67 protein-coding genes, 10 tRNA genes and 1 pseudogene are annotated in these 55792 nt (G+C 37.7%); 64 read left to right on the top strand and 14 right to left on the bottom strand.

The window, feature by feature from the left end; all coding sequences use genetic code 11:
• The first annotated feature begins 161 nt into the window (after positions 1–161).
• The 10 genes from QGM71_RS19305 to QGM71_RS19350 all read left to right on the top strand — a co-directional run bounded on the left by QGM71_RS19305 (position 162) and on the right by QGM71_RS19350 (position 1337).
• A tRNA-Met gene (locus tag QGM71_RS19305) sits at positions 162–238 on the top strand.
• A 19-nt stretch (positions 239–257) separates the two neighbouring features.
• Positions 258–334, top strand: a tRNA-Asp gene (locus QGM71_RS19310).
• Between the two features lie 217 nt (positions 335–551).
• Positions 552–627 (top strand) — tRNA-Phe (locus QGM71_RS19315).
• A gap of 23 nt (positions 628–650) precedes the next feature.
• Positions 651–735 (top strand) — tRNA-Tyr (locus QGM71_RS19320).
• A gap of 17 nt (positions 736–752) precedes the next feature.
• Positions 753–826 (top strand) — tRNA-Trp (locus QGM71_RS19325).
• Between the two features lie 13 nt (positions 827–839).
• A tRNA-His gene (locus tag QGM71_RS19330) sits at positions 840–912 on the top strand.
• 13 nt (positions 913–925) lie between these two features.
• Positions 926–1000, top strand: a tRNA-Gln gene (locus QGM71_RS19335).
• Positions 1001–1003: 3 nt separating this feature from the next.
• Positions 1004–1078: transfer RNA gene (locus tag QGM71_RS19340), tRNA-Gly, on the top strand.
• A gap of 19 nt (positions 1079–1097) precedes the next feature.
• Positions 1098–1171, top strand: a tRNA-Cys gene (locus QGM71_RS19345).
• 84 nt (positions 1172–1255) lie between these two features.
• Positions 1256–1337, top strand: a tRNA-Leu gene (locus tag QGM71_RS19350).
• A gap of 462 nt (positions 1338–1799) precedes the next feature.
• Here QGM71_RS19350 and QGM71_RS19355 read toward each other — a convergent pair.
• Positions 1800–3869, bottom strand: coding sequence for a peptidoglycan D,D-transpeptidase FtsI family protein (locus QGM71_RS19355; protein WP_327609206.1), 2070 nt, complete (start codon positions 3867–3869; stop codon positions 1800–1802).
• Between the two features lie 389 nt (positions 3870–4258).
• Between QGM71_RS19355 and QGM71_RS19360 the strand changes: the two genes are divergently transcribed.
• The 4 genes from QGM71_RS19360 (at position 4259) to QGM71_RS19375 (ending at position 6595) form a co-directional block, all read left to right on the top strand.
• A complete protein-coding gene (locus QGM71_RS19360; RefSeq protein ID WP_327609271.1) occupies positions 4259–4822 on the top strand; it encodes an HAD-IA family hydrolase in 564 nt (187 codons plus the stop codon).
• 43 nt (positions 4823–4865) lie between these two features.
• A complete protein-coding gene (locus QGM71_RS19365) occupies positions 4866–5510 on the top strand; it encodes a YczE/YyaS/YitT family protein (protein ID WP_327609207.1) in 645 nt (214 codons plus the stop codon).
• A gap of 247 nt (positions 5511–5757) precedes the next feature.
• Complete coding sequence (locus tag QGM71_RS19370) at positions 5758–6432, top strand: hypothetical protein (RefSeq protein WP_327609208.1); 675 nt, start codon at positions 5758–5760, stop codon at positions 6430–6432.
• 13 nt (positions 6433–6445) lie between these two features.
• Entirely contained in the window at positions 6446–6595 is a 150-nt protein-coding gene (locus QGM71_RS19375; RefSeq protein WP_327609209.1) for a hypothetical protein, read from the top strand.
• Here QGM71_RS19375 and QGM71_RS19380 read toward each other — a convergent pair.
• Positions 6585–6725 (bottom strand): hypothetical protein, encoded by a 141-nt coding sequence (locus QGM71_RS19380; RefSeq protein ID WP_327609210.1) that lies wholly within the window; start codon positions 6723–6725, stop codon positions 6585–6587. The genes QGM71_RS19375 and QGM71_RS19380 overlap by 11 nt on opposite strands.
• A 270-nt stretch (positions 6726–6995) precedes the next feature.
• Between QGM71_RS19380 and QGM71_RS19385 the strand changes: the two genes are divergently transcribed.
• Complete coding sequence (locus tag QGM71_RS19385; protein ID WP_327609211.1) at positions 6996–7421, top strand: universal stress protein; 426 nt, start codon at positions 6996–6998, stop codon at positions 7419–7421.
• A 510-nt stretch (positions 7422–7931) separates the two neighbouring features.
• Here the strand turns inward: QGM71_RS19385 and QGM71_RS19390 are convergent.
• Complete coding sequence (locus QGM71_RS19390; protein ID WP_327609212.1) at positions 7932–9050, bottom strand: NAD(P)/FAD-dependent oxidoreductase; 1119 nt, start codon at positions 9048–9050, stop codon at positions 7932–7934.
• A gap of 247 nt (positions 9051–9297) precedes the next feature.
• Between QGM71_RS19390 and QGM71_RS19395 the strand changes: the two genes are divergently transcribed.
• From QGM71_RS19395 to acsA, 10 genes are all read left to right on the top strand, one after another.
• Positions 9298–9891 carry a DUF1129 domain-containing protein gene (locus tag QGM71_RS19395; protein WP_327609213.1) on the top strand — a complete coding sequence of 198 codons (594 nt, stop codon included), beginning with the start codon at positions 9298–9300 and terminating at the stop codon, positions 9889–9891.
• Between the two features lie 99 nt (positions 9892–9990).
• Positions 9991–10554: a hypothetical protein gene (locus tag QGM71_RS19400; protein WP_327609214.1), complete on the top strand. Its 564-nt coding sequence runs from the start codon at positions 9991–9993 to the stop codon at positions 10552–10554.
• An 80-nt stretch (positions 10555–10634) separates the two neighbouring features.
• On the top strand, positions 10635–11564 hold the full coding sequence (locus tag QGM71_RS19405) for a manganese-dependent inorganic pyrophosphatase (protein ID WP_327609215.1): 930 nt from the start codon (positions 10635–10637) through the stop codon (positions 11562–11564).
• Between the two features lie 322 nt (positions 11565–11886).
• Positions 11887–12162 (top strand): DUF485 domain-containing protein, encoded by a 276-nt coding sequence (locus tag QGM71_RS19410; protein ID WP_327609216.1) that lies wholly within the window; start codon positions 11887–11889, stop codon positions 12160–12162.
• Positions 12159–13703 (top strand): solute symporter family protein, encoded by a 1545-nt coding sequence (locus QGM71_RS19415; protein ID WP_327609217.1) that lies wholly within the window; start codon positions 12159–12161, stop codon positions 13701–13703. Before QGM71_RS19410 ends, QGM71_RS19415 begins: the two co-directional genes overlap by 4 nt.
• Entirely contained in the window at positions 13700–15439 is a 1740-nt protein-coding gene (locus QGM71_RS19420; protein ID WP_327609218.1) for a LytS/YhcK type 5TM receptor domain-containing protein, read from the top strand. The genes QGM71_RS19415 and QGM71_RS19420 overlap by 4 nt, the downstream gene beginning before the upstream one ends.
• Positions 15440–15458: 19 nt before the next feature.
• Positions 15459–16229, top strand: coding sequence for a LytR/AlgR family response regulator transcription factor (locus QGM71_RS19425; protein ID WP_327609219.1), 771 nt, complete (start codon positions 15459–15461; stop codon positions 16227–16229).
• 138 nt (positions 16230–16367) lie between these two features.
• A complete protein-coding gene (locus tag QGM71_RS19430; protein ID WP_327609220.1) occupies positions 16368–16676 on the top strand; it encodes a DUF485 domain-containing protein in 309 nt (102 codons plus the stop codon).
• Between the two features lie 2 nt (positions 16677–16678).
• Positions 16679–18208, top strand: coding sequence for a solute symporter family protein (locus tag QGM71_RS19435; RefSeq protein ID WP_327609221.1), 1530 nt, complete (start codon positions 16679–16681; stop codon positions 18206–18208).
• A 146-nt stretch (positions 18209–18354) separates the two neighbouring features.
• Positions 18355–20040: an acetate--CoA ligase gene (gene acsA, locus QGM71_RS19440; RefSeq protein ID WP_407703059.1), complete on the top strand. Its 1686-nt coding sequence runs from the start codon at positions 18355–18357 to the stop codon at positions 20038–20040.
• Positions 20041–20145: 105 nt separating this feature from the next.
• Here acsA and QGM71_RS19445 read toward each other — a convergent pair whose 3' ends face one another.
• From QGM71_RS19445 to QGM71_RS19455, 3 genes are read right to left on the bottom strand one after another with little or no spacing between them, the layout of a single operon-like run.
• Positions 20146–20496, bottom strand: coding sequence for an enolase C-terminal domain-like protein (locus tag QGM71_RS19445; RefSeq protein WP_327609223.1), 351 nt, complete (start codon positions 20494–20496; stop codon positions 20146–20148).
• Positions 20460–20768 (bottom strand): enolase-like domain-containing protein, encoded by a 309-nt coding sequence (locus tag QGM71_RS19450; RefSeq protein ID WP_327609224.1) that lies wholly within the window; start codon positions 20766–20768, stop codon positions 20460–20462. The genes QGM71_RS19445 and QGM71_RS19450 overlap by 37 nt, the downstream gene beginning before the upstream one ends.
• A 60-nt stretch (positions 20769–20828) precedes the next feature.
• Positions 20829–21614, bottom strand: coding sequence for a GNAT family N-acetyltransferase (locus tag QGM71_RS19455; RefSeq protein ID WP_327609225.1), 786 nt, complete (start codon positions 21612–21614; stop codon positions 20829–20831).
• Positions 21615–22194: 580 nt separating this feature from the next.
• On the opposite strand from QGM71_RS19455, the gene QGM71_RS19460 reads away from it, so the two are divergent.
• From QGM71_RS19460 to QGM71_RS19495, 8 genes are all read left to right on the top strand, one after another.
• The gene (locus QGM71_RS19460; RefSeq protein WP_327609226.1) at positions 22195–22347 is read left to right on the top strand and encodes a small acid-soluble spore protein P; all 153 of its coding nucleotides are present in this window, start codon (positions 22195–22197) and stop codon (positions 22345–22347) included.
• Between the two features lie 130 nt (positions 22348–22477).
• The gene (gene mscL, locus QGM71_RS19465; RefSeq protein WP_327609227.1) at positions 22478–22855 is read left to right on the top strand and encodes a large conductance mechanosensitive channel protein MscL; all 378 of its coding nucleotides are present in this window, start codon (positions 22478–22480) and stop codon (positions 22853–22855) included.
• Between the two features lie 117 nt (positions 22856–22972).
• Entirely contained in the window at positions 22973–23761 is a 789-nt protein-coding gene (locus QGM71_RS19470) for an MBL fold metallo-hydrolase (protein WP_327609228.1), read from the top strand.
• Positions 23762–23782: 21 nt separating this feature from the next.
• Complete coding sequence (locus QGM71_RS19475) at positions 23783–24319, top strand: DUF4269 domain-containing protein (protein ID WP_327609229.1); 537 nt, start codon at positions 23783–23785, stop codon at positions 24317–24319.
• A gap of 478 nt (positions 24320–24797) precedes the next feature.
• Complete coding sequence (locus QGM71_RS19480; protein WP_407703060.1) at positions 24798–25124, top strand: DUF4260 domain-containing protein; 327 nt, start codon at positions 24798–24800, stop codon at positions 25122–25124.
• A gap of 28 nt (positions 25125–25152) precedes the next feature.
• A complete protein-coding gene (locus QGM71_RS19485) occupies positions 25153–26118 on the top strand; it encodes an SDR family NAD(P)-dependent oxidoreductase (RefSeq protein ID WP_327609231.1) in 966 nt (321 codons plus the stop codon).
• 99 nt (positions 26119–26217) lie between these two features.
• A complete protein-coding gene (locus QGM71_RS19490) occupies positions 26218–27201 on the top strand; it encodes an ABC transporter ATP-binding protein (protein WP_327609232.1) in 984 nt (327 codons plus the stop codon).
• Positions 27179–27952 (top strand): ABC transporter permease, encoded by a 774-nt coding sequence (locus tag QGM71_RS19495; protein WP_327609233.1) that lies wholly within the window; start codon positions 27179–27181, stop codon positions 27950–27952. Before QGM71_RS19490 ends, QGM71_RS19495 begins: the two co-directional genes overlap by 23 nt.
• A gap of 202 nt (positions 27953–28154) precedes the next feature.
• Here the strand turns inward: QGM71_RS19495 and QGM71_RS19500 are convergent, their stop codons facing one another.
• Positions 28155–29612, bottom strand: coding sequence for a transposase (locus QGM71_RS19500; protein WP_327609234.1), 1458 nt, complete (start codon positions 29610–29612; stop codon positions 28155–28157).
• A 15-nt stretch (positions 29613–29627) separates the two neighbouring features.
• On the opposite strand from QGM71_RS19500, the gene QGM71_RS19505 reads away from it, so the two are divergent.
• The 7 genes and pseudogenes from QGM71_RS19505 to QGM71_RS19535 all read left to right on the top strand — a co-directional run bounded on the left by QGM71_RS19505 (position 29628) and on the right by QGM71_RS19535 (position 33506).
• Positions 29628–29852 (top strand): helix-turn-helix domain-containing protein, encoded by a 225-nt coding sequence (locus QGM71_RS19505; protein ID WP_327608956.1) that lies wholly within the window; start codon positions 29628–29630, stop codon positions 29850–29852.
• A gap of 215 nt (positions 29853–30067) precedes the next feature.
• A complete protein-coding gene (locus QGM71_RS19510) occupies positions 30068–30487 on the top strand; it encodes a spore coat protein (protein ID WP_327609235.1) in 420 nt (139 codons plus the stop codon).
• 65 nt (positions 30488–30552) lie between these two features.
• Complete coding sequence (locus QGM71_RS19515) at positions 30553–31107, top strand: DUF1273 domain-containing protein (RefSeq protein ID WP_327609236.1); 555 nt, start codon at positions 30553–30555, stop codon at positions 31105–31107.
• 115 nt (positions 31108–31222) lie between these two features.
• Positions 31223–31903: an SIMPL domain-containing protein gene (locus QGM71_RS19520; protein ID WP_327609237.1), complete on the top strand. Its 681-nt coding sequence runs from the start codon at positions 31223–31225 to the stop codon at positions 31901–31903.
• A gap of 114 nt (positions 31904–32017) precedes the next feature.
• Positions 32018–32566 (top strand): annotated as a pseudogene (locus QGM71_RS19525) (GNAT family N-acetyltransferase); the annotation flags it as partial.
• Between the two features lie 60 nt (positions 32567–32626).
• On the top strand, positions 32627–32929 hold the full coding sequence (locus tag QGM71_RS19530; protein ID WP_327609272.1) for a DnaJ family domain-containing protein: 303 nt from the start codon (positions 32627–32629) through the stop codon (positions 32927–32929).
• Positions 32930–33224: 295 nt separating this feature from the next.
• Positions 33225–33506 carry a hypothetical protein gene (locus QGM71_RS19535; protein WP_327609238.1) on the top strand — a complete coding sequence of 94 codons (282 nt, stop codon included), beginning with the start codon at positions 33225–33227 and terminating at the stop codon, positions 33504–33506.
• Positions 33507–33859: 353 nt separating this feature from the next.
• On the opposite strand, the gene QGM71_RS19540 is transcribed toward QGM71_RS19535, so the two are convergent.
• Positions 33860–34135 carry a YesK family protein gene (locus QGM71_RS19540; protein WP_327609239.1) on the bottom strand — a complete coding sequence of 92 codons (276 nt, stop codon included), beginning with the start codon at positions 34133–34135 and terminating at the stop codon, positions 33860–33862.
• Between the two features lie 183 nt (positions 34136–34318).
• On the opposite strand from QGM71_RS19540, the gene QGM71_RS19545 reads away from it, so the two are divergent.
• The 14 genes from QGM71_RS19545 (at position 34319) to QGM71_RS19610 (ending at position 42262) form a co-directional block, all read left to right on the top strand.
• Positions 34319–34489 carry a hypothetical protein gene (locus QGM71_RS19545; protein WP_327609240.1) on the top strand — a complete coding sequence of 57 codons (171 nt, stop codon included), beginning with the start codon at positions 34319–34321 and terminating at the stop codon, positions 34487–34489.
• A 215-nt stretch (positions 34490–34704) separates the two neighbouring features.
• Positions 34705–35193, top strand: coding sequence for a GNAT family N-acetyltransferase (locus QGM71_RS19550; RefSeq protein WP_327609241.1), 489 nt, complete (start codon positions 34705–34707; stop codon positions 35191–35193).
• Positions 35194–35343: 150 nt separating this feature from the next.
• Complete coding sequence (locus tag QGM71_RS19555; RefSeq protein WP_327609242.1) at positions 35344–35871, top strand: GNAT family N-acetyltransferase; 528 nt, start codon at positions 35344–35346, stop codon at positions 35869–35871.
• Positions 35868–36056 carry a hypothetical protein gene (locus QGM71_RS19560; RefSeq protein WP_327609243.1) on the top strand — a complete coding sequence of 63 codons (189 nt, stop codon included), beginning with the start codon at positions 35868–35870 and terminating at the stop codon, positions 36054–36056. The genes QGM71_RS19555 and QGM71_RS19560 overlap by 4 nt, the downstream gene beginning before the upstream one ends.
• A gap of 20 nt (positions 36057–36076) precedes the next feature.
• On the top strand, positions 36077–36388 hold the full coding sequence (locus tag QGM71_RS19565; RefSeq protein WP_327609244.1) for a hypothetical protein: 312 nt from the start codon (positions 36077–36079) through the stop codon (positions 36386–36388).
• Between the two features lie 156 nt (positions 36389–36544).
• Positions 36545–37237, top strand: coding sequence for an aspartate/glutamate racemase family protein (locus tag QGM71_RS19570; RefSeq protein ID WP_327609245.1), 693 nt, complete (start codon positions 36545–36547; stop codon positions 37235–37237).
• A 52-nt stretch (positions 37238–37289) separates the two neighbouring features.
• Positions 37290–37673 carry a hypothetical protein gene (locus tag QGM71_RS19575; RefSeq protein ID WP_327609246.1) on the top strand — a complete coding sequence of 128 codons (384 nt, stop codon included), beginning with the start codon at positions 37290–37292 and terminating at the stop codon, positions 37671–37673.
• A 27-nt stretch (positions 37674–37700) separates the two neighbouring features.
• Positions 37701–37976, top strand: coding sequence for a 2TM domain-containing protein (locus QGM71_RS19580; RefSeq protein WP_327609247.1), 276 nt, complete (start codon positions 37701–37703; stop codon positions 37974–37976).
• A gap of 200 nt (positions 37977–38176) precedes the next feature.
• Positions 38177–38530 carry an ASCH domain-containing protein gene (locus QGM71_RS19585; protein ID WP_327609248.1) on the top strand — a complete coding sequence of 118 codons (354 nt, stop codon included), beginning with the start codon at positions 38177–38179 and terminating at the stop codon, positions 38528–38530.
• 163 nt (positions 38531–38693) lie between these two features.
• A complete protein-coding gene (locus QGM71_RS19590) occupies positions 38694–38843 on the top strand; it encodes a hypothetical protein (protein ID WP_327609249.1) in 150 nt (49 codons plus the stop codon).
• Positions 38844–38905: 62 nt separating this feature from the next.
• A complete protein-coding gene (locus tag QGM71_RS19595) occupies positions 38906–39838 on the top strand; it encodes a phosphotransferase (RefSeq protein WP_327609250.1) in 933 nt (310 codons plus the stop codon).
• Between the two features lie 48 nt (positions 39839–39886).
• A complete protein-coding gene (locus QGM71_RS19600; RefSeq protein WP_327609251.1) occupies positions 39887–40009 on the top strand; it encodes a hypothetical protein in 123 nt (40 codons plus the stop codon).
• Between the two features lie 424 nt (positions 40010–40433).
• Entirely contained in the window at positions 40434–41468 is a 1035-nt protein-coding gene (locus QGM71_RS19605) for an ion channel (protein ID WP_327609252.1), read from the top strand.
• Positions 41469–41506: 38 nt separating this feature from the next.
• Positions 41507–42262: a phosphorylase family protein gene (locus tag QGM71_RS19610; RefSeq protein ID WP_327609253.1), complete on the top strand. Its 756-nt coding sequence runs from the start codon at positions 41507–41509 to the stop codon at positions 42260–42262.
• A 92-nt stretch (positions 42263–42354) separates the two neighbouring features.
• Here QGM71_RS19610 and QGM71_RS19615 read toward each other — a convergent pair whose 3' ends face one another.
• Positions 42355–42981 (bottom strand): metal-dependent hydrolase, encoded by a 627-nt coding sequence (locus QGM71_RS19615; RefSeq protein ID WP_327609254.1) that lies wholly within the window; start codon positions 42979–42981, stop codon positions 42355–42357.
• Positions 42982–43207: 226 nt separating this feature from the next.
• On the opposite strand from QGM71_RS19615, the gene QGM71_RS19620 reads away from it, so the two are divergent.
• From QGM71_RS19620 to QGM71_RS19630, 3 genes are all read left to right on the top strand, one after another.
• Positions 43208–43717: an NUDIX hydrolase gene (locus tag QGM71_RS19620; RefSeq protein WP_327609255.1), complete on the top strand. Its 510-nt coding sequence runs from the start codon at positions 43208–43210 to the stop codon at positions 43715–43717.
• A gap of 61 nt (positions 43718–43778) precedes the next feature.
• Positions 43779–44066 carry a hypothetical protein gene (locus QGM71_RS19625; protein ID WP_327609256.1) on the top strand — a complete coding sequence of 96 codons (288 nt, stop codon included), beginning with the start codon at positions 43779–43781 and terminating at the stop codon, positions 44064–44066.
• A gap of 498 nt (positions 44067–44564) precedes the next feature.
• On the top strand, positions 44565–45377 hold the full coding sequence (locus tag QGM71_RS19630) for a helix-turn-helix transcriptional regulator (RefSeq protein WP_327609257.1): 813 nt from the start codon (positions 44565–44567) through the stop codon (positions 45375–45377).
• On the opposite strand, the gene QGM71_RS19635 is transcribed toward QGM71_RS19630, so the two are convergent.
• Positions 45312–46547, bottom strand: coding sequence for an MFS transporter (locus QGM71_RS19635; protein ID WP_327609258.1), 1236 nt, complete (start codon positions 46545–46547; stop codon positions 45312–45314). The genes QGM71_RS19630 and QGM71_RS19635 overlap by 66 nt on opposite strands.
• A 255-nt stretch (positions 46548–46802) precedes the next feature.
• Here QGM71_RS19635 and fosM point away from each other — a divergent pair, with 255 nt between their 5' ends.
• Together fosM and QGM71_RS19645 are read left to right on the top strand one after the other, a co-directional pair.
• Entirely contained in the window at positions 46803–47255 is a 453-nt protein-coding gene (gene fosM / locus QGM71_RS19640; RefSeq protein ID WP_407703058.1) for a FosM family fosfomycin resistance protein, read from the top strand.
• Positions 47256–47267: 12 nt separating this feature from the next.
• Positions 47268–47741, top strand: coding sequence for a GNAT family N-acetyltransferase (locus tag QGM71_RS19645; protein ID WP_327609259.1), 474 nt, complete (start codon positions 47268–47270; stop codon positions 47739–47741).
• A gap of 73 nt (positions 47742–47814) precedes the next feature.
• Here the strand turns inward: QGM71_RS19645 and QGM71_RS19650 are convergent, their stop codons facing one another.
• Positions 47815–49146 carry a D-serine ammonia-lyase gene (locus QGM71_RS19650; RefSeq protein ID WP_327609260.1) on the bottom strand — a complete coding sequence of 444 codons (1332 nt, stop codon included), beginning with the start codon at positions 49144–49146 and terminating at the stop codon, positions 47815–47817.
• Positions 49147–49330: 184 nt separating this feature from the next.
• On the opposite strand from QGM71_RS19650, the gene QGM71_RS19655 reads away from it, so the two are divergent.
• Positions 49331–50062, top strand: coding sequence for a hypothetical protein (locus tag QGM71_RS19655; protein WP_327609261.1), 732 nt, complete (start codon positions 49331–49333; stop codon positions 50060–50062).
• Between the two features lie 102 nt (positions 50063–50164).
• Here the strand turns inward: QGM71_RS19655 and QGM71_RS19660 are convergent, their stop codons facing one another.
• Both QGM71_RS19660 and QGM71_RS19665 read right to left on the bottom strand, forming a co-directional pair.
• Positions 50165–50677: a YusW family protein gene (locus tag QGM71_RS19660; protein WP_327609262.1), complete on the bottom strand. Its 513-nt coding sequence runs from the start codon at positions 50675–50677 to the stop codon at positions 50165–50167.
• 243 nt (positions 50678–50920) lie between these two features.
• Positions 50921–51325, bottom strand: a complete 405-nt coding sequence (locus QGM71_RS19665) for an ion channel (RefSeq protein WP_327609263.1) — start codon at positions 51323–51325, stop codon at positions 50921–50923.
• Positions 51326–51473: 148 nt separating this feature from the next.
• On the opposite strand from QGM71_RS19665, the gene QGM71_RS19670 reads away from it, so the two are divergent.
• Together QGM71_RS19670 and QGM71_RS19675 are read left to right on the top strand one after the other, a co-directional pair.
• Positions 51474–51737 carry a hypothetical protein gene (locus tag QGM71_RS19670; protein WP_327609264.1) on the top strand — a complete coding sequence of 88 codons (264 nt, stop codon included), beginning with the start codon at positions 51474–51476 and terminating at the stop codon, positions 51735–51737.
• Between the two features lie 119 nt (positions 51738–51856).
• The gene (locus tag QGM71_RS19675; protein WP_327609265.1) at positions 51857–52525 is read left to right on the top strand and encodes a Dph6-related ATP pyrophosphatase; all 669 of its coding nucleotides are present in this window, start codon (positions 51857–51859) and stop codon (positions 52523–52525) included.
• A 369-nt stretch (positions 52526–52894) separates the two neighbouring features.
• Here QGM71_RS19675 and QGM71_RS19680 read toward each other — a convergent pair whose 3' ends face one another.
• Entirely contained in the window at positions 52895–53656 is a 762-nt protein-coding gene (locus tag QGM71_RS19680; RefSeq protein ID WP_327609266.1) for a PAS domain S-box protein, read from the bottom strand.
• 285 nt (positions 53657–53941) lie between these two features.
• On the opposite strand from QGM71_RS19680, the gene QGM71_RS19685 reads away from it, so the two are divergent.
• Both QGM71_RS19685 and QGM71_RS19690 read left to right on the top strand, forming a co-directional pair.
• Positions 53942–54877, top strand: a complete 936-nt coding sequence (locus QGM71_RS19685) for a DUF4349 domain-containing protein (protein ID WP_327609267.1) — start codon at positions 53942–53944, stop codon at positions 54875–54877.
• Between the two features lie 25 nt (positions 54878–54902).
• Positions 54903–55244, top strand: coding sequence for a hypothetical protein (locus QGM71_RS19690; RefSeq protein WP_327609268.1), 342 nt, complete (start codon positions 54903–54905; stop codon positions 55242–55244).
• The last annotated feature ends 548 nt before the right edge of the window (positions 55245–55792 follow it).

Genomic DNA, 55792 nt, shown 5'->3' on the forward strand with positions numbered 1-55792 from the left:
TCTTTCATATCGCGGGGTGGAGCAAGCCGTCAGCATCAAAGAATATGCTGCTATGGGCAAGCTTGCGAGGAGTGCAGCATCACCGAAATACTTGCAACACGACGAGCAGTTGGTCGAATACAGAATTACAGCATGGTACAATATAACATTTTCTTTCATATCGCGGGGTGGAGCAGTCTGGTAGCTCGTTGGGCTCATAACCCAAAGGTCGTAGGTTCAAATCCTGCCCCCGCAACCAATTTATATCAATTAAAATTGGTCCGGTAGTTCAGTTGGTTAGAATGCCTGCCTGTCACGCAGGAGGTCGCGGGTTCGAGTCCCGTCCGGACCGCCATTTATATATGTATTTTGTTCAATTTTTTACAATTATATGGCTCGGTAGCTCAGTCGGTAGAGAGCCGTACGCATCATTGAATTTACTTCTATGTGCAGGCTTGCGAGGAGTGCAACTCCAATGATATCACTTGCAACACGACGAGCATATTGCTTCAATGAGATTACTTCAAAGTTATTTGAAATGCGAAAACAATGTTCAGTTTTTACAATTATATGGCTCGGTAGCTCAGTCGGTAGAGCAAGGGACTGAAAATCCCTGTGTCGGCGGTTCGATTCCGTCCCGAGCCACCATTTTTCCATTTAAACATTTATGTGGAGGGGTAGCGAAGTGGCTAAACGCGGCGGACTGTAAATCCGCTCCCTCAGGGTTCGGCAGTTCGAATCTGCCCCCCTCCACCATTATGTTTTTTTATATTAGGGGTATAGTTTAACGGCAAAACGAAGGTCTCCAAAACCTTTGATGTGGGTTCGATTCCTACTACCCCTGCCAATTATTTTTCATGGCGATCGTGGCGAAGGGGTTAACGCACCGGATTGTGGCTCCGGCATTCGTGGGTTCAATTCCCATCGGTCGCCCTTTTTATATTATTGGGCTATAGCCAAGCGGTAAGGCATCGGGTTTTGATCCCGTGTATCCCAGGTTCGAATCCTGGTAGCCCAGCCAATTGCGGAAGTAGTTCAGTGGTAGAACATCACCTTGCCAAGGTGGGGGTCGCGGGTTCGAATCCCGTCTTCCGCTCCAATAATATAGTGCATTCTAGGGCGGTATAGCCAAGTGGTAAGGCAGAGGTCTGCAAAACCTCTATCACCGGTTCAAATCCGGTTACCGCCTCCAAAAATACCCCAATGTGAGTTTATATTCAGACACGTAGACTAAATAGTCTATCTGTTCAAATTTGTATAACATTGGTAAAATCTTGCCTGAGTGGTGGAACTGGCATACACGCAGCACTCAAAATGCTGTGCCGCGAGGCTTGTGGGTTCGAATCCCACCTCAGGTATCATAAAATGAAGACTTTCAACGCTAATGTTGAAAGTTTTTTTGTTTCTCTAAAATATATATTAGTTTTTTAAAACTAATATAGAAGACACGCAAACTCTTATACCCTGTATACTTGAGTTGCACACATACGCCATCTAAGCGGCGATCTATGTAACAGAGCTTAAATTTTTCTTTACCAAATAAGAAACAACTAATGAAATTACTGGCACAAAGGGTGCTAAAATAAACATCACAAAAAAATTATTGGTGTTAATATAGCAACTCCCCCAAAGAATAATGACATTTGAGAGATTTTCTTCAAGCCATAGAAAAGTATTAATATTATGATAGAATAAGGCAACCAATTCATAGGATTAAGCACCTCCTAATTATCTATTAATCATAAAATAATAGAAGCAATGAAGTTAAAAAAGAATCAAAAAAGCAGCCGTAAATCCTTTGGGGATTTATGGCTGCCATTTTATTCGGACTCGTTTTCTTCATCCTGTTCTTTTTTTACTTCAAAATAGGCCTCTAATATCCTTTGTCCAATCCTATGGTTAATCGGATGTCGATCATTAACTATACCTAAATGTGGAATAGTTATTGCAAATGCTATTTCTGGCTCATCATAGGGTGCATAGCCTACTAATGAAAGGTTTTCGGTATTTACCCCGTCGATACTATTTTCGGCAGTTCCTGTTTTTCCTGCTGCCTTATAATCTCGGTATTCTGGAGTTCCAAAGTAGTTATAACCTGTACCACCTGATTCCTGAAAAACCTGTCGAAACCCTTCTTGAACACGACTAATCTCACTTGAATCCATTTGAATTCTGTTTAAAACGTCTGTAGTGGTACTTCTATATACGGAACCTTGTTCATCTGTTGATAGAGCTGGGTTACGAATTTCTTTTAAGAAATGCGGTCTTACTCGATACCCATCATTAGCGATTGTTGATACATACTGTGCTAGTTGCATCGTAGTAAAAGTATCGTATTGCCCTATAGCATAGTCCATCAACAAACCAGGTTGTTGGTATGAGTTACCCTCGAGTCCTGTAGATTCATATGGATAGTCTATACCTGTAGGAGCACCTAACCCAAATTGTCTGAAGTAATTTCTCATCTCTTGCCAAGCGGAAGTATTAAATGAAGCATTACTCCCATCTGGAAATGGATATCTATGTTCTCCTCCCATTTTTAATGCAATATAAAACATGTATACGTTAGAGGAAAGTTTTAATGCGCTATAATCATTAACTGGACCCAGATCTCTGTATGAGCCTTTTCCCCTTGTGTCGTCTGCAATTTTTAATCGTCTATCATTAAATACTTGACCAGGAGTTGTTACTCCAGACTCATACCCTGCTAACACTGTAGCTCCTTTAATAGTTGAACCAGGCAGGTGTGAATCATGCATTGTTTTAAATGAAGTATTTATATACTCATTTTCTTCTTTGTCATGTGTTTGTCCACTGACAGCTAATAGTTCTCCGGTTTGTGGATTCATCACAACTGCTAGCGCATCCTCTAAATAGCGGTGTTGGTTTGGGTGCTTTTTGATAGTTTTTTCCAATTCTTCCTGCACGATCTTATCCACTTCTTGTTGAAATTGCATATCTATCGTTAATATTAAATCTTTGCCTGGGTTTCCTTCCACAATGGTCGTAGAATCAATTACAGTTCCATCCTTCTCTGTAGTATATTGAATTTCTTCTTTCCTGCCGCGTAATATATCTTCGTAATACTCTTCTAGTCCACTTTTTCCAACTCGATCATTTCTGCTATAGCCCCGGGTTAAGTAATATTGTTCCCGATCTTCTGGAATTCCTTGTTCTTGAGTTGTTATTGATCCTGCTAAACTACGAAATGTATTTTCATAGGGGTATTCTCTTACCCAGTCGGTTGTAGCGTTAATACCGGGAAGATCACCAAGATTTTCAGCGACTTCAGCATATTCAGTTGATGTTACGTCTCTGTTTTTAACAACTTGCGGAGTCAGGGAGTAAGCTTTATCAAGCTCCGCTTTGATAGCTATTACTTCTTTTTCTTCGTCAGAAAAGTTACTAATCTCTTCTTCTGTAATTGTCTCTAATATAGCACTGTATTGTTCTGCAGGAGTCATTTCATCTGCTTCAGTTTCAGATAAACGACTGTCGGCTTCTTCTGTGTTTAATAAGTACCAGTATTCCTTTTTGTTTCTTTCTGTAATTCCATCAGTATCCATAGAAAGAAATTCAGCTAGTTTCTTGGCTACATCCAGTCTATCTTTTGCTTGAATACCTTTAGCTGGAGTATAGGTTATAGAGTATAGAGCTTTATTGTCGACTACTACATTATAATTCTTATCGTATATTTTCCCTCTTGGTACTGGAATTTTCGTAGTGTCCTGAATCGTTCGATCTATTTCTTCCTGAAAAGAGTCTCCATTTAATATTTGGACAACCCCCAATTGAAGTATTAATGCAGCAAATAACAAGAATACAACAAAAAACAGTATGTTTAATCGTAAGGGAATTTGCACTACTTTATTTTTTGTGTTTTTTCTCATTTTTTTCCCCCTTGTTTATGGTAGATTCGCAAATATTATTGAAGTATTGCTATATAATTGCGGGATTTTGTATTAATTAAAAATTATATTTTTATGTAAAAGTCCCTAATAAAAAATTACTATGAAAGCAACTTGTAGAAGTATGATCGTTATTAAAAATTAAGACGAAGTTTACAAAAAATCGGCAATACATTTTTTCCTTTTTAACATGTCTTTTTCACTAATTAATACTTAAACTAAGCAATCAATTATATCTCACCTTTACATATTACCATTTTGGTCGCTTTAACTAAACTAAATAGGAAGAAAAAGGAGGAACTCTCTCTGGATTTTAAAAACATAGTTGCGTATAATGCATAGATAATAAGGAAGACAGTGGAGGTATTTATCTGAATATATTATGGGATTTTGATGGCACATTAATTAACACGTATCCTGCATATACACGATTATTTACACAAGTTTTGGAAGAAACTACTGACCCAGATGAAATATATAAACATTTAAAAAAATCTTTTTCTCATGCCATGCAATACTATAAGTTAACAGAACATCAGGTGGAAGAGTTACGTTTTCTGGAAAGTAAAATAGAACAACGAGATGTTAAGCCTTTTCCTGGAGTTGAAAAGGTTCTAAAGTTTGCATCAAAGAATGTTATCATGACACATAAGGATAGAGAAGGAGTAGACTCTATTCTTAAGTATTATGGCATGACTCACTATTTCACTGATATTGTTTCTATTGATGATGGATTTCCCCGGAAGCCAGATGCTTCTGCTTATCGTTATTTACATAGGAAATACACAATAGATTTAGTTATAGGGGATAGAGAGTTGGATATTCTACCTGCAAAGGAATTAGGAATTAAAACATGCCTGTTTCAAAATAAAAAGGCAGTTGCTGACTTTTATATTGACAATTATACAACCTTTTTTGAGGAAGTAACGTTATAACCCAGTCAAAAAAGAAATATCAACAAGAGAGAGAAGGAGAAATATGATACTTACAATTCGCTGGGCTTTTTTTGTGATGGGAATTCTATTATTCAGTTTTGGAATTACTGTCGCACTAAGTGTACAGCATTTAGGGATTCATCCTTGGGATGTTTTGAATGTAGCACTTTTTGAGAAAATTGGTCTGTCTATAGGGACTTGGGCGATTATTATCTCTATATCTTTAATTGGTGTTTCTTGGATTCTGGATAAAAGCTATATTAAGCTAGGAACCTTTTTCAATGCTGTCTTAGTAGGTGCGTTTGTTGACCTTTTTTTGTGGTTGGATTTTCTGCCGGGGGCAACTAGCACATGGATTGATTTTATTGTCATTATTACGGGAATCATTATTATGGGGATAGGTGGAGGCTTATATAACTCTGCTGGTGTAGGTGCAGGACCTCGTGATGGATTTATGCTGTCTATTTCGGATAAACTGGGGGCTCCAGTAGGAAGAGTGCGTATTATTACAGAGAGTGGTGTGCTCTTAATCGGTATTTTCTTAGGTGGACCTGTGTTTATTTTTACGTTTTTATTTACTTTTATCCAGAGTCCGTTGTTCCAGTATTCTTATTTGAAGTTTGGACGTCTTATTTCTCGTATCGAGTACAAGCACTTGAATAAACAATTACCACGATCAAGCGCATAGCCTGAAGGCATCGAATGACAGAATAAAGCTTCAGTAGTGCTGCTAAATCCTAGTTGCCGTTATGATGTGCTGATATAAACTTATTAAAATTTATAAATGGATCGATATATTGCTGTGAAGTTGTTAATTTGCTTTAGAGAAAATCTGATTTCCATGCTTACAAACAGGTTTAAAACACGATTTTCATCATATGCAGTATTTACACCTCTATGCTACTATGGTGAAAATAGCAAAGGGGGGAATATATATGTCAATGAGAAAAGATAATATTATTTACTTTCCAAATAATGTACAAGAGCAATTAGTAACTATTTTGGATGAAGTTTTTTATTTTTCAATTCATACACAGGATGAACTGATTCTGACACTTACAGAAGAGTTAATTATGGCAATGGGGGTTTCTGAGGACCTTGCAGACCGATCCTTCTCACAGCTCGTATGGTGGATAACATTTTGTTTGCCTATAGGAAAACAAGGAGAGACCATCTACAAGCAATATTTGATGAAGAATAAGCAGAACTGGGGGAATAAGGGACCGCTGCTTAAAGAAGTATTAGTAAGCTGGTTGAATGTTAGTCCAGGTTTTTACTACGTGGAGAATAATGAAATTTATAGTGAAAAGGTATTCACTTTATGTGATTTGTTTGAAAGAAAAAATAAACTGGTGTGTATATACAATGAAATTTTTCAACCGCCCAAACGAGGGGAATTAGTAACCGGCCTGTTAATACCTATGGGTAACGGAACCTATACTAATCAAAATGGATTTTTGCATCTCCCACAGGATTTATCTCACACTGTAACACATGAAATTGTCTCCTATTTTAATCACCATGCCAAATCCCCTAATTACCAATTAAACTCACATTTGTATCCTCAATTGATAACCTTAGCCCTTCAAACAATCGAACGGGAAATATAGGTGAAAGCAATTGATGTATAAAACAGAAAATTCAATTACCTATTTCGCCAGCTATAAGATACGAATTATTTTCATAGAAGTGTTGTCTGCAGAAAAGGTACAAATGAAAATGACCAAAGAAAAGGTACAGCTTCTTTGGTCCCAGGGTTCTGCTATATATTAATTTCAACAGATTCAGACAGAGCTCTGTCTATATCATACTCCTCAATTATTTCCTGCAGCCAAATCCAACAAAAAATTAATACAGCAATTGTTGCTAATAGTATTAATAAGACAATTAGTTTGCCTTTCATATAATATCCTCTCCTTCAGCCTCTAAACTAAGATTACCAAACCGTTCTCCAGCTGTAAATACGTAAGCATTTCTCATGCTAGAATGAAGATCATGTTAGGGTCAGGCAGTTATTTCATATCATTAAGATATCATGGATTAATGTAATTTAGAGCTAGTGATCGTAAGAAACATCCACTGTAGTCATGAAAAAAGTGAAAATTCACAAGAGTTACTTGCAATTCTGAGGAATTAGTATGATATAATTATAAAAAGCTAGTTTCCTAAAGAGGTGGAGCATTTGTTTAACCGTATTCTATTGGCAGCAGACGGATCCGAACACTCTGTACGATCGGCTCGCTATGCAATTGATCTTGCTGAAAAATACAACGCTGCAGTTGTTGCTGTATACGTTGTCGACAGGCAAAAGGCAAAGTCAGATGTTCTGCATGCGACGAACAAGTTCGAAATAGAAAAAAAACGTAAAGAGAAGATTAAATCAGTTACCAGTTTACTAAAGGAATCAAAAATTGATTATAAAGTGCAGGTGCTGCATGGTGAGGCAGGCCCAACAGTAGTTAGATATGCTAATGATAATCATTTTGACTGTGTAGTAATTGGCAGCCGAGGGCTTAATAACCTGCAGACCTTCATCCTGGGCAGTGTAAGTCATAAAGTTGCAAAACGGGTAGAATGTCCAGTTCTGATAGTTAAATAGTAGTTTCAGAAGTTGTCTGAACAGGGGGACAACTTCTTTTTTAATGTATGGAAATTATAAAATTTGTGGGCTGTGTATGACGAATTAAATTATCTAGCCACGTCCAGCTTCGACGGACAGGACGTCCTAGTGCCGATGAAGCCACAGGACGTGGCGTTTTCATCGGCCAGTGTCCATCACCAAATGTCCTTTTCGGAAACCTCCTTAATCTAGCTCAACATCGATTCGTTACGGATAAGGAAGGCCGACTATTCCTGAGCTTGTGCTCAGGCGTCGACATACCCCTATTTAGGGGCATGTTTCCTTTTATGAACTTGACTTATCGCCAGAAAAGGCGAAAGTCTAAGTGAATCTTATACTCTGGAGTAGGGGAAGATCGACTAAATACGCCGCTCCAGAGCTACTACGTCGACCCACCCTCGGGTGCGCGGGCGCAGTCCGTACGTCCCTAAACGGGCGGCTTGCGCTTTTGTTCATAGAAAGAAAAAACTCTGTGAAAGATGTAATAAATTATTGGATTGCACCAGCAATATCGTAGTCAGTTAAATTAATTTCCAACTCTTCATCTAACACCAGCTTTGCCAGTTGCTCCCCAATATAAGGGCCCATTGTCAGGCCAGAGGCTCCCAGTCCATTCGCGAGTATGAGCCCCTTAAAACCAGGAAGAGTCCCTAGTACAGGGAGAAAACCAGGGGTAACTGGCCGAAAGCCAACTCGTGTTTCCAGAACTGTGCTGGAGGCCAGTCCAGGCGCTACAGCAATTGCTTTGGATAAGATTTCATGCAGGCCACCTGCAGTGACTCGGTGGTCGAAGCCTGCACCATCCTCATGAGTCGCACCAATGACAATCCGCCCTTCTTTAAAAGCCAGCATGTATTGATTATTCGGTGGCATGACAACAGGCAGGTGATCAGTAGTTAACCCTGGAACTTGCAGGTGCATGATCTGTGCTCGTTGTGGTTCCACATTAAACGTAACACCTAGTGGTTTTAGCAGATTGCCCATCCAGGCTCCAGTTGCAGCCACTACGGTATCTGCGTAAATGGTATTTCCATTAACTACTGCACCGGTAATTCTTGTTCCTTCATTTATGATAGTGGCATTACCAAATAGCAGGGTGGCTCCATGTTTTTGGGCCCCATTTAGTAGGGAATTACGAAGTTTTCTGCCATCCACACGCGCTGCACCACTTACATGAACCGAATTAAATGTGCCATCCAAAAGTGGAAACATTGCTTGCGTTTGTTCAGCATCAAGCAGGGTAATATTCCCAATCTCTGGGGCATCTTCCCGGCGCTTAATTGCCCGCTCTTGCATTCCCAACAGCTTTTTTTCATCCGTATGCAGGCTGATTGCTCCGACTCGAGAATAGCCAGTATCATCTTCCCCATCTCTGGACAGTTCATCAATTAAATCCGGGTAAGTCCTGGCGCCGCCTTTGGCTAGACGGTACCAAGCTTTGTTCCGGCGCTGTGATAACCACGGACATACTATTCCGGCTGCAGCATCAGTTGCCTGCCCAACATCTTTCCGATCTACAATAATCGTTTCCACACCACTTTTAGCTAGATGATAAGCAGTTGAGGCACCTGTAATTCCGCCGCCAATAATAATTACTTTTTGTACCATGTTAAACTTCCTTAACCATTCTGTACATTAGTTTCATCTGATCAGCGTGTCCAAATTCCTGACTGGATCTTGTATTCTCCAGGGTGAAATTACGTGTGAAAATAAAATGATTTAGCATAAAAGAGCCTCCAGTGTATGTAGTAGTTCTTTTATCATAAAAATAATGTGGTTGAATGTAAAATTAATTGTTTATTAAAGCAGGGAAATGCTACCTAAATAAAGAATTAGGAAAAGGGGGGGAGAGAGAATGAATGGGAGTATGTGGAAAATAATATTCGTGCAAGAAAATTTTATAGGAAGAATCTTATCTTATATTGGAGTTATTATAATTATCTCAGGATTGATCGCAGGATACAATATGTCAACTTACGTTCATTATGTAGATGGGTATGGAAACGAAGAGAGGTTTTTTGAATGGACGTCTTTTTTTGTGTTGGCAGGCGGTTCTTTTTTATTTGGCGTTGCGCTTCTGGGCTTTTCAGAGGTAATTAACTTGTTACATATAATAAGTGGTCGAATTAATTCTTTAAAGCTAACTAATGAAAACAAAAAACCGAGTATATATGAAGAAAATCATGAGATAGAGGATATGGTGAAATCGAAAGAGTGGACCCTGCAAGAATCAGATGAACAGAAAATTTACCAGCTATTCTCGGATAAAGCAATATTAGAAATTAAACCAACCGAAGTGGAAGAAAATTGTATAGTGCGTCTGCAAGACCGAGAAGGCCCGTTAAGTCCATATGTAACAGTAGTTGACGTGAGTGGAATGATGGCCAGTGAAGTCCAGGATGTTGAACTAAAACAGCATCTGATTGCATGGTATAATGAACAAACGTAAAGTACTCATGTTTTGAGTGCTTCTTTCTATATCTGCAATAAATTGTACAGCTGTTTTGTTATAGTTAAGAAGGATATAAAAAAATAGGGAGTTGTCTACTTGGTTAAAAGAAATCGTGTATCGAAGCTAGGATGGTTCGGCTGGACATTAATAAGTGCCGCGCTCGTTACGGTTATTGGTTCTGTCCTGTTCTATACAAATATAATGAACTTAGACTTAATGTCAATTATAGACCGAGATGAATCTACACAACCAACGGAAGAAGAAGTTACTGAAGATACGGTTAAAGAAATCGAAAAGGTGCAGGAAACAGTTGGTAAAGACCATGCAGAAATCGGTGAATTTATTGCGGAAATGCATAGATATTATAATAAAACTACGGGATATGGGGGGATCCGCAACTTGGACTGGCCTGATCAAATAGAGAAAGCAGAGGAAGTGGCAGCTACGATAGATAGAGAGAAATCCACCGTTACAAATGATGCCTTACTAGAGGATTTAGAGACGATACAGCAGCTTGCTAATACAGCTATCAGTGAGCAGGATGCCTCCCAGGTCCGTGATCTGCATCGTTTGTTTCATGATCTGGATATCGCTTTAAACAGCTATAATGGTTCTGATAGAATTTGGAATGTAACAGAAACATTAAAGAGAAAAAATTGAGTGAATTGCTATTCACAGAACAATAAATTGTGGTAATCTAGATAATGGTAAAGGACAAGCTTAAGAGAAGGAGTATGAACATGGAAAAGACGTTAGTATTTGGACATAAAAATCCCGACACAGATTCCATCTGTTCTGCATTGGCATATGCTGATTTAAAAAACAAGTTGGAAATAACTGCTCAACCCGCAAGACTTGGTTCAGTTAGCAAAGAAACACAGTTTGCTTTAGATCAATTTGATGTGGAAGCTCCCAAATTGATCGACAAAGTAGAAGAGGACATAAAAGAAGTAATCCTGGTGGATCATAACGAATTTCAACAAAGTGTGGACAACATAAAAGATGTACGGATTGCTGAAGTTATAGACCATCATCGTATATCGAATTTCGAAACGAAGGAGCCTCTATATTTTCGTGCGGAGCCAGTAGGCTGTACTGCGACTATTATAAATAAATTATACAAGGAAAATGATGTGCCTGTTTCAAAAGAAATTGCCGGGTTATTAGTATCGGCAATTATATCGGACTCATTATTGTTAAAATCGCCAACATGCACACAGGAAGATGTTGACGCAGCATATGAGTTAGCTGAAATCGCTGGTGTTAATCTGGAAACGTACGGATTGGAATTGCTAGAAGCAGGAGCAGACCTGAGTGATAAAACAGTTAAAGAGCTTTTAACCATGGATGCAAAAGGGTTTGCCATGGGAGGAGAGAAAGTTGAAATTGCCCAAGTGAATGCTGTAGAAGTTACTAAGGTATACGAGAATCAAAAAGATTTAGAAATAGAAATTAACCAAATTATTAAAGAGCGAGATCTTTCCCTGTTCTTATTCGTTGTTACGGATATTATTAATAATAACTCCGAAGTTATGGCTCTCGGCGATGGTAGTAGTAAAGTAGAAGCGGCATTTGGGGTTACCCTTAAAAATAACAGAGCATTACTGGAAGGTGTTGTATCCCGTAAAAAGCAAGTTGTTACAGCTCTGACTGATATGTTTAATAAATAGAGAATAGAGTAATATGATTATTCGGCAGGGGCCTATACTTTCCTCTACTGAACTAGATAAATGAATTCAACAGCCCCATCCTTCGAAATAAACACTATTTCAAGGGTGGGGCTGTTGTTCTGATTTTTAACAAAATACTAGGTTAGGTCGTTAACTTGAGAGGTAGTTGCCTTTACTTCTAAGCCATATTCAGTTATTATTCATAATAAATAGAATTTGCTGAAAAATAAATTGTATTACTTCATTCAAAATGGGGGAAACCCGTTGACAACACTGGATTCTACTACTTAACTATAAAGATTGAAAGAAGTGAAGTAACAAAATGGACGCCTTGTTTGATCAACTTGTACACGAAAAAAAACGATTTCTTTTTCCAGTGATTGTTTTTTTATTTGTTTTTTATTTTACACTGCCATTTACATTAGCTTTCTTTCCTGAACAAATGAGCATGCCAGCACCGTATACTGCTATACCCTGGGCATGGATATATGCCTTTGGCCAGTTTATCATGACATGGTTATTAGGATGGATGTATTGGCGTAAAGCAAAGCGTTTTGATCAGCTGATTGACCAGATGAAGCAGGAGGTAAGACAATGAATCTGACTTATTTTCTGTTTTTTATCTGCATAATTATTTGTACATTAATTATTACATATTGGGCCGCAAAACGTAGTAAAACAAGCAGTCAATTTTATACAGCAGCAGGCAGTTTAACGGGTATTCAAAACGGAATGGCGATTGCTGGGGATTATATTAGTGCGGCATCTTTTTTAGGCATTGTGGGTGCGATTGCAATTAATGGTTATGATGGATTTTTATATTCTATTGGTTTTCTGGTTTCTTATTTAATTGTGCTGTTTTTAGTTGCTGAACCAGTACATCATTTAGGTAAATACTCACTTGGAGATGTAATATGCTCCCGCTTTCCAAGTAATAGAATGCGTTGGATTATGGCATTTGGTGCCTTTATTATTTCCATTCTGTATATGATTCCGCAGCTGGTTGCTTCTGGACTTTTAATCCGATTATTGTTGGATATAAATTACTCGGCATCAGTCATGATTATTGGAGGCTTAATGACCGTTTATGTCGTATTTGGGGGGATGACAGCTACTTCATGGGTCCAAATAGTCAAAACGGTTGTACTCATGTCAGGAACGTTTCTATTGGCTTTAATTGTGTTTTCACGGTTTAACTGGAGCATTACAGATCTGATTGCAGAAGTAAAAGAGGGAACACCTTTGGGGGAACAGTTTTTTATTGCTGGTCATTTATTAAACAGTCCGCTGGAGACAGTATCACTTCAGCTGGCTTTAATACTTGGAACTGCTGGCCTTCCACATATACTAATTCGGTTTTACACTGTCCGCAATGCGTTAGAGGTGCGGCGATCCCTACTGACTGCCAGCTGGATTATCGGTTTTTTTTATATAATGACACTTGTCCTTGGTTTGGGGACAGTGGCTATGATCGGGTATGACGAACTCGTTAATACAGATTCTACAGGAAATCTGGCTGCTCCATTATTAGCCCAAGCACTTGGAGGAGATTTTCTATTGGCCTTTATTTCAGCGGTTGCTTTTACTACCATTGTGGCTGTTGTAGCAGGCTTGGTTATATCCGCCACAACGGCTTTTTCGCATGATATATACCATCATATTATTAAAAAAGGTAACACAACAGAGAAGGAACAATTACTCGCTGCCAGATGGACAGCCCTTGGTGTTGGGATCATTTCAACCCTATTCGCACTGGGTCTGGAGAATATAAATGTAACTTTTCTTGTTTCTTTAACATTCATTGTTGCAGCCTCCAGTAACTTTCCAGTTCTTCTTTTAACCATCTATTGGAGGAGGTTTAATCAAAGAGGTGCCATTATTGGTATGTTAAGTGGATTGATCGCTTCACTAATCTTATTGTTATTAGGACCCCATGTAATGAATACAGATGGGGGATTGATTGCGAAAGAAGCTTATTTCACCTTATATAACCCAGGAATTATTGCCATCCCAATTGGTTTTTTAGGTGCATTAGCTGGAACATTATTATCACCGGATCCCCCTCAGAGCAGAAGTGAATTTAGAAGATTTTACATAAAAGCCCAAACTGGAATAGAGACAAGGGGAGATCAGCCATGAAGGACTTGACCGTTATTTTATTTGAACGATTGGGTTTACTATTGGTACTGGCTTTCGTCCTGACAAGAACACCTGGTTTTCGTTCATTGCTATACAGAGAGTTTAACGTCAAAATGTCTCTTGTCCATGCATGTATGTTTGGACTATTTGGGATAGCAAGTACGTTAACTGGGGTAGTAATTGAGGATGGAACAGTGGTTTACAATAACTTGGTATGGTCAGTCAATGATGACCAGATGGTTGTTAGCTCAAGTTTAGTAGCGATTGTAATAGCAGGATTATTAGGTGGTCCTGTCGTTGGCCTGGGAGCTGGACTGGTTGCAGGTGGCCACCTCGTTCTGCTAGGTGGCATTGGGTGGCTGGCAAATGGGTTAGTTAATCCTTTAACTGGATTATTGGCAGGATTAACGGCACGATTCTTTTCAAAAGAACGGGTTATTTCACCAATGAAGGCTTTGTTTATTGGTGTATTTCCACCAGTTCTGCAAATGCAGCTGTTGCTCATTTTTCATCCAGAAGCGAATGAAACAATTAATATAGTTAATACAATAGGTCTTCCTCTTGTATTGTCTAATAGTATTGCAATTGCTATCTTTACCGCAATGATCGGTATTGTTTTACGGGAACAGGAAAACGAGGCAGCGTTAGCGACAAAACAGGCATTATCTATTGCTGAGGATGCACTCCCTTTCCTGAAGAAAGATTATGCTGGGGAAACTGCAGAAGGGATTGCAAATTTACTTTATGACCGTTTGAAAATAGCTGCCGTATCGGTAACGAATGGAGAAGATGTATTAGCTCACAAGGGTCTTGGTGATGATCATCATCAAAAAGGGGATAAAGAAACTGCTTCCCTTGCTTTGGAAGCAATGCATTCGAAGAAAATGAAAGTTGCCTACTTACAGTCAGAGATACAGTGCGCACAGGAGGACTGTCCTCTTGAAGCAGCAATTATTATACCTATAATGGAAGAACAGGAAACGACAGGTCTTATTACGTTTTATTTTAGAAAAGCACAACATATTCGTCCTGTAGAGATTGGTTTGGCACAAGGACTAGGGGAATTAATTTCCAATCAACTGAATATAATTGCCGCTGAAAAATTAAAGGAGCATATTCGTGACGCAGAACTTAGAAACCTGCAGGCGCAGATCAATCCACATTTTCTTTTCAATACACTCCAAATGATTGCAACACTGTTTAGAGTAAATCCAGAAAAGGCAAGGCATATTACCGTACAATTAGCACATTACATGCGGTTTAACCTGGGTTTGGTCTCTAACTCGCTCGTTCATTTTGAAAAAGAATGCGAACATGTACAGGCATATATAGCAATTATCCAGGCGCGCTTTGCGAGTCGACTAAAGATTTACTTTTCACAAGCAGAAGGAATTTCGCAGGTTTATATTCCGCCTTCAACTATTCAGCCATTAGTCGAAAACTGTATTCAGCATGGACTGCAAAATGTGGTTAATGGCGGTAAGGTAGAGGTGCTTATCCAGAGGGAGCAGGGGAAAGTCCAAATAACTGTTCGTGATAATGGGACGGGATTTCCAGAAGATGTTTTGGTGCGAGCTGGCCATAGTCCACTAGCGGATAAACAAAATGGTGGTACAGGCTTGTATAATGTTAATCAACGATTAATAAGCTTACTAGGAGAACAAGCTCGATTGTCTATAAAAAACTTGCCTTCTAAAGGAAGCGAAGTATCTTTTATCATTCCATGTGATAAGTAGAAGAAAGGTTGGTATTCTAATGGAAATACAGGTGATGATTGCTGAAGATGAGCAGCTTGCTCGAGAAGAATTAATTTTCATGTTAGAAAATGAAAAGGATTTTAGTCTTACTCCCAGTGCGGAGACGGGGATCCAATTAATTGAATTATATAAGCGCCATAGGCCCGCTGTTATTTTTCTTGATGTACAAATGCCTGGAATGTCGGGAGTAGAAGCTGCCAAGGTAATTGCAGAATTATCCGGGGAGCAGCGACCGTTATTTATTTTTACTACAGCGTTTGACGAATATGCGGTGGAAGCTTTTGAAATTGAAGCCATTGACTTTTTATTGAAACCGTATGACGATGTGCGTTTTCAACAAACGATAGAGCGAATTAGAAAGCGGGTGGCTCACTCTCATTCAAAGAAGGGAGGTGATAATTTTCAGATGAAGACCAATTCTACTATTAATAACCCGCCATCCAAGCTATTGATTGATGATGGTGAACGAATGGTTGTACTATCACCAGAATCAATCTATTACGCAATGCCCTCCAAGAGACTATTAGAAATTCACACGGAGAACAAGGTTGTCGAAAGCCGCATGACATTACAAGAATTAGAAAATAAGTTACAAGGTTTTTCATTCTTTCGCCCGCACCGAAGTTATTTAGTTAACTTAAACCACATTGAGGAAATTACACCCTGGTTTAATGGAACAAGTAATATTACCCTTAATGATAAAAGAAAAACGACGATACCTGTTAGTCGAGCTGCAAGGAAATTATTTTTTGATATGTTTGAAAATTGACCGTTCATTAGTAAATTTTAACGATTCAAACAGATTTTAATGCAATTGGTACAAAAATTAATTATGTTCTTCCTACTTTGCTTATACTTTTAGTAAGCGCTTACAAGAAAAAGTTAAGCTAAAGGAGGAAGTACTATTGTGGAAAAATTTTCTCAAATAGAAAAAAGCGAAGAATTTCAGGAATTAAAAAGATCCAAACGGCGTTTTATCTGGCCAGTTACAATTATTTTCTTCTTATACTATCTATCCTTTCCACTAATGGCAGGATATGCGAAGCCACTCATGAGTTCATTTGTTTTTGCTAACTTCACGTTTGGCTACTTGTTTGGTCTGTCATTTTATATCGTCGCATGGACCCTGGCATTTATCTATGTCATCAAGGCCAGAGGTTATGACAAAAAGATAGAAGTAATTAAAGAAAAGTACCTTGAGAAGGAAGGGACGTAACTATGGGGCCACAACTATTTGGTATCTTTTTGTTTGTTGCAATTGTTGGGTTGACAATGTATGTGACCTACTTAGCATCGAAAAGAAATAAGAGTACAAATGATTTCTATGCTGCTGGTCGATCATTAACTGGTATGCAAAATGGATTTGCTCTAGCTGGCGATTATTTGAGTGCAGCTTCATTTCTTGGAATAGCCGGGCTAGTTGCTCTGCATGGTTATGATGGATTTATGTATGCTGTAGGTTGGCTGATGGGTTATGTTATTGTGCTGTTCATCGTTGCAGAACCTTTTAGAAACTCAGGGAAATTTACCTTAGCTGATGTGCTTTCCTATCGGTTAAATAAAAGGCCTGTTCGAAGTGCAGCGGCAGTAGTAACATTAGCGGTAACACTTTTTTACATGGTCGCACAGCTAGTAGGAGCAGGTGCAATAATCCAGCTGCTGGTGGGGATTCCATATGAGATAGCAATTGTTTTCATTGGAATATTAATGATTATTTACGTATCACTTGGTGGTATGCTCGCAACTAGTTGGGTTCAAATAATTAAAGCGGTTTTACTTATGTCCGCTATGGTTATCATGATCCTGTTTATTGCTGTTCTGTTTAACTTCAATTTATCCTCTCTATTTGGGGCTGTTATTGATAAGAATGGTGTCGAGTTCTTACAGCCAGGAAGGTTGTACAGTAATCCAATTGATCTGCTTTCCTTGGGTATGGCACTCATATTGGGTACTGCAGGGCTACCACATGTCTTGGTGCGTTTTTACACTGTTCCAACTGCACAAGCTGCACGAAGCTCAGTTATATGGGCGATGGGGCTAATCGGCGTTTTTTATATTATGATTTCAATCATTGGGTATGCTGCTTCTGTATTCGTTGGAGCAGATGAAATTGTTGCGATTGATGCCGGTGGTAATATGGCAGCCCCTCTATTGGGTCAATATTTAGGCGGTGGAGCTGGTACGGTAGGTGGAGAAATGTTTATGGCTGCAATTGCGGCTGTTGCCTTTGCAACGATTGTAGCTGTTGTAGCAGGTCTTGTCATTACTGGTGCTGGCGCATTTGCTCACGATATTTATACCAACGTTATTAAACGAGGAGAAGTTGATAGTAAGAGGCAATTTAAAGTAGCGCGTGTTGCTGCACTTGTTATCGGTATTCTTTCCGTAATAATTGGAATTCTGGCAAAAGGTCTGAATGTTGCTTATTTAGTTGTACTGGCATTTGCTGTTGGGGCAAGTGCAAATTTACCAGTTATAATCTTTGCATTATATTGGAAAAGATTCAATACAACTGGCGCAGTTGCGAGTATGCTGATTGGAACGGTTACTGCAGTTACCTTGGTTATGATTGGACCAAGCGTTATGGGAGATAAAGCTATATTTCCATTAGCAAATCCAGGGATAATTAGTATCCCGGCAGGATTCTTAGCAGCTTACCTATTTACAATCTTTAGTAAACCGGAAGATAACGACCAGATATTTGCTGAAATGTCAGTAAAATCGAATACCGGAATAGGTTCTGAATAATTATAAGAGTTTTATAGATACGTACTGAAAAGTATTTTATGTCATGTGAGGAAATATATTTTCATAGATATTAACTATGAAGAACAAATCTACAAGGAGGAATTTAATTGAATAATACAATTGCTTCAACTACAAAGCAACCAAATATGCCAAATTATGAAGCGGTCTATGAAGACTTTTCATGGGACCAAGTCGAACAGGAATTTTCCTGGAGTAAGACTGGTAAAGTAAATATGGCATATGAAGCTATCGACCGGCATGCGGAATCATGGCGTAAGAACAAAATCGCTCTTTATTACAGTGATTTAAAACGTGATGAAAAATATACATTTCAGGATATGAAATACCTATCTAATCAATTTGGAAATGTACTAAAAAAATTAGATATAGAAAAAGGCGAGCGTGTCTTTTTATTCATGCCAAGGACGCCTGAGATCTATATAAGTATTATGGGTATATTAAAAATTGGTGCAGTGGCTGGTCCGTTATTTGAAGCGTTCATGGAGCAAGCTGTACGGGACAGATTGGATAATAGTGATGCATCTGTACTTGTTACGACACCTGAGCTATTACCACGCGTACCTTATCAGGAATTGCCGCATTTAAAACACATCATATTGGTTGGAGATGGAGAAATCCCAACTACTAATGGAGGAACACAATTTCATCTATATAAAAGGGAGATGAAATCTGCTTCACGAGATTTAGAAATAGAGTGGGTAGACAGAGAGGATGGCATGATCCTTCACTATACATCGGGCTCTACTGGTAAACCAAAAGGAGTATTACATGTTCACAATGCAATGATTCAGCACTATCAGACTGCAAAATGGGTATTGGATTTGAAAGAAGAGGATGTTTATTGGTGTACAGCAGATCCGGGGTGGGTAACTGGTACTTCTTATGGAATTTTTGGACCTTGGCTGAACGGCGCTTCCAACCTCATACGCGGTGGTCGTTTTAGTCCAGAGGATTGGTACTCAACGATTGAAAAATACGGGGTTAGTGTATGGTTAAGTGCACCTACTGCATTTCGAAGATTAATGTCTGTTGGGGATGATGTCACGAAAGAATACGATCTGAGTTCATTACGACATATTTTAAGTGTTGGGGAGCCATTAAATGCAGAAGTAGTTCATTGGGGACGAAAAGTATATGAATTAAGCATTCACGATCATTGGTGGATGACAGAAACAGGCGGAATAATAATATCGAACTATCCATCTATGCCAATCAAACCAGGTTCGATGGGACGTCCTTTTCCAGGTATTGAAGTAGCCATATTGGATGAGCAGGGCCATGAGCTTCCGCGTGGTAAAATGGGACCATTATGTATTAAGTCCGGATGGCCGTCCATGATGAGGACAATCTGGAAAAATGAAAAGAGAATGAAGCAATATTTTGCAATCCCAGGCTGGTACATCTCTGGCGACCTGGCTACCATGGACGAGGACGGATATGTCTGGTTCCAAGGGCGAGATGACGATGTAATTACAACCTCTGGTGAACGGGTTGGTCCATTTGAAGTGGAAAGTAAACTGGTTGAACATCCTGCAGTAGCAGAAGCGGCCGTAATCGGAAAGCCAGACCCAGTGCGTGGTGAGATTATTAAAGCATTTGTTGCTTTAAGAGAAGGCTATTCTAAAACAGATGATTTGGAAGCAGAGCTTCGTTTATTTGTAAAAGAAGGACTTGCAGCTCATGCAGCACCAAGGGAGATTGAAGTTCGAGATTTTCTGCCTAAGACCAGAAGTGGTAAAATTATGCGCCGGGTTCTCAAAGCATGGGATCTTGATTTACCTACTGGCGATCTATCGACCATGGAAGAATAATACTAGTTAACATGAGAAGAGATTGTTGCCCTGTTTATGGGAAACAATCTCTTTTTTTAAAAGGTAAGAAAGCATTTAATTTTTGGCTGCAATTAATTCTTACACTTAAACAGCCACGTCCATTTTCGACGGACAAATGTTTTCGGTGGGACGAGCAGTGCGCAGTCCCAGGCTTAGAAGATTGGTGTCAGCTAAAGTATAGGCTGAGTTGGCATCTGCCATAATAGGCGTATCAAGAAAGTGCTTACGAACCACTTGGAGTACTTCTACGTCCCAGCTTGGCTTAATTTTTAATTTGTTCCGTTTATAGCCTTCTTGCACATAATGACGGACCGTTTCAATCAGATCGTCTGTTGATGGCTGAATACCCATACTTATTCCAACATCAATTGTTGACTTAGTGCCACCGAGAGATTCCGTTAAAAGAATTTTTTTCGTTTTGCATACAGATCCCAAACAGCGCCCTCTAATGCAGACTTAGCCATATTATTTCGCATACTAGTCGAAAATAAAGCCGAAACATCATCCGGATGGTTAATTTCATTTTCCAGCAGCAACTTTATTAAAAAATCCTCTATTATATGGAGGTTAGTCTGTACAGTTTCTTCGCTGTACCATGGACTGGTAAAGGCCACGGATTCTCCAAATCCACTTTCACCTTTGTTATCTAGAGCTTCTGTTATAAAAAAATTCATGAAAAGCACCAAAACTAGTGGTGAACGGATCATTTAACTTCATCCTCAAATGAGTTTTATCTGTCGTATTGGAATACTCAATTTAAAATCCTCCTATGCTTTTTTTGTGAAGTAATAATAACTTATCGCGTTAGACTGGGTTTGCAATAGGTCTGTAGCTTGATAATCGTTTGAGAAGAGCGCTGTAATTACTTTTCGGGTTTCATATCTCCATTTTTTTGCAAGTTCAATGTCTTCTTCTTTCAGGTTTTGAATGGTTTTAGGAATAGCGACAAAATATCCGTCACTGTCTAATTTTTGTTTAACTGTAAGTACTGGCTTTTTGCCTGCGCCTTCTCTAAGTAATACGTTGTCCTCATTAAACATCGTTGCTTTTGTATGAGGTTTTTCTTTCCATCTCCATTCAATAACAATCCGATCCGTAGGCATACCTTTGTTCAACCCATCATTTATTGGGCCATAATGATCTACATTATATCGAACACCGACAGCACCTAACTTATGGATATTAAGGTATGCATTCAAGCTCTCCAGGGGATCGAATGTCCAGGTTATCATATCGTAGCCAATTTGTTCTGCGATTTCAGCTTGTTTATATTTCATCTTCATACCAATACCATTTTTTCTGTACGCAGGAAGAATTCCAAGCATATGGGAGCAAAGATAGGTATTTACTCCATCAAAGCCAGGGAACCCGTAAGAAAATCCAATTAACTTTTCTTCAGAGAAGGCACCTAATATTATTCCACCATTATTATTGACAGTGTATTTTTGATGAAAAGGAATAGAAGACGCTTGCCACACTACTTCTTCCACCTTTCCAATTTCTTGGAGTTCCTTTATCGTAGTTAGTTTTCTTATTTCAATCGTGTCTGTCATGGGGGTTACTCCTTTTTGTATAGTTATTCAGCTGTTTATGCTTTTAAGACCCTTTTTCCAGGTATAGCATCTACCAAGGTGGGGTCTGGCAACGCGGGCATTATTTCCTTAAAAGATTATCTGCGCCAAATTGTGCTGATTCATGTTTCTGTGACAGGTAGTCTTCAAGGACATCTTTTTAGTTAATTATAGGACAGTAAAATCTCAAAAGTTTTACTTCATGTAACTGGGAAGACATAGCATTTAATCTTAAACGCAGTACATTAAGTTGATTATAGAAAATTTACTTTTTACGTACACTATCATACTACATATTTTTTCTCAATAATAAATAGTAAGAAAAATAAAAAGACAGTTTCTTGCAAGCAAAGAACGCTTCTTCTGGGGTCTTTAGACACGTGCTGTTTCGAGGAACACGACGTTCTAGTGTCGGCGTTGGTCATAGGACGTGATCGTTTTTAGCCGATCCATAGGATAAGGAATGCTTCAGCGATATCAGTCTCGGATAAGTTCATTACTCCAGAATGAATAATATGCTGGCCATGCTTAAAGCTAACTAAATGGAAAGGAGGCAAAAATAATGGGAGGAAAACCAAAAGGACCAAAGCAGCAAGAGCGTCCCAAGTTGCCACAAAGCCCGCAACAACCATATGGTGAACCACTGAGCGGTTCGAAAAAAGTTAAGAATGCAAATCATACACGACAAAAGCATAATCCACACCACGGCCTTTGATTAACTGGGTATCCTGTAAGTTTGGGATACCCTTTCAGGTTTTTGGAGCATTGCATTGAGCGTCCAGTCGATAGAAGCCCGTACTATTTTATTATGAATTTGTATAGTTTATATGAAAGGGGCTGACTGTATGTGGAAGGAGTTTAAGGAGTTTGCAGTTAAAGGAAATGTTATAGACCTGGCTGTCGCAGTAGTTGTAGGTGCATCTTTTGGATCAATTGTTACATCACTTGTTGAAAATATTATTACCCCACTGATTGGTATTCTTATGAATGGTGTTGACTTTTCGGGGTTTAAATATACAGTCGGAGATGCGGAGGTATTGTATGGTAATTTTATTCAATCCGTTTTTGACTTTATAATAGTTGCCTTCTCTATATTTATATTCATTCGCGTGCTGATGAAATTAAAACTGAAAAAGGAAGAAGAAGAGGTGAAAAAGAAAACCAGACAGGAAAAGTTACTAACAGAAATCAGAGATCTGTTAAAGAAAACAACTAAAAAATAATAGTGACAGAGTGGCGTTAAATAGGAGGACAGCAAGACCCAAGAAGAAACAATTTGCTATAATTGTATATACAGGTGCTATAAATCCACGAAGGAATATAGAAATGGGGAAGTTACTTTGGTTAATATAAACGATGATTGGTTTACTGTTAAACAATTAGATGAAGAGACGTTTGCTATTAGTGAATATGGACATTGGGAAAAAGTACATTCCTTTCTTCTTATTGGAAAAGAGAGGGCCGCTTTGATTGATACTGGTTTAGGAATTGATACGATTAAAAGAATAACCGATCAGCTGACTGATCTGGAAGTTATAGTCATAACAACACATGTTCATGTAGATCATATTGGCAGCCATGGAGATTTTAATACGATACTTGTCCATGAAGCTGAAGCAGATTGGATGATAAATGGGATTAAGGGATTAAGTATCGAACAGATCCGCAAAGATATCAGTCGGGATATTACGATACCCACCCCAGCAACCTTTAATCCCGACACGTATACACCATTCCAAGGGAATCCAACAAGGACATTAGTTGATGGAGATACAATAGACATAGGGAATCGAAGTTTAAGCATTCTACATACGCCAGGTCATTCACCAGGCCATATTTGTATAGTAGACAATCAGCGGGGGTATCTGTTCACAGGAGATTTACTATATACGGGAACATCGGTTTATGCATTTTACCCAACGACAGATCCTGTTGATCTAGTAAATTCGTTTGAAAGGATTACTTATTTAAAGGGGATAAACAAGATTTTTGGTTCTCATAACCAGTTGGGACTGGAGGTTAGCATGTTAACTGAAGTACGTGAGGCTGTTAAAGAACTTCGTGAAAAAGATGTTATAAGACACGGCACAGGGATTCATAAATTTAAAAATTTTAGTGTGCAGTTTTAGTGATGAAAGGAAAGGGAAGTCATGTTAGATTCATTTGAAACTTTAAAGAATGGCAACGCTAAACAGATAAAGGCGTATAAAGCGATATATAATTTAAATATTATGAGCGACCTAAAAGAATTTACCCCAGTCTTATGTGGGACAATACCTATTGCGATTGATCTAGCAAGTTCAGATTTAGATATTATTATGGAAGTACATGATTTTGAACAATTTGAATTACAGATTACTCACCTGTATAAAAGCAAAGATGTGTTTCGAATTAAGAGGACTGTCATTCGAAGCAGGCTAGTAGTTAAAGCTAATTTTCTCTATGAAGGTTTTCAGTTTGAACTGTTCGGGCAGGCTCAGCCCATACATAAGCAGCACGCATATCTCCATATGATTATCGAACAAGCTTTAATAAAAGCGAATCCTGGTTTAAGAGAAAAAGTAATAAGACTTAAAAAGCAAGGTTATAAAACAGAACCAGCTTTTTGTAAAATATTAGGAATTAGCGGAGATTCCTATGAAAATCTAATTATCTATGGAAAAGAAGTAGGTATTGATTGTTGGTAAAAAACGAGGAAACCTTTTCTCGTTTTTTTCGTATGATAAGAAAGCATTTTTGACTGCAATTAATTCTTACACTTAAACAGCCACGTCCAGCTCCAGCGCCCATCACCTATTGTCCTTGCGGAAGCCTCCTTACGATAAGTCAACATCGGCTTCCTCCAGATAAGGAAGGCCGACTAAAACCGGGCTTGTGCTCAGGCGTCGCCATACCCCTATGAAGGGGCATGTTTCCTTTTAGATGAACTTGGCTTATCGCCAGGAATGGCGAAAGTCTAAGTGAATATTATACTTTGGAGTGAATCTCCTGCGGCAGGGGAAGATCGACTAAATCCGCCGCTCCTGAGCGACTACGTCGACCCACCCTCGGATGCGCGGGCGCAGTCCGTACGTCCCTAACCGAGCGCCCTGCGCCTTAGTTCTATGATTAATTGTTTGAAAATTGAATATTGGAGGGATTGTATTGCTGAAAAATTTGCTGCATATGGAAGGAATGGCTGTACTGCTAATTAGCATTTATTTTTATGCTGTTAGTGATTTTAGTTGGGTGCTGTTTTTTGTTTTACTGCTCGCTCCTGATTTATCGATGCTCGGTTATCTAAAACATAATCAATTCGGAGCGGTTATCTATAATGTTTTCCATACCTATGTATTTCCTATTGTATTGGTTTTAGTCGGTATCTCATTATTGCTCCCAACTCTTTTAGCAATAGGACTCATTTGGTTTGCACACATTGGGATAGACCGGTCAGTCGGGTATGGGCTGAAATATCCTACTGCTTTTAAAGATACGCATTTGCAACGCGTTTGAAGCACTAAAAAATAATGGGGGCTATGAAATGGAAAGAAGGACAGTTATTATTACAGGAGCAAATTCGGGGATAGGGAAAGCTGCCGCACATAAGTTTGCAATAGAGGGATACTGTGTAATTATGGCTTGCCGCAATATTGACATCAGTAAAAAAGTTCAAAAAGAGATAGTGGAAGCAACTAATAATGAACATGTCGAACTAATGAGAATAGATATGTCTTCATTTAACTCAATTAGGAAATTTTGCGAGGAATTTAAAAGTAACTATGAAAAATTAGATATCCTAATTCATAATGCAGCCTATTTTAATCATGGCGAAAAAAAATATCAGCTTAGTACGGATAATGTTGAAGTTACTTTTGCTACAAACACATTTGGGCCTCTTCTAATGACAAAGTTGTTAGAGAATCACTTAGCCAAATCTGATGATCCTAGAATCCTTCATGCATGTACGAATAATATTAGACATTTTTTTAATCCGAAAAGAAAAATAGAGTTTGATAATTTGCGGGGTGAATATAAAGAGACTCGAAGGTATAGTGTTTATAAGAATTATGGCGATTCTAAGATGGCGCTATTAATGCTTACATTTAAGATGGCACAAGTATATAAGGAAAAAGATATAAAGGTAAATGCCATTGAAATAACTGGGGCAAAAATGTCAAAAGAAACTATTCAGAAAGTAACACCGAAATGGAGAGTGATTGCCAGGGTTCAGAATCTCTTCTTTCCTTCACCTGACCATACGGCCAATATCTATTTTGATATATGTACAGCCACGGAGTATAAGAATGTAACAGGTAAACTTATAGGAAGTAAGAAAAATATTCTTCGACCAGCTTTAACTAATAATCCCGGATTAATTACAGAAGTGAAGCAGTTATTCGGTTCCGAATTTTATCCGTTTTATGCGACTAATCATGACGTCATTCAAAAGGTATGGATGTTAAGTAACGAATTAGTCGAGGAAAGTGAGATAAGATCTCCGTCGTAAGTCTGATTATTTTTCATTCTTTAGATTGTAGAAGTAGTCTACGACATCAGATAGTATTTATTTAGAGCTTGAAATAAAGTATAGCAGGAGGATAAATTAATGGAACCAATTGTTGAAGTGAAACACATTAAAAAGACTTACAAAAAAAGGCGGTCCAACGAATACGTTCATGCTGTAAACGATGTCTCTTTTACAGTTAATCGTGGGGAAATCCTTGGGTTACTTGGTCCGAATGGTGCTGGTAAAACGACTACAATTAAAATGATATGTGGGTTGTTAATTGCTGATTCTGGAATGGTTACAGTAAATGGAGTCAATATACGCCAGAAACGATTGGGGGCATTACGTCACATCAGTGCCGTGTTGGAAGGAAATAGAAACCTGTATTGGCGATTGACTGTTAGAGAAAACCTGGAGTATTTTGCTGGAAACAGAGGTTTATCTCGTAAGGATGTCGCTGAACGTATAGATGATCTTCTGGGAAAATTCAACTTAAGAGATAAAGAAAACGAACTTGTAAATAGACTTTCGCGTGGGATGCAGCAAAAGCTGGCAATTGCTGTTGCGATGCTTGCAGAAAGCGATGTGATTCTTTTGGATGAGCCGACGCTAGGTTTAGATGTAGAAACTGGCTATGAAGTACGTGAGTTATTACGAGAGATAGTTAAGGATTATAACCGAACAATTATTATCAGTTCACACGACATGGATGTTGTTCAGGATTTATGTGAACGTGCAGTAATCATCAATGAAGGTGAAATTGTCACAGATGACAAAGTTGAAAATTTACTTAAAATCTTTGAAGTACGTGCTTATACAATAACACTTGGTGAATCCTTGAGTGATCAACAACACCAAATACTACTACAGAAATTCCCTCAACTAGAATACACACCTGACATGTTTCAATCAAAATTAAAAATTGATTTAGCTAAAAGTGAAGAGATCTATGATTTGTTTGATGTATTAAAATTGGAAAGTACCCCGGTTGAATCGATTGATCGAAGTACAGTTAATTTCGAGCAAATCTTTATGAAAATTGTAAAGGGGGAAACGCAGCATGCGCTGGTCCAATCTTCTTAAAGCTAATACAAGGAAACAATATATTGAGCTGAAACGATATTTACCTAATACCCTGGCTATGCTGTTTACCTTTTACATTATATTTCTTGGCATGTTTCTTGGTATTCAATTTATCGGAGATCCGAGTGCTCAGGACGTCAACACACAATATGCAATCGTGAACTATATTTTCTGGTTTATGGCATTTATGGTTATCAACAGTATCGGCTGGGAAGTTATTAATGAGGCCATGCGCGGAACTTTAGAACAACTTGGTATGTCGCCAATGGGCATGTGGAGAATTATGGCTTCACGTTTAGTAGCTTCTACCTTGCTTAACTCAATTATCATAGTGGTGTTGCTATACTTGTCGATGCTTACAACGGGTCAGTGGTTAAACATTGACATCATAACCATTTTACCGATACTCGTTCTAACGTTAATCAGTATGTTTGGAGTAGGCTTTATCATTGCTGGAATTTCAATCATACTGAAGCAGGTTCAGGCTTTCTTGCAAATATTGCAGTTTATTTTAATGGCATTGACATTCATACCATTATCAGTTGCGCCATTTTTAGCTTACCTGCCATTTGTTAAAGGGGTTGATCTTGTAAGAAATGTAATGATCAAGGGTGTTACACTAAGCCAGATCAGTATGGGTGATTTCATGATACTAGGGTTCAACGCAATTTTTTATTTTGCTATAGGGCTTGGAATATTTTTCTTCTGTGAAAGAGTTGCGATGAATAAAGGATTGTTGGCGCATTACTGATATAACTTTCTCTGATACTCCCACCCTTAAAGGGTAACCGTTCCTCTTACGAGTAACGGTGGGGTTCTAAAGTACACAATGACTTACGACATACGCCACAGTATGCTTTCAGTTATCTTCCTTTAGACTTTCTTGACCAACCCTCTCATGAGGGTTAACGGTCTGTCGGCTCGTATCTCAAACCGTAGCAGCACACTAATTCTTAGATACCCATGCTACTTACATTCTTTTTATTCAATCTTAGTCGCTCAACTTCTTTATCGTGTAGTTCTAAAAAGTCTTGATAATGCTCATGCAACGCTTGTTTATCATACTCTTTTTCGTTTACCGTATGTTGAAGCAAATAAGCGGAGTACATATCCCTTTGTACACGTTTCCCATCAATGACGTTCCACCGTTTGCTTAATGTCTTTTTCGTACTTATATCTTCAACGTGGTTATACTGACTTGCTTTCAAAGTCCATGTATCCACTTCAAATAACGTGTAACCATGATAGGCTAATTTTTGCTTGATGATACGCAATAACATAGAAGGAGCTTTATTCCCGATGCTTTTCCCGAGTCGTTTCTTTCGGTTGTATCTTCCAGTCTTTTCGTTTATGGTCGTTTCTTTTGAACGCTTGGCAAGTCCTTTATAATTCATCGTTTCAACCTTTATCTCATTGCCTAATGACAAAATAGCGTTCGCCAACCGTTCATGATCTTGCTTCCGTTTATCCACTACTTTTCGTTGTAACTCTTTGTATTGAAAAAGCACTTTCATATAGTTATTCGAACGTACCCATTTATCATTGTTTCCTATTTTTATCGTGCCATCTTCGTTGTATTTATTGGGATTCGTTATTCTACGAGAACGATCTAATTTTCGTAAGAGTTTACGCTTTTCTTTTTCAATATTATCTACACTAGGCGCAAGTTCAAGAAGTTTTACATCTTGTTCTGAACTAATCGCTATGGTTTGTGTGCCAATGTCTAGCCCGACTTTTCCTTTGTTGATAAGGTTACGAGGTTTACCTGTTTTAGCTTCTACTTTCTGTGGAGGGAAACCTTCTAGAATCAATTGGACGTAATATTGTACTTTTCCTTTTACAAATCGACGTTGAATCCGACTGTATTTCAAACGATCTAACAAGGCTAAATGAGCATAAACATCTTTTTTGTTAATAACAACAGCGATATGTAACCCATTCCATACAAGATGTTGATTCACAAAACGAATCCCACTCTGCTTCTTTCCTTCCACGCTATCCATTGTGCCAAACTTCTTAAAATGTACTTTCTGTGTGTCTTTGTTGAATAACAATTTTTCTACTGTTTCACATGCTCGCTTCGCAAGTTTGGAATTGGTATCAGAATCAATATGTTTAGCAAAAGGTTTTCGACAACGTGTAGCAAAAGCATCAATACTAGCAAAGAACAACCCATATAGCTTACGAAGTTCTGACAAAACAGCATTTTTTTCTTTCGATTTCGGTTGTATGATCCAATGATGGTAGGTCGAATCATGTTCCATCATCTTCTTGCGTTTCAGTAATTCCCCTAAATAACGGTTATATAGTTTACGAGCCATTTCAAAACGTTTTTCTAGGACATGCTCTTGAAAAGGTTGTGTTTTACATCTAAGAGTTAATGTATAAGAAGGCGTTTTTGCTTTTGCCATTGGGTGCTGAAAATTATGATTACATGCGGAGAACGTTTACGAGAATTACGGAAAGAAAGAGGGTTATCTGCGAAAGAATTAGGAGAGATCATCGGGGTTAATGAACGAGTCTTAACCTATTATGAAACAAACGAACGGCAACCACGGTTTGATATGTTGATTAAATTAGCGGATTTCTTTGATGTTTCAATGGATTATTTATTCGGAAGAACAGATTGTCGGACAGTTAAGCGGAATTAATTCCGCCCCTGTCCGAAGTCGTTTTCCTCGCCACCCCTAAAGGAGTGGGCTTCCAACGACTTAAAGTTCTGTGAGCTAAATTAGTAGCACCTATCCCATATATAATTGTTAACATTTTATATTTATTTGTATAAAAATAGGTACATGTCTGATACATCCTCTGGTCCTTTGCCATAGGTTAATAGTGTAACTATAACAAGAGAGGGGATTTTTAAATGAGACATCGTCCTAGACATCATTTTGGTCGTCCGCAACAAGTTATTCATCCGACAAAGCATAATTGTGTCCATAAATGTACGGAAAGTATCGTTGAACATGTGCATCCTTCCCATACAACAGTACTGAAACACCATGTGACTAAAAATAAACATGTATTTCCACATTCTACATCTGTTCAACAAACAGCAAGTAGTGTAGATGTATATGGTGGATCGTTCAATGTACCACCGCGACCAGGATTTGGTCCTGGTGGCCAAGTGGCGGGAGTAGCAACACCGGGAATGGGTTACGGCCCAGGGGCAATGGCACCAGGCATGGGTTATGGCCCAGGCAGTCAAGTAGCAGGAGCAGTAACACCAGGCATGGGCTACGGCCCCGGAGCGCATCAGTGGAAAAAACCTGGTAAATGGTGTTAACTTTATTAATGGGCTGGCATATTATTCTGCCAGCCTTTTAGTTTTTTAGGAGGTGAATATTACATATGAAAATAATTACAGTTACAGGATATAAACCAATGGAAATAGGGATTTTTAAAGAGAACGACCCTAAAATCAATTTCATAAAAGCTGCAATAGAAAAAAGGTTAATCGGATTTATTGAGGAGGGCTTAGAATGGGTTATCGTTTCTGGACAAATGGGTGTGGAGTTGTGGACTGCAGAAATTGTACTCGATTTAAAGGATATGTATGATATTAATATTGGTATATTTCCACCATTTGAAAACCAGGAAAGTCGGTGGCCAGAATCATTGCAGGAGAAATATCAAGAATTAATCTCCGTGGTTGATTTCTATAAACCTATTTATCAGGGCGACTACAAAGGAGCATTTCAATTCAAAGCAAAAAATATGTGGATGGCAGATAAAAGTGATGGTTGTTTATTATTAATGGATGACGAATTTCCAGGAAGTAATCGTTTTTTTCATGAAGCGGCAAAGGCTGTGGAAGGTGACTATCCAATGTATGTGATAACTCCAACTGATTTAGATGATGTAGTGGAGGAAATGAAGATGGCTGATCCAGATTATTGGGATTAAGTAGTTTATTTAAGTAATCGCCATGTTTTTTCAAATTAAGAAGCAATACTATTAATCATCTCACCTATAAATGCATATCATCTATTAAATGGTATTTTTAGAAAGGTGGATGAAATTGTATTATCCCTACATTCCTCTTCAACTTAGAAAGTATCGAGACCAGCCACAGCAGCACCAAATTATAACGGTAACAGGAGAAGGGAATATCTCAATCCAGCCGAACCTGGTTAACATTCAATTAGCAGTTGTTAACGAGGATGAATCACTTAGTAAGGCCCAGCAGGAAAATGCTGCTGTAATGAGTCAGGTAATTCAATCCCTCCTTGCTTTAGAAATTCCCCGTGAAAATATTAGGACCACTTCTTATAATATAAACCCAAGGTATGATTATGTAGACGGTAGACAGATATTCAGAGCGTACCAGATAACCAATGAAATTAATGTTGAAATCGGGGAAATTGATCAGGCAGGAACTGTTATTGATACTGCTGTTCAGAATGGGATAAATCGTGTGGGTAACATTCAGTTTACAGTTGAAGAACGGCAAGTGTACTACCAACAGGCACTGCGTGCAGCTTTGGATAATGCTTTAGCAAAAGCACAAGCAATTGCACAGGCAATGCAGCTGAATCTGGATCCAACCCCTGTACGAATTATTGAAAGAGCCCCCAGTATGCCGGATACTTTCATAGCAATGACCACCACAGCAGATGAAAGCTTCACTACACCAATCGAGCCAGGACAAATTATTATAAGGGCATCAGTCGAAACACAATTCCAGTATTATCCTTTATAAAATCGATGATTTACTAAATAACAGACTTTTTGCAGGACATTTATCACTTAAAATAGAATCTACTTAGTAGTCTGTTATTCTTTAGAAGATAATAGCTAAAAGGGGATAAATTAAATGGAACAATTTCCGGAATTAGAAACTCAACGACTTATATTACAGGAGATAAATACTCGTTATGAACAAACCTACTTCGAGATTATGTCGATGAACGAAGTTACCGAATATTACGGGATGGAAAGCTTAAAGAGTTTGGAAGAGGCAACTCAGATTATTAAGTCATTTAAGATTTCATTCGAAAAAAAACGCAGTATACGTTGGGGTATCATTCGAAATGATACACAGGAATTCATTGGAACAATAGGTTTGAACAATCTTACTATTTCAAGTAAGAAAGCAGAGATTGGGTATGAATTGCATCCAAAGCATTGGAGGAATGGGTTTACGGAAGAAGCACTTAAAGCGGTTCTTAATTATGCTTTTACAGACCTGGACCTGTTCCGTATGGGGGCAGTGACATTTCCGGAGAATACTGCTTCGAATAAGTTATTGAAGAAAATGGGCTTTAAACAGGAAGGTGAATTAAGAGGATACCTCTATCAACGCAATCAATCTCATGATGCGCTCATTTATTCTCTATTAAAACCAGAATGGGAGAGGCTTAATAAAAGAAAAACGTATGAAATAGATGAAAGACTAGAATACAAAGATCATTTATCAGAGATTATCAAGAAAGCGGAGAGGGAGGGGCATTTTACCGACCTTCCAGGAAAAGGAAAGCCTTTGAAACTAGGGCAGGATTATATGAACCCAGAAGATAAGCAACTTTATAAAACAATGAAAGATAATAATATACTGCCTAGATGGATCAACCTGGCGAATGAAATTGATTTAATGAAAGATGATCTTCGCAGGTTGGAAGGGAAGGAAAAGCGCAGGAAAATGAAAGATATAAACAAAAAGATTAAAGAATACAACTATGCCTGTCCTGCTTCCTTACAAAGAGTTCCGTTAACGGAAGAACATTAAAAAGCAGGTAATATAATTCCTTCCAGCAATCTGAATGGTGTATTCCTTTGTGCTAAGGTAAGTCCGTACGTCCCTAAACGGGTCCCCTGCGCTTTTGTTCTTGTCTAGGAAATTATAAAATTTGTGGGCTGTGGATAACGAATTAAATTATCTAGCCACGTCCATCGATTCGCATACGCTCATCGTGTTTCCTTTACCTCATACGGTTCCGTCCAGGACATACGGTGATAAACGGGCGTTTGCGCTTTAGTTCTAAGCAAGCCAATAAGGCAATGCAGAAGTCATATTCTAGGGGGTGGTAATTATAGCTATTGAAAAAAATCATGAACCAAGCCTTATATTTGCTTTTGTTTCTTTAGGGATAACATTAATAGCTTCAATTTTTGTTGTTATCTATGTGCCTTCAGGAGTATTGTTAGGCGCTATAGGAATGTTATCTTCTATAGGTTCTTTACATTTTTCTAAAAAGAATGAGCATAAGAACTCAAGAAGGATATCCATTACTGCTTTATGTATTGCTATCACGCTTTTGGTATTTAGTGTATTGTATTTGTTTTTATTCACTGCTGTTTATTAAGTGAGTGCTGCCGCCGAAATGCTGCAGCTTTTTAATTTTAGATAGGTCAGCATAAAGACGTTGCAGTTGCTGAAATTAATAAATTTACAGAACTTGATGTACGTTATGATTTGATTAGGTCAACTGGAACGAATCAAAAGAGCGCTACTAAAAGAACTGAAGATAACTGTCGATACGGTGATTCAGCTAACTATACCCCTCCCTTCACTACTATTGCAGTTATTAAACGAAGAGAGTGATTGTGCAGGCAAGATATTAATAATGCAGTTATTAATGAAAAGGCACAAATAAAGCCTACCCTTGAGTAGACTTCTACGACAAAAGATATGAAGTGGTTCACAGCACTCCAAATTTTATTTTATCAGTTTCCTTAGTTCACTCGTACTGGAAATCATTGCAGTTACAATTAAAGCAATTGCTGATCCAATGAATACTGCGAAAGCAAGCATCCCTAAACCAAGGCCAGTCCATTCTCCTGCGAAAAACGAAAGAATAATTGCTGCAATGCTTATTAGTAAAAAAGTCAGTGGGATGATAAATTTTAATGGTGACTTTTTCCTGTGGTAGACCCAGCTTATTCCTATAAGAAGAACACTAGTGATTGCTGAAATTATAAGTAGATCCATCATGGTAAACAACTCCTATTCGCTAAATTATTATTCAATCCCTTTACTTCTTTTCATGTGTCCGCAACAAACCACATCTTTAACAGAATATCATAATAATTATAACATTAAGGGAAAGATAATTATTCATACCCATCACAAGGAAAATTCTGATATTATAAAAGTAACAAACTAGGAGGTACTTTCATGGAAATCGTTTCTATATTAATGGGATTAGTTATTTATATAGCCCCGATCATCATTCTATATTTTATTATTCAGCTTGCGGTCAGAAAGGGCATTGATAATTCTGAGGCAGGAAGAGCTATAATTGAAAAGCATTATGAAAAGTCCTCAATGGATAACAATAAGAAGTAGTATATATTCTGGAAAATATTAAATATAATTACATCAACCAAGAGAGACGGAATTCGATATGAAATTCTATCTCTCTGTTTTTTTTGAGGAGGATGATAGTGACAAGATATAAGCTTCTTATCTGATTATAGGAGAGTTACTTTCTTAAAAAAATGTATGTTATACTATTTAAAATATTGAAATATAATTACTCGTCTCTTAAGGAGGAGAATATTATGACGTATACTGTTCGTAAAATGAAAGATAACGATATAGCGCAGGTACAATACGTGGCGAAAGTAAGTTGGAATGCTACATACGAAGGAATCATCCCCTTATCCATTCAAGCCAACTTTCTAAAATTAGCCTATAGTGATGAAATGATGAAGCGGCGATTAGAGACGTCAACCATCTTCGTTGCAGAGTTTGATGGGAAAGTTGCCGGATTTGCTAATTATTCTCCTGTTTCTGAGGATGGAAAGGTGGAACTAGGTGCTATCTACTTAATACCTGATCACCAGGGAAAAGGAGCTGGAACAGCCTTACTAAAAAAGGGGATTGATGAGTTGGAAGGTGTTAGGGAAATTTTCATCAATGTAGAAAAGGATAATGAAATTGGAAAAACCTTTTATGATGCAAAAGGATTTGAATTCGTCTCCGAATTTGATGATGACTTTGATGGCCATATCTTGAAAACAATTCGTATGGTACTACAAGTAAAGTGAAACTTTGAATTAGGGAAATGAAGAAATCTAAGTTCATTCTGGGATCACTTTCTTTTCATGCAGGCATTATTAAACAAGAGACGGCAATTGTTATTCGGGGGGATAGGGTGAGCCTACTACATATATGCAACCAAAGGGAGAATAAAATCGATGAAAATAAGGAAAGCAATCCTCAATGACGCTGCCCAAATTGCAAAAGTACATGTGGATAGTTGGAGGACTACATATAAGGATATTCTTCCAGATGAGTTTTTGACTAGTCTATCCTATGAGCAACGAACGACATTGTGGCAAAAAAATGTGAAAGAACAACAAGTGTATGTAGTTGAGAAAAGCAATGGAAAAATTATTGGATTTTCAGTTGGAGGCAAGGAAAGAACGGGTAATTATGATGGTTATGATGGTGAGATATACGCCATTTATATTTTCAAAGAATACCAAGGAAAAGGGATTGGAAAAATGCTAATGCAGCCTGTTGTTGAGAATCTCGAACTAGAAGGTATCAATTCAATGATCGTTCTGGTTTTAGAGGATAACCCTGCAAAGTATTTCTATGAATCATTGGGTGCTAAAAAGATAGATACGTTGAAAATAAAAATAGCTGATGCGGAGCTTAATGAGTTAGTGTACGGATGGGATGATATGAGTAAATTGTTAATCCGAGAGGTGAAAATGTGAAAAATAATCCTAAGTTAACTTTAATTGTATCCCTTTTGGTTGTAGTAGGTATTCCTGTGTGTTTTTTTATTGTTTCCTTAGCTACAGGTAATTGGAATTTCTTCTATTTTAGTCTTATACCTGGTTGGGTTCTTGGAATTGTTAGTGTAGTTCATTCCATCCAACAATTAAAAAAAGCTAAGTAGTTTATAGGTGAGGTGAAGCAATGAGTGAATGGAAGCTAGCTAGTATTGTTATTATAGAGATTTTATTTGCCAGTGCAATCGGTCTTCTTTTAACAATTTATACATTGGGACCATCCTACGAGCAACTTGATATTACGTTTCAAGGTAATGTTTGGGTTATCTGGTTTGCGGTTTCTATTATTTTATTCTCAATCACTACTATAACAGTCTCCTTTTATTCTGTTAAATACCCTCTCAAAAAACGTTTGCAGACATGGATGTTTTGGTTTCTATTTGTTGGAGCAATTGTGATAATCATTTTGCCTTATTTTAAAGGTGAAGTTCCTTATTAAAAAATCAGTGAACAGGGTGAAGGAAAATGTTGTGTGAACAATTGACCTAGTAAAAATCCGAGATATTGTTGTTCGGTTTCGGAAAGACACATTTCGAGTGATTTTTGGCGATGAATTAAACTGTGAGGTAATTTGCCTTAGGGGGGAGGTCTATAAGTGAAAACTATTGGTCTAATTGGTGGAATGAGCTGGGAGTCATCCATTGAATATTATCGAATCATCAATGAGGAAGTAAATGCTGCATTAGGTGGCCTGCATTCTGCGAAGTGTCTTCTTTATAGTGTTGATTTTGAAGAAATTGAGCGCTTCCAAGTAGAAGGCAATTGGGAAGCTGCTGGTAAGCTATTGGGTAATGTTGCAAAGTCATTAGAAAGGGCAGGAGCAGATTTTATTGTCATCTGTACGAATACGATGCATAAGGTAATTGCACCAATTGCTGAAAGGATAAACATCCCCATCATACATATTGCTGACGCAACAGCCGATCTAATTAAGAAACAGGGATTAAGAACAGTAGGATTATTAGGGACGAAATATACAATGGAACAGGATTTCTATAAATCACGACTTGAGTCACAGGGAATTGAGGTTTTAGTGCCGGGTCAGTCTGAACGGGTTAGAATCAATGAAATTATTTTTGAAGAATTATGCTTCGGGAAAATTAAAACTCCATCAAAGCAGTATTTTCAGGAAGTCATGAAAGGCTTAGTTGAGGAAGGTGCAGAAGGAATTATATTAGGATGTACGGAGATTGGTTTATTGATAAAACAGGAAGATACAGATATACCTTTATTTGATACGACAAGGATACACGCAGTTGAAGCGGTTAAACAGGCTTTAGGAGATTGATTTGTTCTTCAAGTATACAGGCATAGAGAAAATTTAAAGAAATGGTGATTTCATGTTTAATTTTAAGTCTGTTGCTGTTTTATTCTTGTTAACTATTGTGTTAATAGGGTGTCAAAACAGTCAACTTAATTTAAGTGGAAATGTAACTAGTATAGAAGTGACAGATTGGGATAATGAAGAACTAGTGAGTACAATCAGTGACGAAGAATTTATTAATGAACTTATAGTTGAATTAGAAAGCGCGGTTGTAGGATCAACATCAGGTATGGATTTTGCTTCTCCTGATTATAAGTTATCCTTCAAAAACAATGAAGAAACGATATATGAATTAGGATATTACAATGAAGTCATGCAATTATCCGTTGAAGGAAGTTACTGGAGCTTTAATGAACAATTAATGTATCAGTTATTGATGCCATTACCGGTTGAGGGATAGAGATTAAGTATGGGAGGTGGAATGAGAATGGATGAGAACGACAGGTATGAAAGAGCTAGGAAAAGAGTGGAAAATCTAAAGGCATTTTATATACATTTGACCGTTTATGTACTTGTAAATATTATGCTGATTATTATTAATATGGTTACAGAACCCAATGAATTATGGTTTATCTATCCGCTTGTGGGGTGGGGCATTGGATTAATTGCACATGGGCTATCAGTCTTTTCTGTGGGCCTGTTTGGACCTGCGTGGGAAGAAAAGAAAATCAAAGAATATATGGATAAAGACAAGCGAAAATGATCATAAAACACGTATAAGGAGCCTAGTATTGTTTCCTGTTTTTCATCTCGTAAATAGTTGAAGGGGAAAGCTTTATAGTTATAGTTATCGAATTATATAATGTAAGAGATTATAGTGATGAATCTACATGTCACCAGTGTGAGCCCGAAATGCAGTTTTTAGATAATAGCTCTATAAAGATAGAATTAGGAGGACTAAAGGTGATACATACAATGGGTTTATATGAACAACCATTTCAATCAATTAAAGCCGGTAAGAAGACGGTTGAAGTCAGGTTAAATGATGAGAAAAGAAGGTTAATAAAGCGAGGGGATATTATTAGATTTAGGGAAGTTCCTCATCATGCTGAGGAACTTAAAGTCGAGGTACTTACATTAAGAAACTACGATACTTTCAAGGAGATGTACGAAAGTATTCCCGCTGAGGACTTTGCTGCAGAAGAACGTTCTGTAGATGAGATGGTGCAAAACACATATAAAATATACACGCCTGAACAAGAAAAGAAATGGGGTACACTGGCAATTACAATTAAACTCCTGGAAGGCACCCCGTGAGATGGATTCTAAAGGTTATTTATACCTGCAGGAATGAAAAATTTATTTGCGACTTTTTATCAGAAACTAGTTGGGATGAAATCTTAATTAAACAGGAATATGAATGTTTGAAGATGACCTAAAAATATAATGAATGTTGAAATGAGCATAAAGGAGAGAATAAATGACCTTTTTAACTATTATGCTGATATTGATTACAGGTCTATTATTGCTTTTAGCAGGACTTATAGTTAAAAATAAAATACTAGCAGCGTTATCAATTATTCCACTTAGTGCATCTGTATTACAGTTAATATACTTGCTTCTAATATAATTATTGATATGTGATCTGATAGGATAAATTTAAATGTTTAATATAGGAAAGGTTTGAAACTTATGAATGGAATAGAGGTATTAAGTAGGTTCGGCTTTCACACTGATGAAGAGCCAGTTAGCATTTATCCCTTTTCACCTGTCTACCGAGTTGCCCGCAAAAGTGAAGATTTAATTATTAAAAAGACACAGGGGCCAATTGAGCGGGCGCAGCGATTGATGAGGTATACATCCAATTTAAAAGAGAATGGAATTAACGTTGTCACACCTGTACAGCTAAACAAGGAAAACCCGCAAACGATGGGAGACGATACTTATGTTGTCTACCCTTTTATAAAAGGAACAGTTTATACAGGTGAGGCAAATGAAATTTATCTGGCAGGAAAGCTTTTAGGGAAAATACACAGCCTTTCACCGAAAGAAAATGTCTACCAATTAGAGGAATACGATGTTTATGATTTTTCCCTCGATGAAGTGGTAGAAAGCATGAAGAATATAGGAAAGAATGCTGCAGACAATAATTTTTACATAGAAAGAATGCAGCTTAAGCAGAAATTAATTCATATCATCTCTCAGCAAAAAGACCTGAAAGAAAGCGGATTGCCTAACGTGATGACTCCCCATGATTATAAGGCGAACAACTTAATTTATATGCCGGAGCCATACTTAGTTGACCCAGATAACGCACTATGGATTCCACGTATTTTTGATTTAGCATTGGCTTTACTTTTATTTCATAATGAGCTGGATGAAGCGCCAGATACCATATTCACACCAAAACAATGGCAAACTTTCCTCTCCGGCTATAAAGAGTTTGTGGAGCTTACTGAGATAGAACACGCCTACTGGAAAAAGGCTATAGAGCATATATTTCTGGATGAAGTAATGTGGCTTATGGACGAATACGAAGAAGATTGGGCTAAACCCGCTCAACGAGAACTCTTTCACAGCTTGATTGGTCTTCTGCTAGATACCAGTTACTATAGGCTGGATTAAAAAATTGCATAAGAAATCATATAACAATTTGAAAAGATGAGGGTTAGTTTGTTTAAAATCATCACAATCATGCTGTCCGTATTTGTTATCGGCTTATCTATTTCTGATTACGAAGAATTTTACGTTATTACTGGCATAGTGTTGCTTTCACCACTCCGGGTACAAGTGTAACATCCGCTCAGCTTAACTTCGTTCGCTTTGCAGTGTGTTCTTTGCCGTGGGCAACGCTTAAGATGATGTTATTTCGATGAACACGACGTTCTAGTGTCGTCGTTGGTCATCGATGTATGTTTTCGGCAGAGCAAGTAACCACAAAACTGTTTCACTGAAAATACGCTATACTTTTGTACCTAGTAATCGCAAAACGCCTCAAGGAAATACTAACTTGTTTTTGTAACGATTAATCGCAGGTACAGACCCAATCTTTTAGAAAACGGACATTAAATTATAGGGTTGAATAGTAACTTAAATGTTTCTATCTAAAATGGGAAAATCATAGAAATCCCAAAGATTACTACATTATTGAAAGAGTTTTTGGAGTTTCAATGATAAAATGGTAAGATAAAACCATTTTAGGACAGTTAGGAGAAAAGAAATGTTTTTTCGAATTATCAATAAAGCAGTTAAGGCGGATGCTAAGGCAATTATTTTTATTGGATTAATAGTGTTTGTTTTAATCTCGACTAGAATTATTCAACTAATCGAACCAGAAACATTCAATTCTTACTTTAACGCATTATGGTGGGTCATGACAACGATTACTACAGTAGGTTATGGTGATATATCACCTGTAACTGTAGGGGGCCAATTATTTGCCATTATTGTTATATATATATTTGGTATCGGGATTATGGGTGTTGCTATTGGATACATAGTTGATGTTTATGTGGAATATAAGAAGAAAAAGGAGAAAGGTAAATTGACATATAAAGGTAAAAATCATTTTGTTGTTATCAATTACTCAAAGCGTTCAAAGGAGACGATTGAAGAGCTAATAAATATGCATGACAAGATAGAAATAGTATTAATCGATGAAACTATCAATATAACTCCTTTAGATGATGAAAAGGTTCACTTTATATCCGGTGATCCAGCGGATATTCGCGTTCTTGAAAAGGCAAATATTTCAAAGTCTAATTCTGTCATGATTTTTTCTTCGGAAGGTGTCTCAAATGCGTCGTTTGCAGATGGACAAACCCTCTTAATAGCAATGGCTATTGAGAGTTATTCAGAAAAAATAGACACACCAATTTATACAATTGCTGAGGTTACTAGTGAGAAACACATCACAAGCTTCATACATGGTGGAGTTGACGAATTTGTAACACCTAACCATACGAGTGCCAGATTGATTGCCAAAAGCGGTTCTTATAAAGGGGTAAGTGAAGTATTCAGGCAGCTTACCTCATCCAATTATGGAGAGGATATATTTATCATTAAACCGCATAGAGGTTGGAAGACATACCAAGATGCCTTTAATGATTTATACAAACAAGGAGCAACCTTGTTATCAGTTGATAATAACCTGGATGTTTCTGCTAAATCGAATGAAAAGCTTAATGGAAAATCAAAGCTATTAATTGTATGTAAAAATGATACTTTTGAAGAAATAAAGAAGTATGTTTCATAAAGAGTTGCTATCCTATTTTGTATCGGAAAGGAGCATATATGAAACTATACGGTGAATTCACGAAAGAAGATTGGATACAAGCCTTGGAAATCGAAGGGAAATCAATTCCAACATCTTTTATTCTGCACGGCCAGTGGGATCATGAGTGGAATATTGCCACATGGAAGGAAATATTGGCTAATGAGCAATGGATCCCCAGCTGGAATGCGATTGTTGGAGAGTATAATAATAATCAAATTGGTTTTGCTAATGTATTTGGGGGTCCTTCAGCTTCTATGATTGCTCACCGGTTCTCAGTCCTTGGTACAGAAACCTTCATCCAAACAGGTTATTTCGGTGGTTTATCACACGACGTGCAGTACGGTGATATTCTGATTGTAACAGGTGCATATATGGAAGATGGTGTCTCACAGTGGTATATCCCAAATGAAACAATGGTATATGCAAATCAAGAGCTGGTAGATAAAGCAATCCTGTTCTGTCAGAAAAATGGGTACAGTTATACGACGGGAACTGTTTATTCAACTAGTGCAATGCTGATGGAAACAAGTGAGATGGTTAAAAGCTGGGCGAAACAAGGACATGTTGGGGTAGATATGGAGACTGCTGCAACGTTTGCTATCGCACAGAAGTTTGATAGAAAGGCAGTAGGTTTGCTGAATCTTTCAGATCATATTATAGCAGGAGACACGTTTTATACTGGCAATAAAGAAAGAGATAAGATAGAAAAAGAAACGGATAATAAGATCAGGGAGATAGCTTTATATCTAGCAGGTCTGCATCTAAAGGAATAATGTTAAAGGTATTTCCATGCAGGAACAGGTACAGGTGCATTTCAGCCAGGTAGAAGAAACACATTATACCGTAAACAAACGCACCTGTATTTCTATATTTCTTTTGCTGACACAGGCAAGAACAGCTTTATTCCTCTCTTGTTGAAAGGTAATAGTTTACTGTCTGCAATTAAATGACTGATGTATCCAGCAAGGCAACTGTAGTACATACCATCAATTCCTAATGACGCCTCTAGCTTGGAAGCAATGACTCCGAAGAAAACAACCCCTACTATAGAATGGGTATAGCTGCGATGTGAAACAACTGATGCAACTAAAATGTATATTCCCAACAGGGTCAGCCACGTTTCTTGTAAGGAGAGTCCGCCTGCTATTACACCAACTCCAGTAATGGTCAGCATATGCTTTTGTTTAATTAATGACGATACGATTATAATGCCTGCCCCAATACCGACCCCACGCCATTTTTCTATGGTAGTCCCTTCGTATAAGCTATAAATAATCATCAGAACAGCGATTAATTGAGCCGCTGACCGAATCATCTTATGGGATAAAGTGATTTTTCCGCGAAGCTTCCCGTCAATATCGAGGTCTGGAATTAATCCTGAAATTCCTCCTGCTCCAACTAATAGGAAGGTTGTAGTAGGGCTGGTGCTGTAAGTATTTGCAATGATGAATCCTGCTGCTGCTCCAATTGCGACGTGTGCTGTACCATTCACTATTAAATTCACCTCATAACATATTTTGGTGGCATATAATTAAGCCACGCATTATATAGTTTACAATAAAACATTCGTTCTGTTTAGAGGTAATTTGAATCAGTTTTAACAGTACTACAAAAATAAAGTATGCAGATTTTATACTTTAAAAAAATTGCTAAGAAGGATTTAGTAAGTAATTTATCGAATTATATAATGAGGGAAAATACTTATAGGAGCAATATACATGACAACAGCGTATGTGAATTGGGGAAATTCAAAGGTAAAATTAACGTGGAAGCAGGATAATCGGCTTCCTTCACGAAACTTAATTACAAGTGTTCACGGTTTTTGTTTTTATAAAAAGAAATTAGTAATGGTGGATTTAGAAGACCGGGGTTGGGATTTCCCAGGAGGACATATCGAGGTCAACGAGACACCAGAACAATGCTTTAGGCGTGAAGCAATGGAGGAAGGATGTATAGAAGGAATATGTCATCTACTAGGTTACTTAGAGGTAGACCATCATGATAACCCGGTCTGGAATGAAGACAGTGTCTATCCATTAGTTGGTTATCAAGTTTTTTACTGTATGCATATTGAACAATTGCACCCATTTAAAGCGAGGTATGAATCAACCAGTCGAACCTTAATAGATCCAAGTGATGTTGCTGATTATTATAAGAATTGGCATAAGGTGTACCAGGCAGTTTTGGATAGTGCATGTGAAATGGAAAGAAGAAACTCTAACCAATGAATACTGGCATTACATTGAGCCTGTGAAGATTACTATCTAAAGATTGTGGAGGAGAAATTTGATGAAACTTTTACTAGAATTAGTACGTATCATTGTTATATTTGCTTTGCTTGGTGGGTTAGCATGGTATATTCTGGAACAAGTTTATTCTAATAATAATGCTGTTAAAGAGTATCAATGGCTCGGGGCTGTAGGTATCTACATGCTGCTCTTTGTGTACTACCGAAATCGTCTGCAGTTTTCAGGATGGTATAAAGGTAAAAACAGAACAAAGCTTCCAAAGAAAACAGCGCTTGGCTTGTTTGGCCTTTCTGTAGTATTTATAGCATTACCTTTTTTCTTGAATTAGTATGAAAGATACAATAATAGTATGTTTTTTTATTAATTGTTTAAAAATATCTACATAAAGGAATTATAAAACTAAGTAAACAGAAATAATCAAACAGGAGGACACATCATGGGACGTTTATTAAGGAGATTAATTAGATATGGGCCAATTATATATCCTTTTGTTAGAAGATATATGAAAAATAGGAAGAGGAAGAATACGGTTAATCGCTAGTTGATTCCAAAACGAGGACGGAGCTTAGCTTCGTCTTCGTTATTTGGCTTGCTTAAATTTAGTTCTCAAAGCTGCTTACTGGCATAAATACAACCTGGGGAAATGATATACTTACTGTAGATAAACTGGACTTATCCGATTCGAAGGGAAAACACCAACGAGTTTGCTCTAATCGTTTTATTTGGCACATTATTTTTTCCGGTATTGGATTAATTGTTTATCCGTTTATACGTAATGATGGACTGGATCTTTATCAGAAGTATTAAGGAATAAGGAGATAAGTTTATGATACTTAATCACAGCAATGGCCTGCTTCTCATGCGTCATGATAATCTTGGAGAGCGTAGTTGGAGAAGTGATGATTGCTATAAATTAATTTTTTCGCCTATTGGAAAAGGCATTTATCAGACAAATCAACGTGACGTGTCCATTGATACCAGCCATTTTATGATTCTTAATCCAGGGCACGAACATAGGCAGGTTTATGTGAAAGAAGAGAAGTTTCTGGTGGAGATAAAGCAACCATTGTTGAAAGATGTAGCAGATCAACTGGGAATTAACATGAGGGAACCTGAGTTTGCATTGTTATCCTATAAAAATGCTCACCTGAATAAATGGATATCATTCATTCGGGAATACATATCATTAAGCGAAGGCCCAACTCTTGAAACGAAGGAATTCTTTATTGATAACAGCATTACCCAGCTTGCAATTTTAATGCTGCAATATGGCCCAGGTGTCCATCATGAAGAACTTCCCCACAGTAATTTACCAGGTAATATAACTAACGTAGTTGATGCTGTAAGGCAAAGCTACGATATAAATTGGTCCTTGGATGACATGGCAGCTCTTTCCGGTTTAAATAAATTTCAATTTGCTCATACGTTTAAGGAAGAAACAGGATTATCACCTTACTCCTGGCTGCAGCTGTATCGATTAGTGAGAAGTCAGCATTTACTGAAACAAACAAAAGAGTCGATTCTTTCGATTGCCTTAACTGTTGGGTTTAAAAATGTTTCCTCCTATAATAATTTATTTAAAAAAGTTTACGGGAGAACGCCGACTGAGTTTCGCTTGTTTTATCGTAAAAACAGCTAGTCCAATAAGGCTTACAGCCATAATAAGGAACCCACTCCCAATCATTAAATGTCGAATGGGAAGAAGGTATACAAGAGCACCATAAACTACTAATGATATCGTATTTGCAAGATATAGTAAAAATGCATTTGAGCTGAATGCGCGTCCCAGCATTTCTGAAGGAACCAATGCCTGGATGAGGTAAACACGTGCCAGGCTTGAGATTGGCAGCCCAATCCCAACAAGTACCGCGCCAATAAAAAAATGCTCAACTTGGTATAATAATCCATAATAAGTGATTCCAACTCCCCAAATAGCTGCACCAATTAAATAGATTTTAAGATTCATCTTCTTGAAGAAATAGGGAAGCATCAGATTGGTTAAAATAACCGTTCCACCGAAGACACCTTGAAGAATACTGTATATTTCCTCGCTATTGGCAGTCAATTCATTGAGAGCAAGCAGTAATCCGACTTGCCAAACCCACGTGTTAAAGAAAACAATAATGAATGTAATCAGAAACAAATCCTTAATAGTTGTTTTTTCTTTTACCCAAACACAAAAGTCAGCTATGGCAAGTAAAATTCCTTTTATTGATTTAGTTATGATTTGTTTCTGTTCTGTAAAATGTACCTGGATCAGGCAGATAACACTAATCGTATAAGTCAGTGCATCGATAATGAAAAAATAAATTGCGCCATAGGACAATAACCAAATAGATAGAATAGGGCTTAGAACAGTAACACCGCGACTTAACGTATCATTTAATCCATTGGCCACCGAACGTTGTTCAGGCTTTGTAATAATTGGTAAAATAGCTCGGTGTGCCGGGTTAAAAAAACAGCCCATTGTTTGAATAACAAAACTAACGATGAGTAGATACGCAAAGGTTAGAATGCCGAACTGGTCTAAAAGAAATACGGATAAAACGAGCGGGATTCGAGCAAGATCAAGCATGATTAATAGCTTTTTCCTAGGTAGCCAATCAGCAATCACTCCACCAATCAATCCAAATAGAAGATAAGGAGCAGTGCTTGCAATTGCCATGCTCGTTGTATGTATAGTCGAACTGGTCATATCATAAGCAAGGAATAAAAATGCCATTCCTGCCAGTACGTCACCTAAGCGCGATATACATCCACCTAGTAGGTAATAGCGTATATTTTTATTTTTTAACAGTAATAGATACATGTTTGTCACCTCATGCTCATTTTATAGAGATGTGGCATGCGCGTCTTTCAATATATTGCTAGAATAATAGGCAATATACGGTACGATTTTGTGTGAACGCGGGAAAAACAGGTCTAAGCGCTGAATGCGACAGCGTAAGCGCGGGGAAAACAGATCTAAGCGCGGAATGCCGTAGCATAAGCGCTAGAAAAACTGATGTAAGCGCGGGATACCCGGGCGTAAGCATTGAACAAACGCTCTACAGACAATGCATGAATGACAATCATAATTAAAGAGGTGATCACAGTGAATATAAAAAATATAAATCATCTATTGTTTTCCGTGTCAAATCTAGAAACATCCATTCAGTTCTACCAAAATGTTTTTGATGCGAAGCTTTTAGTGAAAGGAAAGACCACAGCCTATTTTGACTTGGACGGGTTATGGCTTGCATTAAACCTAGAAAGAGACATTCCTCGAAAAGAGATCCACCAGTCGTATACGCATCTGGCATTTTCCATCGATGAAAAAGACTTTGATCAGATATATGAAAAACTGAAGCGTCTAAATGTAACTATTCTCAAAGGCCGACCGAGGGATGAACAGGATAAAAAGTCGATCTATTTTACTGATCCAGATGGTCATAAATTTGAACTTCACACAGGGTCACTGCAGGATAGGATGAATTATTATAAAAAGGAGAAACCACATATGGATTTTTTTGATTAAGGGGGTATAAACATGAATTTATCTGTTGAAAAAATGAATAAAAGCCATGCTGCAGAAATTCTTGGGTGGAGATACGTTGAACCGTATGGTCTTTATAACAATGAATTAACCGAGGATTCTTTAAAGGAAATGCTCGATAATGATTATTTTGTTTTATTAGACGAAGAGGAGCTAGCGGGTTATTTTTGTATTGGGAAATCAGCCCAGGTGCCAATAGGGCATCAGATTAATGCATATAGTGAGGATAGGATGGATATTGGCCTTGGAATGAAGCCTGAACTGACAGGCCAGGCAAATGGGTATGCATTCTGTTTATTCATATTTAATCACCTCGAACAAACTTATCATGCTTCTCACCAGCGTTTAACTGTAGCAACATTCAATAAAAGAGCAATTCATCTTTATAAGAAGTTAGGGTTTACCAAACAGAAGGAGTTTCACAATGGTTCGATCGAATTTATAACGATGGTTAGAAAAACTGAATAATTTTTAAGAAGCTCTTTAATGGAGGAGATTCTTCAACCTCATTAAAGAGCTTTTTTTTATTTTTTTATTTGTTCTACTCCAGTAACTTCTTGCCTTCTTCATAAAATGTCTTCATATCATCTTCAGGTACCAGCGATCCGCCAGTTGCCCAGGCAATATGGGATGCATTTTCTGCAAGTAACCCGTGTTTCTTGAGATAATCGGATTGCAGGACTTCCTTTGGTCCTAATAGCCCTGCAGTTGCAGATGGTTCAAGGTAAATATCTTCCGTATCACCTAGCATGGCAAGTAATTTATAAAGTGAGTTATCTTCCACAGTATAGATGCCACTTATTAATTTATTGCTGACAGATGTGGAGAATCGTGATGGTCTTCCTACGGCTAATCCATCTGCTGCTGTTAGGTTGTCAATGCCGAAATCCTGTACGCTGACTTTTTCAAATTCACCTGTCAGTAAACCAATTAAAACGGATGGTGAATGAGTTGGCTCTACAAAGAAGCAGTGAACATGGTCACCGAATACTTGTTTCAAGCCAAAAGTAATCCCGCCAGGTGAGCCACCAACACCACATGGAAGATAAACAAATAGTGGATGATCTTTGTCTACTTGAATGTCTTTTTCTTCTAATTGTTTTTTTAATCGCAAAGCAGCTACACTATAGCCTAAAAATAAATGTTTGGAATCCTCATCATCAACAAAATATCCATTCGGATTATCTGTGGTTTGTTGCCTGCCAGTAGTGATTGCCTCACTGAAGTCCCCGGCAAACTCATGAACCTGGGCGCCTTTTTCACGCAATAGATTTTTCTTCCATTGCTTCGCGTCTGCTGACATGTAAACAGAAACCTGAAAGCCAAGCTTTGCACTAATTATACCGATACTCAATCCAAGGTTTCCGGTGGATCCAACACCTATAGAATAATTTTGAAAGAAGGATTTGAATCTATCACTGGCAAATACCTTATAACTCTCGCCTGGGTTAAGCAAGCCTTCCTTAATTGCCAGGGATTCGGCATAATGAAGGACCTCATAAACTCCGCCTCTTGCTTTAATAGAACCCGCAATTGGCAGTTCATTATCGCATTTTAAATAGAAGTCACCCGGTATCTGGGAGTCTTCAGTTTCATTAAGTTTCTGCTGCATAGTTGAAATTTTCTTTAAAGGTGATTCAATGATTCCATTTGCTTCTTTCGTTTCTGGGAATGCTTTGACCAAAAAAGGTGCAAAACGTTGCCATAACTGTTCTGCTTCTTCGATGTCCTGTGTAGTTAGAGGCAGCTCATGAAATTCATTTTCTGTGATTAAATTAGGGTTTTGCCAATAAACTGGTTTCAAAGCCATAATTTTTTCTAGCAATGGATGTTTTTGTTTCCACGCTTCGAGTTCTGTATTTGTAAAAGCCATAGTACTACCACCCTTTATATAAGTTATCTATCTACATCTATTGTAACCTAAAAATAATGAGATGAAACTAACACGCCTTCATCAAGCAAATTAAGCATGCAACGACTCATTATTTTATATCATCTGGGGAAGCTAGAATAGGAAGGTACTTACAATACCCAATATAAGGAAGGATGTATATAAAATGAAGAAAAGTCTATTTTTTGTACTAGTATTTGCATTAACAATAGCCTTCTCAGGGCAAGATTCCCCGGCTCTTGCTGAAGCTGAAATTGATGATAATTCCGTATGGCATTTGGAAAAGGATTATCATAATAAGGATAACTTAGAGAAATACGAAACATTGATTAAGCTGGAAGCAGAAGAGATTGGTGTTGAAACAGAAGGCAAAGACCTTGTTACAATAGCAAAAGAAGTATTTGAAGCTAATCTTAGGAAAGCAGCACAGGAGCTGGGAATTGAAACAGAGGGAAAAGAAATAAAAGATCTTAAGAAAGAAGTACATCATGCAAAAGTAGTAGCAAAAGCAAAAGAGCTAGGTATTGAAACAAAGGGGAAAGTACCTGAAGCTTTAGCTAAAGAAGTTCACGAGGTTATGATAAGGACAAAAGCAAAAGAATTAGAGCTGGATACTAACGGAAAAGAGCTTGGTGAGATTGAAAGAGAAGTAAGAGCAATACTGCTTATTAGAAAAGCAGAGGAATTAGGTATTGAAACTAAGGGAAAAGATACGGAAGACCTGGTACAGGAAATTAGAGATAAGAAGATTTACCAAACTGCAGAGAAATTAGGTATAGACACGAGTGATAAAGGTGCAGATCAGCTGCTAGATGAGATAATTAAGGAACATGCAGTGGAAGCAAAAGAACAAAAGCTTTTTCCATTTGAAGAGAGGAAAATGATGTTTCATCATTAAAAAAACGAGCCTAAGCTCGTTTTTTATTGCTCATCAAACTCTGAAAAATAAATGTCTGTCCAATTTATTTACATCATCAGATGCACTTTTGATTTTTTCATCCTACTGGTGATATTCTTTTTCACTTCCATCTGCAAACTCAATTTCGAGTTGTACACTATCTGCATTTTCAGGGATATTAAATGCCTCCATAACAGTGTTTAATACTTCTTCATCTGGCGTGTTCTCATCAAAGTTAAAGGCAGTAAAAATAGCGTCTAGCTCTTCCATGGCTTCATTACCCTTGAGATCTATGTTCTCTGATTTATTTTTATATTCAGCTTCGGTATCATGGGTTTCATAATCGTATTCAACATCAACCACGTTAATTATGTCATTAAAATCAGCTTCAAGTTCAAACTCGGTGAAGTTATACGGAGCATTTGTATCAGCTTCTGTAGTAGATTCGCTACCAGCTTCATTGCCTGTATCGTTGTTGTCTGTTTCTTCCTGAACCCCATCCTCTGGTGCATTATTCGGTGGGGTATCGGTTTGATCCGTGTCACCACAAGCAGCTATAATAATCGTTAAGATTAGTACAGCACCTAATCGCACCCGTGCAATTCTTTTTTCCATTTTATGATCGCTCCCATCTATGTAGTATTTTTTATGGTTTCCAGATACAGAGGCATTTAAACATGCCCGATGATGCATAGGCACAAACGAGAATCTTTATTAAGCGGCATTTCCACATGCTTCAGCACATTTTTGACAATGGTCATGGTTGTATTTTTTACAATCATTATCACATGCTTCACAAAAAATGTTATCCCGGCAATTTATAAGCGAAACGAATAATTTAAAATCCCTTTCCTATACTTAATATTTATTATTTGAATTCGTTATTGCTTTCACAAAATAAGCTGTTGGGAGTAATAATCCTATACTTGCTTGTATGAGAGCGAAGAATCTAGCGCTTCCAACCGGAACTTGATCACCATACCCAACAGACAGTATGGTCACCCCACTGAAATAAAGGTATGTTAAAAAGGAATCGCCTGCAGGGTCTCCAGTTGGATCTGCTATTCTTAAAACCACTTCATTCATGGAAAGAACATAATAAAGTACTGCAAAACCAATTGTAATGCCAAGTAAAACAAAGAATAGTTTATAAAAAAGTGCAGAACTGGCATAACTCTTCTTATATGTCTTATTCGTAAAGAAATAGTAAAGGTTTACGCCAATAAACAGGATTGTTAGCCCTATTAGGATGGTAGAAATCATACAATATCCCCTTTTCAAGTTCCTTCTACTACCAGTTACCCTTCATAAAGGAAATGAAAACGGGAAAGAATACAAACACCAGTGCATAGATTGTCTTTTTTGTAATCTCAGACGAATTTTTTAATAGGATGGAAAGGAAAGTGAAAATATGGAAGTGGAAGGAAATATTATTTCCGGAGAGTTTGATCAAGTTAATGGTGAATTTATTCTACAGAGAGTGAAACATTTTCCAACAGAATCTACCCTTAAACGGAATCAGTTTAACTCCCTTTATAATTATCTGGAAAAGCACAAAAACGATGGCGAGGGGCAAATTTTGACTTTGTATGACCAACTGCTTGTTCGTCTGAGTCCGGAAGAGATCACTGTATTCATGGATGACTTAGATGACATCAGACCGATGTATCATTAGTAAGATAGACGAAAGGCATAATTTCTTAAAAGAATTACGCTTTTTTAGAGGAAAAAAATGGTCCGGAATAGAAATAAAACATAACTGGAAAAACATTATAAAAGGGAGGAGATGGCTGTATGAAAAACGTGATAGTGTCTTGGAGTGGAGGTAAGGATAGTGCTTTTGCGGTCTATAATCTAATAAATGAATGTGATTATCAGATTATGGGCTTATTATCGACTACCTCTGAAGCCAGTGGTCGTTTGCCGATGCATGAAGTGAAAAGGGAGTTTATTCAGGCACAGGCAGCGTCACTGGGAATTCCGCTGTATGAAGTGAAACTTCCAGCACGTGCCGGAAATACTACGTATGAAGAGAAGCATAGTCGGCAATTTGACAGATTTAAGAACGAGGGAATACATATGATTGCTTACGCTGATTTATTCCTGGAAGATATCAGAAGTTATCGTGATAAATTACTTAGTAAATCTGAGATGAGAGGACTCTACCCATTATGGGGGAAAGATACCAAAGATGTTGCCAGGGATTTCATAGATCAAGGGTTTAAAGCCATTATAACTGCTGTAGATACGGATAAATTGCCAGCTGAGATGGCTGGCCGGTATTTTGATGAAGCGTTCCTCAGGGACCTCCCTAACGACGTGGACCCATGTGGGGAGTACGGAGAGTTTCACACCTTTGTATTTGATGGACCTGTTTTTAACTTCAGTATTAATGTAAAGCCTGAGAAATTGTTTGAAACGATGGAAGGACGATTTTCCCATGTGGAGTTAATAGAAGAATAGCTTTATAGTTCTCCTAAATAGGATAACCTAAATAGGATAAAACGCACCAAGACACTTTAAAATATCCAATAAATTGAAACTAATTTTCCTCTTAGACGTACTTTACTAGTGCAGATGGTATTGCAGATAACACACCAACAGTTGATACAAACCAGAAGGAACCGCTTGGGAATCATGTTGTTATTAGTCACGAATTAGAGGAAGCCACTACGAACAGAATTAAGTTTGAGGATGAGAAAAGCTCCTGTGCGGGTAGATACAGTCACATGCTTTTAAAGGTAATGGATGTAACTGGCAGTATCCTTTCGCTAAATGAGGTTTATTTTACTGCCAGGTCGCGTGCGTTTTTTCGAGCAGTGGTGACTTATCCTACTTCTTCACTAGGTGATTTAAAGCCTGTTTAACAGTAGACATGGTCCGTAGGGTGTCTATATTGATACACACTTCGACTGCTGCCTTTGTAAGTTCCGGCCTGATCCCCGTAAAGATCAGCGTGATACCGAGCATACCTATAATTGCATTGATTTTATATAAGAATTCTACAACATGTGTGTCAATATTATAGGCTCCAGAAATATCTATAATTAAGTAGTCCAGATCATGATCTAGAATCTTTTGAGGAATGATATTTAGAAGCTGTTCAATTCGATCACTATCAAGTTCTCCAACAAGAGGTAAGACTGAAATCCCTTCGTGTACCGGTACGATAGGAGTGGCGACTTCCCTGATAACTTGTCTGAGTCTCTTCTCCGCTTTTCTTTGTGGAGTAATATCCCGAAGTATAGATTGCATGGCTTTTGTCTCACCAAATTCAACAGGATGACAGTACAGTTCCACATCTACCAGCGTTCCGTCTGCCTTTTTTACCGTTATCTCAATGAGTTCACCGATCTTATTTTCAATAGTGCCTTGGCGTATTCTTTCCACAAGAAAATCCCTGTCCTTATCAGTAAATACATCTAGTATATTCGTACCAATTATATCTTCTTTGTTAGCTCCTAAAAACTCAGCACCTGATTGATTAATATATAACACTTTATGATCTGAATGAATGACCGTAGTTTCGAATGAATATTCAACAATTTGCTGATACATTGTTTCTTTATCTATACCAGTTGGTGACTGTTCCACATCCCCACTCCTCTTCAACAAAAATAGTAACTTTGAGCAATTGTTACTTTAATACCAATATAATAATTTTAACATAAAAATTCAGTTTACCATCACGGTTTTTGTGATTTTATAGGATGACTCTCTACTTAAGGGATCTCTAAAAACTCATAGTAACGAATAATAACATTCAGCTACAGGAAATCGAACGCTGATCATTATATATAGTCGTAACTTTATTCAGTAAATTACGACTATAAAACAAAGAGATATAAATTCTATTAAAAAATGAACGGGGGAAATTAAATGAAAAAAATCTTACTGCTTATAATGACAGTATGTATTTCCGTTTTGGTGACAGCATGCAGTAACGACGATACAGCTGAAAATAGTGAAACAGGGAATGATGATGCTTCCTATTATTTGGAAGAAAGTGAAAGCAGTAGTGATTTAGCCACTGGTTCGAGTGGGGAAAGTGCAGGTAGTGACCAGGATTCAGCAACAGAATCAGAGACTTCAAATAATATGGATGCCAGTGAGTTAGATAGGAAAATTATTTATACAGGAAATCTTCATATTGAAGTAAAGGATTATCAAAAGGCTATAGATGAGATACAGGCCCATATAGCAGACCGTGGTGGATATGTTGTAGAGTCAACAATGCACGAAGGCGCGGAAAAAGGATCAACAAATGGGCAAATTACTGCGCGCATCCCACAGGATCAGTTTCAGGATTTTATCCGAGTTGTAGAAGAGGGAAGCGGCAAAGTCCTTGAAAGCTCCGTTTCCGGGCAGGACGTAACGGAGGAGTACGTTGATTTAGAATCACGGCTAAAATCAAAGAAGGTAGTGGAAGACCGGTTACTCTCTTTTATGGAGAACGCAGAGAAAACAGAAGATCTACTGACTATATCGAGTGATTTGGAAAAAGTTCAGGGAGACATTGAAGAGGTAACAGGCCGAATGAATTATCTTCAAAATAAAGCGGATTTAGCAACAGTTACAATTTATATTCAAGAAAATAATGTGACCATATCAGGAATTAATGAAGACGATTTAAATACGTGGGAGAAAACGAAGCAGCAGTTCTTGAAAAGCATCAATACGCTTCTTTCTGCCTTTTCAAGCCTTGTCGTTTTCTTCATCGGAAATTTACCAGTGCTATTAATAATTGGTTTCATTGGTTTTGTGACATTCTTGGTAATCAGGAAGCGGATAAAGAGTAATGAAAATAATAATTAAAAAATCGAATGGGGGAGGGAATACTTTGTTAAGAAGGTCTATGCTGGCATTTCTGTTAACCGCTTTATTTTTAACTGCATGCTCGGATGCTCAAGGACAGATATATTTCGGTGAAAGCGAGCATTGGCAAGTGGATTATGGAAGAGACGCCGTATTTATCATTAAATACGTTGGCGTAGCGGATGTTCCCGAAGAAATAGCGTATAACATTGAGCAGGGGTTAAGAACAACAAACGGCAATACTCACCTGAATGAGGAAGGTTTCTTAAAGGTGAAAAGTCCTCAGGATAATGAAGGAGACGCGGAAATTCAGGTAACGATAGATTGGGATGGGAATTCAGAAAGCTTAACCTTAGTAGAAAAATAGAATCCTAGAAATTAGAAAAGTGGTGATAAAAATATTCTTCTTCTAATGGCGCTTTTCTTGCCAGGGGAAATGCGGAAATTAAGGCAGGAATTATAGAGAATCGTATCGAAGTAAGTAATCGGGTCATTCTTGTTATCTGAATACTTACAATAAATGGAGAGGTTGATTAGTTGATGCATTCATGGTGGTACGGTTTCTATGCTATCATATTAGGAGTTTTATCATTTTTCACTGGAGAAATAGTGACTTTCATTATGCTGGGATTTGTAATAATAAGCTTAGTTAACATTAATACAACACTAAAAAAGATTTATGAGAATAGTAAAGAGAAGTCTAATCTATAAGACGCCTGCGGTTATTATATTGGAAATGGAGTGGTTTCATATGCCAACCTGTCAAAACTGCGGAAAGCAATGGACGTGGAAACAATTAAACGATTATTCCGGTGCTCTGCCCTTAATGTGGCGAGAGACAATACGAAACTTCCTCATCGAGATTAAAAAATAGTAATGATTTACTTTCCACTGTTGTTATTACTAGTTATCAAC

It is taken from the genome of Virgibacillus tibetensis, assembly GCF_036026595.1.
GTDB classification, from domain to species: domain Bacteria; phylum Bacillota; class Bacilli; order Bacillales; family Amphibacillaceae; genus Virgibacillus_P; species Virgibacillus_P tibetensis.

Coding starts and splice junctions, on each gene's coding strand:
- QGM71_RS19355 (WP_327609206.1), bottom strand. CDS start 3,869: ATGAGAAAAAACACAAAAAATAAAGTAGTGCAAATTCCCTTACGATTA.
- QGM71_RS19365 (WP_327609207.1), top strand. CDS start 4,866: ATGATACTTACAATTCGCTGGGCTTTTTTTGTGATGGGAATTCTATTA.
- QGM71_RS19370 (WP_327609208.1), top strand. CDS start 5,758: ATGTCAATGAGAAAAGATAATATTATTTACTTTCCAAATAATGTACAA.
- QGM71_RS19375 (WP_327609209.1), top strand. CDS start 6,446: ATGTATAAAACAGAAAATTCAATTACCTATTTCGCCAGCTATAAGATA.
- QGM71_RS19380 (WP_327609210.1), bottom strand. CDS start 6,725: ATGAAAGGCAAACTAATTGTCTTATTAATACTATTAGCAACAATTGCT.
- QGM71_RS19390 (WP_327609212.1), bottom strand. CDS start 9,050: ATGGTACAAAAAGTAATTATTATTGGCGGCGGAATTACAGGTGCCTCA.
- QGM71_RS19395 (WP_327609213.1), top strand. CDS start 9,298: ATGAATGGGAGTATGTGGAAAATAATATTCGTGCAAGAAAATTTTATA.
- QGM71_RS19405 (WP_327609215.1), top strand. CDS start 10,635: ATGGAAAAGACGTTAGTATTTGGACATAAAAATCCCGACACAGATTCC.
- QGM71_RS19410 (WP_327609216.1), top strand. CDS start 11,887: ATGGACGCCTTGTTTGATCAACTTGTACACGAAAAAAAACGATTTCTT.
- QGM71_RS19415 (WP_327609217.1), top strand. CDS start 12,159: ATGAATCTGACTTATTTTCTGTTTTTTATCTGCATAATTATTTGTACA.
- QGM71_RS19420 (WP_327609218.1), top strand. CDS start 13,700: ATGAAGGACTTGACCGTTATTTTATTTGAACGATTGGGTTTACTATTG.
- QGM71_RS19425 (WP_327609219.1), top strand. CDS start 15,459: ATGGAAATACAGGTGATGATTGCTGAAGATGAGCAGCTTGCTCGAGAA.
- QGM71_RS19435 (WP_327609221.1), top strand. CDS start 16,679: ATGGGGCCACAACTATTTGGTATCTTTTTGTTTGTTGCAATTGTTGGG.
- acsA (WP_407703059.1), top strand. CDS start 18,355: ATGCCAAATTATGAAGCGGTCTATGAAGACTTTTCATGGGACCAAGTC.
- QGM71_RS19450 (WP_327609224.1), bottom strand. CDS start 20,768: ATGATCCGTTCACCACTAGTTTTGGTGCTTTTCATGAATTTTTTTATA.
- QGM71_RS19455 (WP_327609225.1), bottom strand. CDS start 21,614: ATGACAGACACGATTGAAATAAGAAAACTAACTACGATAAAGGAACTC.
- QGM71_RS19460 (WP_327609226.1), top strand. CDS start 22,195: ATGGGAGGAAAACCAAAAGGACCAAAGCAGCAAGAGCGTCCCAAGTTG.
- mscL (WP_327609227.1), top strand. CDS start 22,478: ATGTGGAAGGAGTTTAAGGAGTTTGCAGTTAAAGGAAATGTTATAGAC.
- QGM71_RS19475 (WP_327609229.1), top strand. CDS start 23,783: ATGTTAGATTCATTTGAAACTTTAAAGAATGGCAACGCTAAACAGATA.
- QGM71_RS19480 (WP_407703060.1), top strand. CDS start 24,798: ATGGAAGGAATGGCTGTACTGCTAATTAGCATTTATTTTTATGCTGTT.
- QGM71_RS19485 (WP_327609231.1), top strand. CDS start 25,153: ATGGAAAGAAGGACAGTTATTATTACAGGAGCAAATTCGGGGATAGGG.
- QGM71_RS19490 (WP_327609232.1), top strand. CDS start 26,218: ATGGAACCAATTGTTGAAGTGAAACACATTAAAAAGACTTACAAAAAA.
- QGM71_RS19495 (WP_327609233.1), top strand. CDS start 27,179: ATGCGCTGGTCCAATCTTCTTAAAGCTAATACAAGGAAACAATATATT.
- QGM71_RS19500 (WP_327609234.1), bottom strand. CDS start 29,612: ATGGCAAAAGCAAAAACGCCTTCTTATACATTAACTCTTAGATGTAAA.
- QGM71_RS19505 (WP_327608956.1), top strand. CDS start 29,628: ATGATTACATGCGGAGAACGTTTACGAGAATTACGGAAAGAAAGAGGG.
- QGM71_RS19510 (WP_327609235.1), top strand. CDS start 30,068: ATGAGACATCGTCCTAGACATCATTTTGGTCGTCCGCAACAAGTTATT.
- QGM71_RS19515 (WP_327609236.1), top strand. CDS start 30,553: ATGAAAATAATTACAGTTACAGGATATAAACCAATGGAAATAGGGATT.
- QGM71_RS19540 (WP_327609239.1), bottom strand. CDS start 34,135: ATGATGGATCTACTTATAATTTCAGCAATCACTAGTGTTCTTCTTATA.
- QGM71_RS19545 (WP_327609240.1), top strand. CDS start 34,319: ATGGAAATCGTTTCTATATTAATGGGATTAGTTATTTATATAGCCCCG.
- QGM71_RS19550 (WP_327609241.1), top strand. CDS start 34,705: ATGACGTATACTGTTCGTAAAATGAAAGATAACGATATAGCGCAGGTA.
- QGM71_RS19555 (WP_327609242.1), top strand. CDS start 35,344: ATGAAAATAAGGAAAGCAATCCTCAATGACGCTGCCCAAATTGCAAAA.
- QGM71_RS19565 (WP_327609244.1), top strand. CDS start 36,077: ATGAGTGAATGGAAGCTAGCTAGTATTGTTATTATAGAGATTTTATTT.
- QGM71_RS19575 (WP_327609246.1), top strand. CDS start 37,290: ATGTTTAATTTTAAGTCTGTTGCTGTTTTATTCTTGTTAACTATTGTG.
- QGM71_RS19580 (WP_327609247.1), top strand. CDS start 37,701: ATGGATGAGAACGACAGGTATGAAAGAGCTAGGAAAAGAGTGGAAAAT.
- QGM71_RS19590 (WP_327609249.1), top strand. CDS start 38,694: ATGACCTTTTTAACTATTATGCTGATATTGATTACAGGTCTATTATTG.
- QGM71_RS19595 (WP_327609250.1), top strand. CDS start 38,906: ATGAATGGAATAGAGGTATTAAGTAGGTTCGGCTTTCACACTGATGAA.
- QGM71_RS19605 (WP_327609252.1), top strand. CDS start 40,434: ATGTTTTTTCGAATTATCAATAAAGCAGTTAAGGCGGATGCTAAGGCA.
- QGM71_RS19610 (WP_327609253.1), top strand. CDS start 41,507: ATGAAACTATACGGTGAATTCACGAAAGAAGATTGGATACAAGCCTTG.
- QGM71_RS19620 (WP_327609255.1), top strand. CDS start 43,208: ATGACAACAGCGTATGTGAATTGGGGAAATTCAAAGGTAAAATTAACG.
- QGM71_RS19625 (WP_327609256.1), top strand. CDS start 43,779: ATGAAACTTTTACTAGAATTAGTACGTATCATTGTTATATTTGCTTTG.
- QGM71_RS19630 (WP_327609257.1), top strand. CDS start 44,565: ATGATACTTAATCACAGCAATGGCCTGCTTCTCATGCGTCATGATAAT.
- QGM71_RS19635 (WP_327609258.1), bottom strand. CDS start 46,547: ATGTATCTATTACTGTTAAAAAATAAAAATATACGCTATTACCTACTA.
- fosM (WP_407703058.1), top strand. CDS start 46,803: ATGACAATCATAATTAAAGAGGTGATCACAGTGAATATAAAAAATATA.
- QGM71_RS19645 (WP_327609259.1), top strand. CDS start 47,268: ATGAATTTATCTGTTGAAAAAATGAATAAAAGCCATGCTGCAGAAATT.
- QGM71_RS19650 (WP_327609260.1), bottom strand. CDS start 49,146: ATGGCTTTTACAAATACAGAACTCGAAGCGTGGAAACAAAAACATCCA.
- QGM71_RS19655 (WP_327609261.1), top strand. CDS start 49,331: ATGAAGAAAAGTCTATTTTTTGTACTAGTATTTGCATTAACAATAGCC.
- QGM71_RS19660 (WP_327609262.1), bottom strand. CDS start 50,677: ATGGAAAAAAGAATTGCACGGGTGCGATTAGGTGCTGTACTAATCTTA.
- QGM71_RS19665 (WP_327609263.1), bottom strand. CDS start 51,325: ATGATTTCTACCATCCTAATAGGGCTAACAATCCTGTTTATTGGCGTA.
- QGM71_RS19670 (WP_327609264.1), top strand. CDS start 51,474: ATGGAAGTGGAAGGAAATATTATTTCCGGAGAGTTTGATCAAGTTAAT.
- QGM71_RS19675 (WP_327609265.1), top strand. CDS start 51,857: ATGAAAAACGTGATAGTGTCTTGGAGTGGAGGTAAGGATAGTGCTTTT.
- QGM71_RS19685 (WP_327609267.1), top strand. CDS start 53,942: ATGAAAAAAATCTTACTGCTTATAATGACAGTATGTATTTCCGTTTTG.